Source organism: Pseudidiomarina sp., assembly GCF_048267825.1.
Classification (GTDB): Bacteria; Pseudomonadota; Gammaproteobacteria; order Enterobacterales; family Alteromonadaceae; genus Pseudidiomarina.
In genome coordinates, this window is the sequence record NZ_JBLWWR010000005.1 from 115344 (window position 1) to 157019 (window position 41676).

The following is a 41676-nucleotide window of genomic DNA, read 5'->3' on the forward strand; positions in this document are numbered from 1 at the left end:
TTGGGTGCGCAGTATCTGTGCCTGCTTTGATGCTTATCTTGACGACTCAGCCACTGCACCGCGTTACTCCAAAGTGGTGTAACGCGGCGCCAGCAATCTTAACTTGCTTGCTTGAGCGCATTGGCTTGCGCTCGAGCACCAGCAATACTGGTGTCGTGTTGCTTGCGATGATAATGCCGCGCAGCATGCTCTTGGCGACGCCCAGAGCTAAACGCTGACACCCGCTTCAAATAACCAATCACCCGCGTACCGTAGTCAATATCGGTAGAGCCACATGCTGAGCACTCGCAAAGCGTGCGCTTATCAATTTGTTCGCAGGCGTTGCAAATGGTGATTTTTACGTTAATGCAGAAATAATTGCAGCCGGTGGTTGCAGCAATATTGAGCATCGATAAGTAGCCGTCGGTTGTTAGCTTTTCATCTAAATTCAAATGCAATGCTGAGCCACCATCGAGAAACTCAATGAGCTCGTCGCCGTGCATGATGAACTTGTCCAGCGAGTTGGTCGCATCATCTTCCACCACATAGAAATACGAGTTATAGCAGTCGCGTGGCACAAAATAGCCGTCTTCACGATCCCACTTCGCATTTTTAACACCGAGGTTTTCTGCGGGGACAAATTCAGTGTTAAACATGTAACCATATTCTTGTTTCGCACGTTTGTTGGCGTCATAAATGACTTTTAAATGCCGTTGCACAAACTCGATATAGTCGCGATTGTTGCTGGCAACCAAACCTTGCGACTCGGCAGCTTCAACCATGCCATTAATACCAATCGTCAAAAACTGTTTATCCAGTGAGATAAACCCAGCATCGTAAACGGTGAGCAGCCCCGCGGCTTTGTAGTCTTCCATAATCTTCCGGTAAGCCACTTGGTACTTCTGGATTTTCTCAATTTCTGTTTCCAGATCACGACCATCCTGAACCAGTCGATTCATATTAATGGTAATGACGTTGATTGACCCGGTCGCCACACCACCCGCGCCAAGCGTGTAGGAAAACGTATTATCACTAATCTCACTGCGCAGGCGGCAACAGGAAGCCAGTGAGTCGGCATTTGGTGACAGGTAAACAAAGAATGAGTTGCCATCAGCAAGTTCGTGCGCAATATGACGTGCAAATTCCTGGTCCTTACATTGTCCTTTGTCAGTCAGCATCGCCACCGTTACCACTGGAAACGTTAAAATGGTTTTCTTGCGCTCTTCGTTAAACCAATGCAAGAAGAAGTCTTGCAGTTTACTAACTGACGCCCAGCTGCCCTTACTAAAGTCGGGGAACACAAAGTCACCGAACATGCTTTCAAAGTAATGCTGGTCATATACTGAGATATTCCAAAATACACTTTGGTAACCACGCGCAGCGGCAGGTTGATTTAACGCATAGACGACATGTTGTAGGTGGTTTGCAATCTCATGGGGGTGGGTTTCAAGGTAATTATCACCATAATCACGGCGTGCAAAATGATCAAAATACGCAAGAAACTCTACCGTAGCCACCGCGCCAGCAAACTGTGAGCTTACCGCAAATACAAAATTCACAAAGGTGCCACAGAAGCTTTCTAAATGCTTAGGCGCTTTCGACTCGCCACCAAGCTTGGTTAAGCCGTCACGCAAAAATGGGTACATGGTTACCGACACGCAATACGGTTTTAAGCTGGTTTCGTCATGCACATAAATTTCGTGGTCTTCAATTTGGCGAATGTACTCTTGCCCTAATTCGGGGCCAAATAACTCACTGATTTTGGTGCTGACTTGCTTCCGGTTAACCTGCACAAAAAAGTCCTTCATTAACTCAGCCTCTAGGGTCGCAATGTTCTTTTGGGTAACATTTGCATTGGCGTCCATCTTCGAGCCATCCGCGGCATTTTGCGCCGATAAATAGTGTTTGATGAAATCCATCTTTGCGTCAACTTGTTCTGGGTTTAAGCGCAACATGGCTACTCTCCTTATTTATAGTTTTAATGGTCCGGTTAGCTTGCAAGGAACCGGCAGTTCAGCAGTCGCTGAGTGCGTAAGTCATAAAACTTCTGATTTGTAGTAGGGCTATCAAGGCCCCCCAAACTGGCCACCCATGGCCCTGTCTTGAGGTAGGTCAAATGGTGTTTAATACGCAGCGACACATCGTCATAACCGGTGTATAAACAGGTTTGTAATCCCGCTTGTTGTGCTTGCTGCAGTCGTTCAATTAGGGCTTCCGGCTGCCATTCGCCGCCTAGAAAAAGCACGCAAGTAATTAAATTGCGATATTGAGCCAAGCGCGCTGCAAAGTATTCGGAAGTCAGTTGCTCGCCGCTACCGACCGGCCAGCTGTCGACACTGTGGCAACCTTTACACCCAACCGGACATCCGGTAATGGTGTACGCAAGAGAGACCTCTCCAGGCACCTCCTGAAAAACCACTTGTTCAGCGCTGTATCGCAGCATAATAAACCTATATCTTGTGTGCTTATTTGTTAACATGTCTATATGTTGTGTTTCTTCCTATCAAGCATAGACGCGGCGCACTTTACTGCATTGATTTAGATCAATAAAAACTACCCCCAATGGGTATACCCCATAGATTCCTTTCAGTTACCTCTTTAGCTCAATTTCTAACGGTGCCAGCCCGTGCGATTCTATACGCGGGTAATTTCTACCAAGGCGGTTTAAATGACTGCGCAAGAGCTGGGTTGATTTAACCCACAAAGATTAAATTTTCGTGCTATTTCAGCCAAATACAAAGTGGCACGGAGCTTGCTATAAGGATCAAAGTGCGCGCTAGTCACATCTGACCCAGTGCAAACTTGATTAAAGGGAGAATCAACAATGCAACAACATCAACAGCCGGAGGTGCCAAATGGCCGGTTATAAAAAATTATGGTGGATACTGATAGCCATTTTGGCCATCACCTTTGGTGTCCTGGGATACTTCGGTAAAGAAGTTTACCGTGTCGCTCCGCCGATTCCTGATCAAGTCATGACCGAATCAGGTCACGTTTTGATGACGGAAGAGTCGATTCTTGACGGGCAAACCGCCTGGCAATCAGTCGGTGGCATGCAATTAGGCTCTATCTGGGGGCATGGCGCATACCAAGCACCTGACTGGACGGCCGATTGGTTGCACCGCGAATTAGTGGCTTGGTTAGAAATAACCGCCCAGAAAACTTATGGACAAAGCTATGCAAGCCTAACCGCAGCACAACAAAACTCGCTGCAGTTCGAGCTGAAACAGGCTTACCGTCATCCAGCTTATGACGCCGCAACGGATACCTTGGTTGTTGGTGATGTGCGTGCACAAGCTATTGCGGAAACTGCGGATTACTACAAACGTCTTTTCAGTGACGACTTGTCGTTAAAAAGCACGCGCGAAAACTATGCAATGAAAGAAAACACATTGCCAAGCTTAGAACGCCGCGAAGTTATGACCCAGTTCTTTTTCTGGACTGCATGGTCAGCCGCAACCGAGCGTCCTGATAGCGATGTAACGTATACCAACAACTGGCCACATGAGCCGTTGATTGACAACAAGCCGAGTGCCGAAAATTTAATTTGGTCCTTAGTGTCAATCATTCTGCTTATTGCCGGTGTCGGTGGCTTGATTTGGGCTTGGGCCTTCTTACGTGATCATGACGAAGAAGAAACGGAAGCGCCGAAAAAAGATCCAATCAGCTTGGTAAATCTAACCCCTTCACAAAAAGCACTGGGTAAATACCTGTTCTTGGTCATGGCGTTATTTATCGTACAAATATTCTTAGGTGGCTTTACTGCGCACTACACGGTTGAAGGCCAAGAATTCTATGGCATTAACGTGTCGCAGTGGTTCCCCTATTCATTAGTACGCACCTGGCACATACAGGCGGCGCTCTTCTGGATTGCAACCGGCTTCTTAGCGGCGGGATTATTCTTAGCACCGATTATTAACGGTGGTAAAGACCCGAAATTCCAAAAGCTTGGGGTTGATATCCTGTTCTGGGCTCTTGTTGTGGTTGTTGCCGGTTCGTTTATTGGTAACTACTTGGCCATTGCGCAAATCATGCCTGAGCACCTCAGTTTCTGGCTGGGTCACCAAGGCTATGAATACGTCGATTTAGGGCGTTTGTGGCAAATTGGTAAGTTCCTTGGCATCGTATTCTGGCTTGGTTTGATGTTACGCGGCGTTGTTGGCGCGTTCAAACAGCCTGGCGACAAGAACTTGTTAGCGCTACTAACCGCTTCTGTGGTTGCGATTGGCTTGTTCTACGGTGCTGGCTTCTTCTACGGCGAACGTACTCACTTATCCGTGATGGAATACTGGCGCTGGTGGATCGTTCACCTGTGGGTTGAAGGCTTTTTTGAAGTGTTTGCAACTGCAGCGTTAGCGTTCATCTTTAATAGCATGGGCCTTGTGTCTCGCCGTATGGCAACTGCTGCCGCATTGGCCTCAGCGTCACTGTTCATGTTAGGCGGCGTACCGGGTACCTTCCACCACTTGTACTTCTCAGGTACTACAACACCAATCATGGCTGTTGGGGCAACGTTCTCTGCGCTTGAAGTGGTGCCATTGGTGGTACTGGGTTATGAAGCATGGGAAAACTGGAGCTTGCAACGTCGCGCCGAGTGGATGCAACGTATTAAGTGGCCACTACTGTGCTTTGTTGCTGTGGCATTCTGGAACTTCTTAGGTGCTGGCGTGTTGGGCTTCATGATCAACCCACCCATTGCGCTGTATTACATCCAAGGCTTGAATACCACACCAACCCACGCTCACGCGGCATTGTTTGGGGTGTATGGCTTCTTAGCAATCGGTTTCGTACTGTTAATCTTGCGCTACATTCGTCCGAACTTCGCGTTTAACGACAAGATTATGAAAACTGGTTTCTGGTGGTTGAATATCGGCTTGTGCTTGATGTTATTCACGAGCTTGTTACCTATTGGTTTCATCCAGTTCTACGCCTCGGCTACTGAAGGCTTGTGGTACGCACGTAGTGAAGCATTTATGCAGCAACCATTACTGCAAAGCTTGCGCTGGATTCGTACTATCGGTGACGTTGTGTTCATCATTGGCGGACTCGCTGTTGCCTATCAGGTTGTTATTGGCCTGTTTGGCAAACAGCAAGAAGCTGAAATTGACGCTACACCGGTAACTGTAAAAAGCTAGGTAGTTTGACGTAACACAATTTGTGTTGTTGACCGTGGTTTGCCACGGCAGTGTTAGCCCGAGACCTCCCAACCGTCTCGGGCTTTTTTTATGCGTTATATGATAACGTAAACAACCATGCCACCAATCAACCAAACTGCACTGAGTACACAAAGGCCAGCCATAATTTTATCACCGAGCGATGACGCGCTATGGTCATGATCGTGGTGATCATGCTCACTGGCTTGTTGTGCCTGACGCCAAAAAACAATCATCACCGTGCTAAGTGCAAGAAAGATTAGGTTCAAAACAAACCCATAATTTAGCTGAAAGTGCTCCTGCTCCGCTGGCGAAGTCCATTGCGATGCATCAGGTAGCAAGTCAAATGCAACCAAGCCGTAGTGCATCACCAATGACGCTGCAACCAGGCACACGAATAGCATCATGGCAATGTAAAGCGCCATTTTCCAGCCGTAGTACCGCGCATTTATTTTCAATACCGGAAGCACAATCAAATCAGAAAATATAAATGCCATGACCCCGGCAAAAGCTACACCCTCGCCAAATAGCACTGCCGCCAATGGAATGTTCCCCATAGAGCCAATAAAGGTAAAGAATGCAGCGATTGGCCCTACCACAGCCTGTTGCAACAATGACCAAAAGCCCGGTTCACCGGCACTGCCCACGCCAACAAAAAGCCACTCGAAAAACGCACTCGGTACGAACGCCGAAATAACACCTGCAACGGTAAAGCCGATAAGAATGTCCTGCCAAACCATTTGCCATTCCATGACATATTTTTGGCCGACTTGCTGCCACGTTTCTTTACTCAATAGGTCAGATAAGGTGCTTTCATGCCGATGTTCGTCTTCGCTGTCTTCGTGACGCGCTTGCTTAATAAGCTTTTGTGGATTGGTTAACGTAATAAATAGCCATACGAACAAAATCAGCAGCAGCCCCCCAACATACTCGCCAACCACAAACTGCCAGCCTAGAAAAATAGAGATAACAAACCCCAGCTCTATCACTAAGTTTGTTGACGCGAGCATAAACGCCATCGAAGCACTAAAAGCCGCGCCCTTATTAAAGAGCGCGCGGGTGGTTGAAAGCGCAGCAAAACTGCAAGAACTGGAAATGAATCCGAAAAACGTACCTAAGGAAACTGATTTAAGGTTGTTATTTCCCATTGCGTTGCGCATGCGTCGCTTGGTGATTAGCACTTGAATTAAACTACTTATCAAATAGCCTAATACAAAGGCCCATAATGCCATCCAGAAAAAACCAAAACTGGTATACGCGGATTTTCCCCAAGTGGTTATAAATTCAGCCATTAATTCTCCCTAAGCCGTCAATTTGAGCTCAAAGTATAGCAGTGCACCAAAACCTTTGAGCAAATCATAAAATTCCTGATTCGCACCCAAACGTATTTGGCGTTAAACTATACAGCTACCTGCAACAACGCTCAGTATAGGTATTATGAATAAATTTTCGATTGTGACACGCATCGGTATTGCCCTAAGCGCGATGGTGGCGTTGACGATACTGACGCTACTTGCATCATATTGGCTATCAGAAAAAGCCGACCACGATGCTTTGGCGATTAATGTTGCTGGTTCATTACGCTATCAAGCTTACCAATACAGCTGGCATGCCATGCATGACCCCGAAAATGCGGCGACTGTAGCCGCTGCACTCAATGAAAGCTGGAATCACCACGTTTTTAACCGGTTCAAAATTGAAGATAACGAACTAACCGACTTGTACACCCAATCAATGGCAAGCTGGCAAGCATTTCAGCAACAGGTCGCAACAGGCGAAATATCATCTGTACAACTGGTTGCCGCAATCGGCCCACAAATTGATCAAATTAACGAATTCGTTACTGCAATTCAGCAAGATGCTGAACAACGCATTCGCTCCATACGCTCCATTCAAGTGTTGTCACTGTTTGCCAGTATTGGCCTAGCCTTAGTTATTTTCTACTGGCTACGCACGCGCGTACGCTACCCGCTAGAAGTGCTCACACAAGCTGCCCGCCGAATTGGTCAAGGTGATTTTACCGCGCGCGTGAAGCACCCGATGAAAGATGAGCTCGGTGTACTTGCCGGTACCCTGAACAAAATGAATGAAGCTATCGGTTTTATGTACGGCAACCTTGAAAAGCGTGTCGACGAGCAAACACAAGCTATTCAGAAGTCGAATATTCGACTGCAATTTTTATACGATACCGCACGCACCATCATCGAACACTCACCGGGGTATCATGACTTTACCGCGATTGTAAACGGCCTGAAACGGGCCTCTGAAGTGGATGATATTGAACTGTGTTTAATCACAGAAGCGGGCAACAAACCGTACTTACAGGTGCAACCCATTGGCGCGCCCATTGATCCCTGTGAAGGCGTTGACTGCAGTCAGTGCGTGAATGCTGGTGGTGGTGTGTCGGTCATGGATGGTTTGCGCATTTATCGCTTCCCAATCGATCGTGAAGATCATAATTACGGGGTGTTGGTTGCGCGCTGCCCAACTAGCGAGCAACTCAGCGACTGGCAACAGCAACTCATTCAGTCAGTTGCCGACCAGCTTGCTGTGGCATTAAGCTTGAAACAAGAAGAAGAGCAAGTGCGACGGTTGGCACTGATTCAGGAACGGACGGTTATTGCTCGCGAACTCCATGACTCGTTAGCCCAAGCGCTGTCCTATTTGAAAATTCAGGTCACTCGATTAAACAAAGCCATTGAGAAAGACAACCGCGAGGTTATTGAAGATGTCTCAAAAGAACTGAAAGAAGGCTTGAACGCCGCATACCGCCAATTACGCGAACTGCTTACAACCTTCCGTTTAAAAGTGGATGGTGCGGGTATGTTGCATGCACTGCAAACCACCATGAAACAATTTAACGACCAGTCAGACATTGCGTTTCGCTTAGATTATCAGTTAGAAAGCACACCGTTGGTACCTCACGAAGAAATTCATTTGCTGCAAATTATTCGTGAAGCTTGTCAGAATGCCATTCATCATAGCCAAGGCACCGATGTGGTCGTAAAACTGGCACAGGACGAAAACAATGGCATTCGCCTTAGCATTGAAGATAACGGTGTCGGTATTCCAGAAAACGCAGAAAAACTGAATCACTATGGCTTGGCCATCATGCAGGAACGTAGTCGCCATTTAGGCGGTGATATTACGATTAAGCGCCGTGTTGTTGGCGGTACGGGGGTGTATTTCGAATTCACACCACAGTACATATTAGAACGCCAGGATGCTCCAACAACGGCTTAAGGGTTATAGAACTCAGCTTTATTGCGCAAGTACATGTACGCCACCAACGCTGCACATACCACGTAGAATAAGGCGAATACGAATAATGCATAAGCTGGGGTCGCGGTGGTGCTATTTACGTACCACAGCGCTGGAATATACGCTGCGCCGGCGCTAGCCACTGCAGTTAGCCAACGTAACGCTAGCGGCAACTGCTCCAACGGCAATACCACACTAACACTGCGAAAAATGGCACTACTGGCTGCTCCTGTTGCAATAAAAATAACCAAGAACACCAACAGGTACCCCAAAAACCACTGCTCTGGAAGTGGGCTGTGCGTTGCTTTATAAGTGATGACGCCAGCCACCACGCTGCTTATCGCCAACACCACGGCACACCACAGCGTCACCTTCGAACCCCCAAACAAATCAGCTAACCAACCACCAAATGGGCGCGCCAAAACCCCCAGCAACGGACCAATCCATGCGTAGGTTAATGCACTGGGGGTATACGTTGCGCTGAAACTTTGCAGACTTAATGGAAAGGTAATGGTGAACCCAATAAAAGAGCCAAAAGCCATCACGTAAAGTAACGTCATGACCCATGTATGTTTGTTACGCAGAATGGCGCGGTAATGGGCGCGATCGGTAATGGTGCCAAACGGCTTTGCTGGTTCATCTTGCGTGCGGCGAGCCACTTGCCAAACAATACTCGCAAGGGCAATCGCAACGATAATAATCCAGCCCATGTTTGCTAACCACAATGACGCGCCTGGAGCAATCACGCCAACGATGTCACCACTTCCATATGCTGAAATCCAAGGCGTGCCAGCAAGCGCGCCGAATAAATTAATACTGGATAGAAACGGCAGCGCCGCTTGCGCAATTACAATACCAATACCGGCTATACCAGCGTTGACCGCGAGGGTCCAACCAAGACCAGTTTTATCGACTTTGTCATTCTGGGTAAACGCAATAAATTGCGCACCACCAAAGCCGCAAGCTACGGCTAACCATTGCAACGCTGAATAGCTCAGTGGCGGGTGCATCAGTAGCCACACCATGGCGAATGCAGGAATCAAAAGCGCGGCTGTGCTTAGATAAATAAAGCGTGACTGCATAGCACGCTCACCCAGCCAGAAAAACACAAAATGCCACGCGGTTGCGCTAAGGCCAGATAGGGCCAGCAAGCGGTAAAGCTGTGCGAAATCAAAGCCAGCGTCTACCGAAAACAACTGCACCACGAGCACACTCAAGCTCATCCACAGTGTCATGCCAACAATCAAATTGATTGCTGTTGGCTTGTCGACTGTTGATGACACTCGTACTGTATTCACGCGTTGCTCCAGAAAATTTTCCAATGTGTAAACTATGCGTGATCTCGCGCAGTACAACAATTCAGCGGGAGTGATAACTGGCAGGTCATAAGAGGCACGTAAAACTACCCCTTTTGGGTTAGATTGCGCTAACCTATACTTTGTCATGGAACAATGTGTAACAATACTGACCGAACGCAACAAAGTTGATGCAAACAAGGAGCTCGTCATGTCTGACACCCCCGCTAGCATAATGCTTGTGGATGACCATCCGCTGCTACGCAAGGGTTTGAAACAATTAATCTCGCTGGAAGATAGCCTGGAAGTTGTTGCTGAATGCAGTAACGGTGCAGATGCCCTTATTCAAGCTGAAGAATTGGACCCAGACCTGATCATTCTCGACCTTAATATGCAAGGTATGGACGGTTTAGAAACCTTGAAACGCATGCGCGACAATGGCGTGACCTCACGCATTGTCATGCTCACTGTGTCTGATGCCGACGAAGACGTGGTTACCGCCATCACCAACGGTGCTGATGGTTATTTATTGAAGGACATGGATCCTGAGCTATTACTTGAGCAGATTCAACGTGCCGTAGATGGGAAAATGGTTTTAAGTGAAGCCATTACTGAAGTGTTAGCGACTGCATTACGCCGCCCTTCAGCACCCACGGCAAGTAAACTTGACGGATTAACGAACCGTGAACGAGAAATCTTAGAACTCATCGCCAAGGGCATGAGCAACAAGGTTATCGCGCGCGAATTGGATATATCCGACGGCACGGTGAAAGTACATGTAAAGCACCTGCTGAAGAAGCTCGGCTTACGTTCACGCGTAGAAGCCGCAGTATGGATGGTCAATCAAGACACTTAAGTATTGTTGACCAACATCAAAGCATTGCCCCAATAAACAGCCCACACTCGTGGGCTGTTTTGTTTTTGATAAGGGTGTTGCGATGCAATTGGGTGCTGCGATTACCAAGGCTCTGCGTCACATTGGCGTCAACGAGATTTTTGGAATTCCTGGGGACTTTATTCTGCCTCTGTTACAACAGTTGCAACAACAACCGGATGCGCTACCGTTTTACTACCTAACCCACGAGCCAGCTGTTGTTTATGCGGCTGATGCCGCTGCCCGATGCGCAAACCGCCCAGCTGCTGTTGCACTAACCTACGGTGCTGGCGCGCTTAATGGCGTCAATGCCGTGGCCCAAGCCTATGAAGAATATGTGCCGTTAGTTATTTTTGCTGGCTACCCAAGCCGCAACGAAGTAGCTTCCGGCCTGCAAATTCATCATCAAGCCAAAACTATCGATTCACAACGCCATATTTATGCGGAAATCACCTGTCTGCAAGTGCGCCTCGACAATGCTGAAACCGCACCTCTATTGCTGCAAGAGGCATTGCAAACCTGTAAAGCGCAGTCTCGCCCGGTATTGATTGAAGTCCCCCGCGATGCGGTCGATTTGGATATTGCGCCGCTGGCATCGTTTACCGCTTCACCCAAACTGCCAGCCAGCGTTCATGAAGATGATTATCAACGGCTTGTTGCTGCATTGAGCACAGCCCGCCGGCCCGTAATTCTAAGTGGCGTTAATGTACGGCGAAGCGGCGCTCAACACGCTGTTGAGCGTTTGGCCGAGCAGTTTAATATTCCCCTGGTCACATCACTGCTAGGGCGTGCCAGCATTAACCCAAACCATTCGTGCTATGGCGGTGTATTTTGTGGCGCTACAGACACCTTGGCTTACCAGTTACTTACCGACGCAGACATGATCATTGCTTTAGGCGTAATTTACACCGACAGTAATTTCAGTGCCCATCGCTCGTTAATCAACGCTCCGCATTTCTATCGCATTGATTTTCCCAAGCAGTCATTGAAAAGCTGGTGCAGTCGACTTGCTAGCGAGCCGTTACCGCTATTTGAAACACGAAATTTAAACCAACCCGAACTGCTGTTGGATTCAACATTTTCTACCGATGCCGTGGTACAGGAAATACATCGCCAACTGTCGCAGCAATCCACGATTGTGCCCATTGTCAGTGATGTGGGTGATTGCTTATTTGCTTCATTACGCGCTTCACCAACCGACTTTTTAGCGCCAGCATATTATGCCTCGATGGGTTACTCCATACCGGCAGCCCTGGGCGTTTACATCACCACCCAACGGCGGCCTGTGGTTCTTGTCGGCGACGGAGCCTTTCTAATGACAGGGCTTGAGCTTGGCCAATGCCTGCGTTATGGCTGCCTACCTATCATCGTACTGATAAACAATCAGCGATGGGACATGATTGAAGCCTTCGCGCCAAAGCTCAACTGCACCAAACTGCATCAATGGCAGTACACCAGTATTGCCACAAGTATGGGTATTGAAAGCGCTCGCGCCCATGACGACCAAAGCTTTGCTAAGGCATTTGCGAAGGCTTGGGCTGAACCCGACCAAGCACACCTGATCGATGTTTGGATGCCAGAAAAAAGTCGCTCCGCCAAGTTGGCCAAATTTGCCGAAACCTTGACCTCAATCAATAAAAGCAACTCAGTTGAGGTATAAACTACCCGACCATTTTTAGGCACGATTAACCCAGTCAAAGGTTTTATGCAGTTACACCCACCTGAATTACTGAGCCCTGCTGGCAGCTTAAAAGCCATGCGGCTCGCTTTTGCTTATGGCGCCGATGCAGTCTACGCCGGGCAGCCACGCTATAGCTTACGCGTACGTAACAATGAATTTGATCTGCCACGTCTGGCGCAAGGTATTGCTGAAGCGCATGCCTTAGGTAAAAAATTCTATGTTGTTGTAAATATTGCGCCGCATAATTCGAAGTTGGTTACCTTTGTGGACGACATGGCACCAGTCATTGCATTAAAACCTGATGCCCTGATTGTGTCCGACCCGGGAATTGTGATGCTGTTGCGCGAACATTATCCCGGCCAAGCGCTGCATTTAAGTGTGCAAGCGAACACCGTCAATTGGGCTGCGGTAAAGTTCTGGCAACAGCAGGGCATTGAACGCATCATTGTGTCGCGTGAGTTGGAAGTACGCGAAATTGCTGAAATTCGGCAAAAATGCCCCGATATGGAAATTGAAGTGTTCGTGCATGGCGCCTTATGCATGGCTTATTCAGGCCGGTGCTTATTGTCCGGCTACTTTAATAAGCGCGACCCAAACCAAGGTGCTTGCACAAACTCATGTCGCTGGCCTTATCAGGTGCACGACGCAGAAGAAGATGCGGTGGGCCAGTTCAATCCGATTGATACCCCTGTGCTATTAACTGAACCACAGCGCCCCGGTGAGTACATGCTGATGGACGAAGATCTGCACGGTACTTACATCATGAACTCCAAAGACTTGCGGGGCATTGAGCATGTGGATTCGCTCACCAAGATGGGCGTGCATTCATTAAAAATTGAGGGCCGCACCAAGTCACCGTATTACGTTGCGAGAACCGCGCAAGTTTACCGTCAAGCGATTGATGATGCTGCGGCAGGCAAGCCGTTTAACCGTGACTTATTGGCCGAGCTAGACGGCATGGCCAACCGCGGCTTCACTGAAGGGTTTTTACGCCGCCATGTACCCAGCGAAACCCAGAATTACGCCACCAGCCATAGCCAAGGTGAGCAATTACTGGTTGGCGAAATACTTGATTGCGATGGCGCCAACGCTACGGTTGACGTTAAAAACGCCTTTGCTATCGGCGATACATTAATTCTGATGAAGCCGTCGGGCAATATCACCTTCATGTTGCAGGCTATGGTAGACACCAATCACCACCTACTTGAGCGGGCCGCTGGCGCTGGTCGCCAAGTTGGGGTGCGCCTGCCCACCGCACTCAATGCAGAAGAGGCGCAGTTCAGCATGTTGATTAAAGTGGCCGACGTGAAACCGCAACAAACCATTCCGGTGGTCGAGGTGACCAATGCCTGTAGTCATTGATAGCGACTGCATTAATTGCGATATGTGTGTGCCTGAATGCCCGAATGATGCCATTGCCATGGGAAAACAGCACTATGTGGTCGATGTGAATAAATGCACGGAATGCAAAGGTTTCTACGACCAACCTGCTTGCATTCCGGTATGTCCAATTGAGTGCATGACAGTGGTACCCGACTCTTAGCGGGCAAGACAAGCACTCAGGTGCTTGTACCAGAATTCGATTGGCTGCTGCATGGTGCGACGGCCAACACTTATTTCACACACACATTGACCGTTTTTATTGGCTCGCGGTAATGGCAATACGATAATGCCGTGCGCATTCGCGTAGTCAGTAATAGCTCCCATCAGCGCCACTTCATCCTGGTCAATGTGCAGGTGAAACATGGCTGCTTGTGGTACGCCAGGATTCACGGTTACACCTTCAATACTGCCAAGTAACGGCCCCAACTCGCGGGCATAAACAACCGCGTCATCTATAGCGGCTAAGTTATCGTCAAGTCCCTTCTCCGCAGCCAAAATGTACGGATACATTGAAATTAAATTGCCTCCAGCACGGCGGCTCCATACCTTGGCTTCAGCAATAAACGCCTCTGTTCCCGCCAGTATCGCTCCGGCAACGCCGCCGATATCTTTGTATAAACTCACATACACGGAATCCGCCAGATCACAAATTTCCGCTAAACTGCGCTGGTAATAAGCGGGGCAATGCCATAACCGCGCGCCGTCAATATGCACAGCGATGCCGCGCTCCTTCGCCCACTGTGATTGCGCTTGTAAGTCAGTCCATTCAGGCAATTGCCCACCAATCTCACGCATCGGCAGCTCGAGTACGATTGCCGCCAATTGTTGCGCTTCTAATTGCTGCAAATCGCTGAGTGTCGGCACCTGCTCAGGCTGACCGACAAGGTGCCCTTTTAATCCCCAAAGCTGCTGATAGCCATCGTGTTCGTGCAGAACTAAATGCGAGCTCGGGTGTAGCGCAACATGGTTATTTTGGCGCGCAAGCGTATGAATTTTTAGGCCCAATGGCTGTGCTAACGTGCCGCTTGGCAAAAACAACGCGGCCGGCTTACCCAGCAATGCCGCAAGCTTCGCTTCAAAATCTTCAATTAGCGCACCGCTACCGTACACATCAGGCTCCTCGAACACTTCGGCTTTATCCGCAAGCTGGCGTAAAACAGTAGCCATAGACTCCGGCGGATGGCGCAAAATGGAATACTGTGCTCGACGTGCTGCTTGTTGGTAGGCGTGGCGTAAGCTGTTCATCATGGTGTCACTTGGTTGCAAAAATAGTGTTCTATTAAAACCATTTTCATCGGAAAAATCTATTGCGTTGGCCGTTTTTATTTGCTTTGACTAAACTTCTAAAGCGCGTAGTGTGAGGTAATGATCATCACAATCTTGATGATGCAAACGAATTGATACGAGGAGATTTTATGAGTGACAATGCAGGAAAATGCCCCGTCATCCACGGTGGTAATACCGCCACGGGAAAATCCAATATGGCCTGGTGGCCGAATGCTTTAAATCTCGACATTCTGCACCAACACGATCGCAAAACAAATCCACTCGACCCAGATTTCAAATACGCTGATGCGTTGAAACACCTTGACGTTGACGCCTTAAAGCGCGACGTAAAAGCGCTGATGACAGATAGCCAAGAATGGTGGCCGGCCGACTGGGGTCATTACGGTGGCCTCATGATTCGTATGGCCTGGCATGCTGCTGGCTCATACCGTATTGCCGATGGTCGCGGTGGCGGCGGAACAGGAAACCAACGTTTTGCGCCACTAAACTCGTGGCCCGACAACGTAAACTTAGATAAAGCGCGTCGCTTATTGTGGCCAATTAAGAAAAAGTACGGCAGCAAAATTAGCTGGGCCGATCTGATTATTTTAGCGGGCACTATGGCCTACGAATCGATGGGCTTACCGGCCTACGGCTTTGCTTTTGGGCGAGATGATATCTGGCACCCGGAAAAGGATATTTACTGGGGCTCGGAAACCGAATGGCTGGGTAAAACGCGGTATGAAAAAGACGACAGCAAAACATTGGAAAATCCTTTAGCAGCTGTACAGATGGGCTTAATTTACGTTAACCCTGAAGGTGTCGACGGCAATCCCGACCCACTGCGTACCGCACAAGACATCCGTGAAACATTCTTGCGTATGGCCATGAACGATGAAGAAACCGTTGCCCTAACAGCGGGTGGCCACACGGTTGGTAAATGTCATGGTAACGGGAAAGCGGAAAACCTCGGCCCCGAGCCTGAAGCTGCCGATGTACACGAACAAGGCCTTGGTTGGAACAACACCAAAACACGCGGTATTGGGCGTGATACGGTAACCAGCGGTATTGAAGGTGCTTGGACCACAAATCCTACACAATGGGATAATGGCTATTTCTACTTGCTCTTCACATATGAATGGGAGCTTAAAAAGAGCCCAGCCGGGGCATGGCAGTGGGAACCAATTAACATCAAGGAAGAAGACAAACCGGTTGATGTGGAAGACCCATCAATTCGCCGTAATCCGATTATGACCGATGCCGACATGGCCATGAAAATGGACCCAGAGTATCGCAAGATTTCTGAGCGCTTTTACAATGATCCTGCGTATTTCTCAGAAGTGTTCGCGCGTGCTTGGTACAAGTTAACGCACCGTGATATGGGGCCTTTAGCACGCTATTTGGGCCCAGATGTGCCAAGCGAAGAACTGATTTGGCAAGACCCGATACCGGCCGGTAACACCGATTACGATGTGGCTGCAGTGAAAGCAAAAATTGCCGACTCGGGTTTGTCACTTGCTGAACTTGCCGCAACCGCATGGGACAGTGCGCGCACTTTCCGCGGTTCAGATCTTCGTGGCGGCGCCAATGGTGCGCGTATTCGCCTTGCGCCACAGAAAGACTGGCAAGGGAATGAACCAGAGCGTTTGGCAAAAGTGCTGAGCAAGCTCGAACCCATTGCTAAGGCTACTGGTGCTAGCGTTGCAGACGTGATTGTTCTTGGCGGTAACTATGCCATTGAACAGGCCGCGAAGAATGCTGGCTTTGATGTCGAGGTGCCTTTTGCACCAGGCCGCGGTGATGCCACCGATGAACAAACTGAAGTGGAAGCTTTTGAGCCGCTTGAGCCGATTCATGATGGTTTCCGCAACTGGGTCAAGAAAGATTACACGGTACAACCGGAAGAGCTGTTGCTTGACCGTGCCCAGCTACTGGGCCTGACTGCGCCAGAAATGACCGTGCTAATGGGCGGCCTGCGTGTACTTGGCACCAACTACGGTGGTAGCAAACACGGTGTGTTCACTGACCGTGTTGGCAGTTTAACCAACGACTTCTTTGTCACTTTAACTGATATGGCCTACACGTGGCAGCCAACTGGTAAAAACAGTTATGCCCTGAACGATCGCAAAACGGGCGCAACCAAATACACCGCAACACGCGTTGATCTGGTATTTGGTTCGAATTCAATTTTGCGCTCGTACGCTGAGCTCTATGCCCAGGATGATTCGCAAGAGAAGTTTGTGAGAGATTTCGTGAAGGCATGGACCAAAGTGATGAACGCTGACCGCTTTGACTTAAATTAATCAGCGGCTGTGTTGAACAAAGCCTGGCTCTGTTTGAGTCAGGCTTTTTTATTCACTCGGTTCGTAGCTGCGCTGCTGGCATAACACCCGCAACCAATCCAAAGCTGGCTGTCCTGCTTTTGAGCGCGGATAGGCTAAACCGATGGTTCGCTGCAGGTTAATGCCTTGAATTGGCCGCAGTACCACATCTTGACGATCATGAAGCACCTCAAAGTCAGGCACTAAGGCCGCTCCAATACCCGCCGAAACCAAGCCGAGTGCATATTCAATGGTGTGGATGTCAGCCCGGATATCCGGCTGAATCCCGTTACGGATAAGCTCTGGATAAAATTGAGACCAAGCGTCGCATGGTGTGCGTTTAATCAACGCCAAACCGTCAAAATCTTCCAGCTGCAAGCTCTGCTTCAGTGCCAATGGGTGCCCTGCGGGCAATGCGATCAAAAAACAGTCAGTCCATATTGGTAAAAATTGTTCGCCTGCTTTTAGCATTTTGGGTGTGATGATGCGCGCATCAGCATCATCGTCAGGCTCCACCAAGTGCAACTCCAGCCCCTCAACACCGGCACTAAACTCACGTAGCAATTGGCTCATACGCTCCACACCCAAGGCACGAATTAACCCCAGCCTAAACTGTACCCGCGCCACACTATGGCGAAACGATGCTTTTAAGGATTGCATTTGACTCAGCAAACGTCCGGCATGGCCATACAGTCGCTCACCATCTTCGGTGGGGGTAACGCCGCGCGATTGTCGCACGAACAGTGTTGTACCCAACTCATCTTCGAGCTGTTGCAATGCCGTTGATAGGCTCGGTTGGGCCACATGACACGCCCGTGCGGCGGCACTAATGCTGCCGTTTTCATACACCGCCACAAAGTAATTGAGTTGCCGCAAATCCATAGTTAAAAGCTATATCTGGTTTAGTTTTTATATGATTTAACTTTACACCAAACCGGAGTAAAGTGAAGTACAAATAAAAACCGTTATTGGTTATTCGTTACTCGTTACTCGAAGAAACAAAAAACCGTCTTTAGGCATTTTTTAACGAATAACGAATAACGATTAACGTCTCTTAAAAACGAGGATTTCCCATGGCGCGTTTCCCATTTGACTGGCAAGACCCTTTTCAATTTTCATCCATGCTTACTGAAGAAGAACGCATGATTCGTGATACGGCGCATCAATATTGCCAAGAGAAGCTTATGCCACGGGTGCTTACGGCAAACCGTGAAGAACGCTTTGACCGCGAAATAATGAATGAACTGGGCGAGCTTGGCTTATTGGGTGCAACCTTGCCAGAGAAGTACGGTTGTGCGGAAGTAAACCATGTTTGTTATGGTCTGGTTGCGCGTGAGGTTGAGCGTGTCGACAGTGGCTATCGCAGCGCAATGAGCGTGCAATCGAGTTTGGTGATGCATCCAATTCACGCCTACGGTACCGAAGCACAACGCATGAAATATTTGCCGAAACTTGCCAGTGGTGAATGGGTGGGCTGTTTTGGTTTAACCGAGCCAGATGCAGGTTCTGATCCTGCCGGTATGCGTACCACGGCCAAGAAAATTGACGGTGGCTATGTGCTGAAAGGCACTAAAATGTGGATAACTAACTCGCCTATTGCCGATGTGTTTGTGGTTTGGGCGAAACTTGACGGTGAGATTCGTGGATTTGTGCTGGAAAAAGGCATGAAAGGGCTGTCTGCACCAAAAATTGAAGGTAAATTCTCACTGCGCGCATCGATTACCGGTGAAATTGTCATGGATAACGTCGAAGTGCCTGAAGATGCCTTACTACCTAATGTAAGTGGTTTAAAAGGGCCTTTCGGGTGTTTGAATAAAGCCCGTTATGGTATTGCTTGGGGCGCACTTGGCGCTGCAGAGTTTTGCTGGCATGCGGCGCGTCAATACACGCTCGATAGACACCAATTTAATCGCCCACTGGCAGCCACCCAGTTAATTCAAAAGAAGCTAGCCGACATGCAAACGGAAATTTCGATTGGCTTATTAAGCTGCATTCAAGCCGGTCGGTTAATGGATTTAGACCAACTGCCCCCAGAAACCATCTCGTTGATTAAACGCAACTCGTGCGGCAAGGCCCTCGACATTGCACGCGTAGCCCGCGACATGCACGGCGGTAACGGTATTGCTGATGAATACCACGTAATTCGTCATGTCATGAACCTTGAGGCCGTTAATACCTACGAAGGTACGCACGATGTGCACGCACTGATTCTAGGTCGCGCGCAAACCGGCTTACAAGCGTTCGGTTAAACACCAGCAACGTCGCAGGAGGTTTCCTATGGCTGCAGCAATGCACCCGTGGCTGGTTGAGTTTATCCAGCGTATTGAGCAACACCAGTTGCCCCCGGCTCATGCAGCCGGTGGCGTACTCAGTGACGCCGACTTATTTGAACTGTTTGAGTCACAACTCGACAGTCGACTACTCGATTTACAATCGCGGCTGATGCAGGCCGCTGGCCAAAGTTTCTATACCATCGGTAGCGCTGGCCATGAAGGCAATGCGGCGGTCGCAAAAGCCTTGCGTGTCACCGACCCGGCATTTTTACACTACCGCAGTGGCGCGTTTTTCGTGCAACGTGCCAAGCAAGCGCCAGGCAGCACACCACTGTATGACATGATGCTCAGCTTTGCCGCCTCAGCGGACGAACCCATATCTGGCGGGCGCCATAAAGTGTTGGGCAGTTTGCATTTAAATGTGCCGCCACAAACCAGCACCATTGCTTCGCATGTTCCCAAAGCAATGGGCACGGCATTTGCCATTGGCCTGTCAAAACGCTTGAATCATCAAGGTACCTGGCCCAACGATGCCATCGCGATGTGCAGTTTTGGTGATGCGTCAGCCAACCATTCCACTGCGCTTGGAGCGATTAATTCAGCCAGTTGGGCGGCCTATCAACAAATTCCAATGCCACTGTTATTGGTTTGTGAAGATAATGGCTTAGGTATTTCTACCCACACGCCAAAAGGTTGGATTCAACAACAATTGAGCCAACGCCCGGCATTAAAATACTTTTTTGCCGACGGCAGCAATTTGGCGGAAACCTATTTGGTAGCCCGCGAGGCGGCTGACTATGTTCGCCAAAAACGCAAACCTGCGGTATTGCACCTGCGTACCGTTCGCCTGTTTGGCCATGCCGGCGCTGATGCCGAAGTGGCTTATCGCAGCAAGCAGGAGATTGCCCTCGATAGCGAGCGCGATCCGCTACTGCACAGTTGTGCCGCATTGATCAGCCGTGGCTTATTTGACCACCAGCAACTCATTGAGTTTATTCAGTCACAACAACAACGTATTGCGCGCATTGCCACCCAAGCGTCGAAGCAACCCAAATTAGAAACTGCCGAACAAGTCATGGCGTCAATCACACCACCGGTGCGCACTCAAGCTCTACCGGCCCCGGTTACTGGTGAGCAACGTCAGGCACTGTTCAAGTGGGACAAACACAATCTCAGCAAGCCGCAACATCTGGGTAAAATGCTGAATTGGGCACTCCATGACTTGATGGCGCAACACGGCAACATCGTCATGTGTGGCGAAGATATCGCCAAGAAAGGCGGTGTGTACCATGTGACACAACATTTAATGGAAGCCTTTGGTGCGAACCGCGTGTTAAATACCGTATTGGATGAGCAGAGTATTCTCGGACTAGCCATCGGTATGGCCCAGCAAGGCTTTATTGCGATGCCAGAAATCCAGTTTTTGGCTTATGTGCATAATGCCGAAGATCAAATTCGCGGCGAAGCGGCAACCTTATCCTTTTTCTCCAATGGGCAATACACCAACCCAATGGTTATTCGGATTGCTGGCCTTGCCTATCAACGTGGCTTCGGCGGTCACTTCCACAACGACAATTCGTTTACCGTATTTCGTGACATTCCTGGCGTTGTTCTGCTTTGCCCTAGCAACGGCCGTGAAGGTGCGCTGTTAATGCGTCAGGCTGTAACGCTCGCTGCACGCGAGCAACGGGTAGTCATCATGTTGGAGCCTATTGCACTTTACATGACACGTGACTTGCATCAGGAAGGTGACGGGGGCTGGTTGTGTGACTATCCAGACCCGCAACAACCGGTGCCGGAATTGGGCGAGCCGACTATTTACGGTGATGGAAATGATCTGGCAATAGTTTCTTACGGCAACGGCTATTATTTAAGCCGACAAGCGGAAGCCCAACTTGCACAGCAAGGGCACAACGTACGGGTGCTTGATTTGCGCTGTTTAGTACCCTTGCATGTGGATAAAATAATTGCAGCGTTAGGCGGCTGTAAAAAAGTACTGATTGTGGATGAATGTCGCCGCCGCGGGTCACTCAGCGAAGAGTTATTCACAGCGCTGCATGAACACAAGCCCGGCCTGTTTACAGTTTCACGAATTAACGCGGAAGATAGCTTTATTCCGCTCGGTAAAGCTGCATACAGCGTGTTGCCATCAACAGCACAAATTGTTGACGATGCCAAAGCTCTGTTGGAGACAAACTGATGACTGCGGATAAAAAAACCGCCTTGGTTGTGTGCCCAGGTCGCGGCACTTACAACAAACCTGAATTAGGCTCAATTTCGGCCAATATTAGAGATAATGATGAATTATCGGCGAAGATACTGCACGATATTGACGATATTCGTGGTGAACTTGGGCTGCCAACGGTAACCGAACTTGACCAAGCGCTGTTATTTAAAACGTCATTGCATCAAAAACCAGAAAACGCAGCTGCATTAATTTATGCGGGGGGTTATTTGGATTATTTGGCGATTGATCGCGAGCAGTACGACATTGTCGGCATTACCGGCAACTCGATGGGTTGGTACACAGCGATGGCCTGCGCGGGCTGTTGGGATGTCGACACCAGCACCCGTCTAGTTACCAACATGGCCCAGTTGACGGCTGGTGGTGAAGGTGCCCAATTTATCTACCCGGTGGTCGACAATGAATGGCGCCCTAGCGCTGAACTAAAAGCTGCTGTTGATGCCCAACTGGCCCGCTTTCCTGGCGACCTGATGATGTCGATTCAGTACGGTGGTTACGCGGTAATTGCTGGCTCAACTGAAGCGTGCAATGCCGCAGTTGCTGCATTACCGCGGGTTGATGACCGATTCCCAATGGTACTGCCAGGCCACGCCGCGTTTCATACGCACTTTATGAATACAGCGTCTGAACAGGCATTGTCACTGTGGCCTTCGGCTGCCTTTAAAGCACCACAAACCGTACTAATTGACGGCCGCGGACACCTCTGGTCACCGCATGTGGTAGACAGCCGGGCGCTGCAGCACTACACCTTAGGGCATCAGGTTACGCAAACATATAACTTTAGCCGCGCCATACAAGTTGCCGTGAAAGAACTGGCGCCCGATACCATTATTTTGCTCGGCCCTGGTGCTGGTTTAGGCGGTGCCGTTGCCCAAGCGCTCATAGATATTCGTTGGCAAGGCTTAGCGAGTAAGAGCGATTTCGTGGCGCGCCAGCAAAGTGACACGCCCTATGTGTTGGCTATGGGTTTACATGAACAGCGTGCTCTGGTGACAGGTTAGCAAAACGAACTGGCAAGGCGCGCAGGCAAGCTTTACCGCGCGCCGTTAAGTCCGTCATAAACTGAAACTGCTGACGGGGGTCTATCGGATAAGCTTTGAGCCGATAATGCGTGCCCCATGGCTCTTCGCTGATAATGACCGTTATCGGCTGTTTCAATTGCACATACGGGCTGGTTAAAGCAACGTCTTCAAGCACCTGTTTTACCCGATGGGCATCGTGATCTGCAGTTAAATAGAAACTGGTCACGCACATTAAGCTAGGGCCGCCATTATTTGCGTTGTGGATGAGTTCGGTCCACAGCTTTAGATGCGGAACAAACACCACAGTGTCGTCCGGCGTCACCATCTCAACCGCACGCATACCAATGTGTTTTACTTCACCATAGGTACCATTCACCTCTATCCAGTCACCAGGCCGGTAAGGCAATTCATAGACCGCGACAATGCCCGCGATAAGGCTGCTGACATAATCCTTCATAGCGAAGCCAATCGCCAAGCCTGCAGCACCAAGAATTGCGACCATATTTTGTACCGTGGTTTCAATCACCATCGGTACAATCCAAATAATTGCCAGGACAAATACAATCACACGCAAAGTTGGAATCATTGCGAGTACAAACAAGCGTTGTTTGCCATGTAAGTGATCGGCCACCCACGGGAACACACGTTGGCTCAGCCAGATAATCGCAACGGAGACCGTGATCACAAGCGCAATTTCAATCACAGCATCACTGGTGACGGTTTTAAATAATCCGAGAATTTTATCCGTTTCCATTGTTCACCTTACTGGTCACTGATTGCTCTAGAATGCATCCACAAAAAATCCACGACTACGCAAAAAATCTCGTACCGCTAAATAACCATAAACCGTAATGCGCCATACTTCGTCGTCATAACTAATGAGTTTGGCTTGCTGCAACTGCAGCAATTGCACATCCAGTTGATCGGCGGCGATCATCGGCAGCACTTTTTGCAATGTGCGGCCGGAAAGGCCGGTGTGTAATAACAGGGTATACAGTACAAATGCAGTTTCATCGTGACAATCCGAGGGCATACTTGGCAGGTCATGCGCGTCGTCTTTTTCAACCGCCCATAAGGCTAACGCCAAGCCAAGATTACCAAAAGCTCGAGCGGCCAAACTTTTGAGTTTCTTTTCATCGGCTTGAATACCGACCTCCCGCATCAGCTTTTCATCGGCAGCCGCGAAGCAATACACATTCGGCATATTGACTGGCCAAGCACGTTGTAAAAATGCAAAAGACCAACTATCACAAACCACCAGCCCTTGACCAAGCTCCCCACGAAAAAGCTTGGGTAATAGTGCCCGAATAAACGCCAAACCGTCGGTGCCGCGTCGCCAATAATTTGAGAGATCGTCAATTATCCACGGTGAACTTGCTTGCGGCTTCCACCACGCATCGATATCAACATCGGCGAGCTCGGATTCCTGCGGCGCCGTTATCTTGCTCCAGTTATGACGTTTTGCCCATTCCCGTGCAATTGCAGCGGTACCGCTAAACGGTGGGCTAATCAGAAATTTGATACCGGGTTCACCCGCTTCGCGCCATTCATCCCACGCCCTATCTATTGCGTCGGCGCCAGGCTTCAAATCAAATTCCCGATAGCCTGGAAAGTCATGCTCATGCTCGTCACTTGGCGCTTCATCGCGTTTCGGAAAAAGGTTTCGAAAATGCTGAGCCAGCTGCTGCACTTTGGTGCTGGCCGGTGCGTCGGGCCGCTTGAATTCGGCCAAGCGTATAACCTGCCAATGGTTGGATGTTGACATATTTAATCCGTGCCCTTGTTGCAACGTCTCGTGCATTTTAATAGTTGATTTTAGCGCGCCCGATGGTATTGGTGTCCGTGCCAAACCAAAGCGCTCGACTCGCTGGGTCGAATACCATGTGCCGAATCGTCCCGCCGCCACTTTCTACTTCCACGGGCTTAGTAAAGGTTTCACTCACCGAGTCAAACCCAACAATACGATTAGGACGCACGCCAGTTTCCGCTACCCAAACGTAGCCCCGATGATCAACAGCCATGGCATAAGGCATCGAGCTGACACCAGCCGGTAACGGCCACTCATCAATTTGGTCGGTGGCTGGATTCCAGCGCCCTAAGTAGCCACCTGCATAATCAACGTACCAGAAATGTCCTTGTGCATCGACACCTAAACGGCGTGGGCGATTATTATCACGCGGCAGCTGGATTTCTTGCGGGTTATTGTTTTCGTCCAATGTCAGCAGCTTGTTGGTACCAAACAGAGCCACCCAAGGTTTGCCTTGAAACACCACCAAGCCATAAGGCCGAGCGTTTGGGGTAGGCACATCCCACAAACGAATGGCGTTGGTTTCTGCGTCCATGTGCCCTATTTGATTGGCGCCTTGCGCGGTAAACCAAATGTCGCCGTTATAATCGAATTCCATGGTATGCACGTCGCGGCGTCCGGAACCGGGCAACGGATACTGCGTTATTTCAAATGTTTTTCGATCGATTTTCCCGATATGTGCGGCTTTGTTACCGGCATACCAAGCACCGCGCTCATCGACAATGATATTGTGTGGCCCCGCACCGTCAGGTAAGTCAACGCGTTTCATGTCACCTGTTTCAGGGTTTAATACTGCTGCATAATCGGAAGCTTGCCCAACAAACCAAACTTCGTTTTCACCTGCAACAAAGGGGTCACGAGGTCGCGAGTTTTCCCATGGCACCTGCCATTCTGTAATTTCTACCGTAGCCTGCGCGGTGGTCGGTACGTCTGCGCTAAGCATTAACGCCAAAGTAAGTGACAACATAGAACCTCCCGGTTGTTATTGGTTATTCGTTATTGGTTATTCGTTATTGGTTAATGGAGTATAGACCGTCATTGATTTATAGTGTTTTTATCTTGTACGAAAAACGAATAACCAACAACGAGTAACGGTCTTGCCATGTTAGAAATTTTCATTGCGGTTTTATTTTTTGCATTCTCGACCACCATAACACCGGGGCCGAACAACGTCATGATCATGTCTTCTGGCATGAACTATGGCATTAAAGCCAGCTTGCCGCACTTTTTCGGTATTTGTTTTGGCTTTCCGGTCATGGTGCTGCTTGTTGGTTTGGGTTTTGGGGTAATCTTTGATCGTTACCCAAACCTGCACCAGCTTATTAAAGTTCTGGGCATAATTTACTTGCTGTGGTTGGCATGGCATATCGGCACTGCCGAACCCAAAGCCATTAAGAAAGGCGAGAAAAAGCCATTCACGTTTTGGCAAGCGGCGTTATTTCAATGGGTTAATGCAAAGGCTTGGGTCATGGCAACCGGTGCGGTTGCAGCATTTACCACGGTAGCAGGCTCACCACTACTGGAAGTGCTGGCAATTACACTGGCATTTTTACTGATGGCCTTTCCGTGCGTTGGGGTTTGGCTGGCTTTTGGTTCGCTGTTGCGAAAAGTGCTTACCAATCCGATTATGCAGCGCCTGTTTAACATCACCATGGCGTTGATATTAGTACTTTCGATTGTGCCAGTCGTTATTGACCTGTGGTATTTCTATTTCGCGCCGGCGGCTTAGCATTCAAAATCGGCTAACTGGTTCGTCATCGGCGTCTAGATAGGCGCTGATGGCGGCGATGAATTCCTGACCATAGCGTTCGAGTTTCTTCTGCCCCACGCCAGTAATTGCCAACATTGCAGTTTCATCAATGGGATAATTAACAGCCATTTCGACTAAGCTGGTGTCGTTAAATACCACAAAAGGCGGCACTTCTTCAGCATCCGCAATGGTTTTGCGAAGCGCGCGTAAGCGCCGAAAGAGCACTTTGTCATAATCGCCACGGTCAGCAACCCGGGGTTTACTCACCACCAGGTTTATCCGCGGTTCGGCCAGTTGCAACGCAATTTCACCGCGTAGCACGGGGCGCGCAGCATCGGTAAGCTGTAATACGCCGTATTGCTGCACATTTTGAATCACCAAGCCGCGATGTATCAGCTGCCGTACCACGCCAAGCCAATATTCATGGCTTTGATCAGCACCAATGCCATAGGTTGATAGCTTGTCGTGGCCAAGTTCCATTAAACGTTGTGACTTACTGCCGCGCAGCACATCAATGACATGGTTCATACCAAAACGTTGGCTGACACGGTAAATGCACGACAATACTTTTTGCGCATCCACGGTGCCATCGTATTGGCGGGGCGGATCTAAACAAATGTCGCAGTTGCCACAGGGCTTATCGCGGTATTCATTAAAATAATTTAGGAGCACCAGGCGCCGACAGGTTTGCGCCTCACTCATGGCTTGCATAGCCGCAAATTTATGCTGTTCAATGCGGCGACGATCTTCGTCAGGGTGGTCAACAATAATACTTTTTATCCAAGCCGCATCGGAGGGATCGTAAAGCAATACCGCTTCGGCGGGTAGGCCGTCGCGCCCAGCACGGCCTGTTTCCTGATAATACCCCTCAACACTGCGTGGCACGTCAAAGTGCACCACAAAACGTACGTTTGGCTTGTTAATTCCCATACCAAAGGCGACGGTGGCGACCACCACGTCAATGTCATCTCGGACAAAACCGCGTAACACAAACTCGCGCTGACTATGCGCCATGCCGGCATGGTAACCAGCGGCACGAAGCCCTTCACGTTGCAATTTTTCCGCCAGTTCTTCTACTTTTTTACGGCTACCGCAATACACGATTCCAGATGCACCACGTTGCTTTTTAATGTAGTCCGTAACTTGCTTGTAGGGTTTGTACTTTTCTTCCACCACATAGCGAATATTCGGCCGGTCAAACGAGCCTTTATAAACCACCGGGTCGTGCAAATGCAGGCGGGTAATGATATCGGCCTCGGTGGCCGCATCTGCCGTTGCAGTGAGTGCCATAAAAGGCACATTGGGTAAGGTTTCGCGTAACTGCCCCAATTGACCGTATTCCGGCCTAAAGTCATGCCCCCACTGCGAAATGCAGTGCGCTTCGTCAATGGCGACCAAGCTAACCTGCCACTGTTGCAACAAACGAATGAAGAACCCTTGCATTGCCCGCTCTGGGCTTACGTACAACAAACGAATTGAATTACTGTTCAATTGCTCCATAATGCTGGCGTTTTGTTCCGGCGTTAGTCCATTGTTAAGTGCCGCAGCGGCCACGCCCATGGTCTGCAGTGCTTCCACTTGGTCTTGCATCAGACTAATCAACGGTGAGATAACCACAGTTAAACCGTCACTGGCTAGCGCCGGCAACTGATAACATAACGACTTTCCGCCACCTGTGGGCATTAATACCAAGGCATCGCGGTGCTGCTGCACAGCTTCGATCACCTGCTGTTGGCCTTCGCGAAACGCGGTGTAGCCAAATACATCGGCAAGAAGTTGTGACAGTGCAGAGTCAGACAAAATTACGTCTCCAATTGACGAGAACATATTGAAGGCCCTATTGTATGCATCCCGCTACCGAAGCTCCACCGACTATCGCGTAAATCCGTGATATTCTGTCTAAGGGTGCTGATTTTTCGTACAATTCAACATGAGACACGACCTAAATGACCGATGATGCTGCACGCAGCCGCCAAGGTGTACTTTTTGCCATTGCCGCCTACACCATGTGGGGCATTGCACCCGTCTACTTCAAATGGCTTCAGTCTGTCCCTGCATTAGAGATTCTGGGACATCGTATTTTGTGGTCATTTATTTTGGTGTTTGTGCTGATTGTGCTGCTGGGTCGTGGCAATCGGTTAAAGCCTGTACTGCAAAATAAAAAACAAATGCTGCGCTTAACGGCTGCAACCTGTTTGTTGGGCGGCAATTGGTTTTTGTTTATCTGGGCTATCAACAACGACCACATTTTGGATGCCAGCTTAGGCTATTACATTAATCCGCTTTTGAACGTCGCAATCGGTATGGCGTTTTTTGCAGAACGCATGCGTAAAATGCAATTAGCCGCTATTGCCTTGGCATTTATTGGCGTGCTGATTCAGGTGATTTCGTTTGGCTCTGTGCCTTGGGTGGCATTGGCGTTAGCTTGCAGCTTTGCTATTTACGGCGCAATTCGCAAACGTTTACCAATAGATTCAATTACCGGGCTGTGGTTAGAAACCTTAATTTTAATGCCTGCAGTGCTGATTTACATGGTCTTTTTTGCCAGCTCGAGCGCTGCGGATATGACCCAGAACACGTGGCAAATTAACACCTTGTTGATAGCTGCTGGCGTGGTCACCACTGCACCATTATTGTGCTTTAATGCGGCGGCCCAGCGTATTCGCTACTCAACGTTAGGCTTCTTTCAGTACATTGGCCCATCAATGATGTTTATTTTAGCGGTGTGGGTATATGGCGAGCCGCTGGCTGCTGATAAGCTGGTGACGTTCGCCATTATCTGGGTGGCGCTTGCGCTCTATAGCGTAGACACCTTGGTGCATCAGCAGCGTTCTAAACGCGCGTAAGCCACGACCAGCCATTTGCTGCCTAAGTCGTCAAAGTTAATTTGAATGCGGCTTTGCGGGCCAGTTCCTTCATAGTTCAGTACGGTGCCTTCACCAAATTTGGTGTGGCGCACCCGCTGCCCTAACGTATAACCGGTCTGCTCGAAAGCCTCGTGACTGGCGCCCGAGTGAAAGCGTCCAAGTGCTGGAGAGTGATGCGTGGTGCGCGCTTGTAAGCGCACATGATTGAGCATTTCTGGGGGGATTTCTCCGACAAATCGGCTCGGGATATTGCGCCGTTCCTGACCATAAATTCGCCGCAACTCGGTGTAGGTAATCACCAACTTTTGCATTGCGCGGGTCATCCCCACGTAGCACAACCGACGCTCCTCTTCGAGCCGACCGCTCTCACCAACGGATTGCTGAGACGGGAACAAACCTTCTTCAACACCGCTCATAAATACCAACGGGAACTCTAAGCCTTTGGCGCTGTGTAGCGTCATCAGTTGCACCGCATCTTGATGTTCATCGGCTTGCTCTTCGCCTGACTCAAGCGCCGCATGAGCAAGAAAAGCATTCAGAGGCGTCATATCATCTTCAATAACCGCATCCATGGTGTTGAATTTATCGCAGGCATTCACAAGCTCTTTTAAGTTTTCTACGCGGGTTTCTGCTTTTTCGCCTTTTTCTGATTCGAACATGGCCATCAAACCACTTTTCTTAATCGCCGTGTCAACTTGACGCCCCAACGGGTAATCGCTGGTTTCGTCTTCCAGACTATCAATCAAATCTAAGAAACTTTGCACGGCATTGCCGGCACGACCGCTGAGTACTTTCTCTTGCACCAACTGCCTGGCGGCTTCCCACATCGGCAGGCCACGATCGCGAGCCCCCTCGCGAATAATACCCAAGGTACGATCACCGATACCACGCGTTGGGGTGTTTATCACGCGCTCGAGCGCGGCATCGTCGTTACGGCTCGCAATTAAGCGCATGTACGCCAGGGCGTCTTTTACTTCAAGCCGATCGAAGAAGCGCAGGCCGCCGTAAATTCGATAAGGAATACGCGCATGCAGCAAGGCTTCTTCCAACACACGTGATTGGGCGTTGCTGCGGTATAAAATGGCGACGTCTTGCAAGGCATTGCCATGCTCATGCCACTGCTCAATACGCCCAGCGATATAACGTGCTTCGTCCATTTCGTTAAATGCCGAGTACAAGTCAATTGGGTCACCCGAACTGTCTTCAGTCCAGAGTTCTTTGCCTAAACGCCCACTGTTATTCGCAATAACCTGATTGGCCGCGGTAAGAATATTGTTGGTGGAACGATAATTTTGCTCCAACCGAATGGTTAATACGTCAGGGTAGTCACGCAAAAACTGCTGAATATTTTCAACTTTAGCCCCGCGCCAGCCGTAAATTGACTGATCATCGTCGCCCACAATGGTTACATAGTTGGTTTCTTGCTGACCTTGACCAACACCGGACATTAATTTAATCCAACCGTACTGAATGGCGTTGGTATCTTGAAATTCGTCCACCAAAATATGGCGAAACCGGCGCTGATAATGCTCACGAACGTGGCGATTGTCGCGAATAAGTTCATGAGCGCGTAGCAGCAATTCGGCAAAATCAACTAAGCCAGCTCTGTCGCAGGCGACCTGATAGGCTTCATAAATTTCTTTGAGCGTGCGTTCATTAAAATCGTAGCCATCAAGATGATGCGCCCTTAGGCCTTCATCTTTTTTACCGTTAATAAACCACTGGGCTTGTTTCGGTGGCCAGCGCTTTTCGTCAAGGTTCAAGCTACGAATAATGCGTTTCACTAAGCGCTGCTGATCATCACTATCGAGAATTTGGAAATTTTGCGGTAAACCAACATCCATATAATGGGCGCGCAATAAGCGATGAGCCAGACCATGGAAGGTACCAATCCACATCGCACGTACTGAACTACCAAGCAATTGCTCAATGCGGCCACGCATTTCGGCGGCCGCTTTGTTGGTAAAGGTAACCGCCATGATACTTTGGGGTGATAAACCACGCTCTTGAATCAGCCAGGCAATACGGTGCACCAACACCCGCGTTTTACCACTACCGGCGCCCGCAAGCACCAACATGTGGCGTTCTTTCGCGCCAACAGCCTCACGTTGTTTGTCGTTCAGTTGTGCTAATAACGGGTGGTTTTGCATGGATTGTCACCAACAGATAAAAAGGGCAGTGTAGTGGCTGACCACTGTATATGCAACCAGTTACTTCGTGTGCTTAAGTAACTGTTGCGTCAATTGCGGCAAGCTACTGTAAGCCAATGTCGGCAATACATGTAGGTGTTCAGCCTGACCTAACCCGCCGGTAAACCAAGCACTTTGCCACCCCGCGCGGTGCGCACCCAAAACATCAGCGCTAGGGCTATCGCCAATATGCAACCACTGCTGTGGGGCTACATGTGGAAGCTTGCCTTCGGCCGCATGAAACATGTCGGCAAAAGGTTTACCACGCAGGCTTGCCGACGGTTGAAACACATGCTGAAAATATTCGCCCAAACCAATCGCTGTTACATCAACGTTACCGTTACTTAGCGCGACCAACGGAAAGTGTTCGGCCAACTGACGCATGGCTTGATGCACCTCGGCGGATATTTCCACGGCGTTGCGGTGCTGCATGAAGTGTGCAAATGCGGCTTCAACACCTGCGTCGATCTCGTCGTCAGCCACCGCAAATTGACGTAAGCCATCCGCCAACGCCGTTAAGCGCAATTGCGTCATGTTGCTCGCTAAATCTGGATTGTCGTACATGAGCTGCTGACGATGACGTAGCCAGTCCTGGGCTTGCCATGGCGCCGTTTGGGGAAATTCTTGCACCATAAAATCACGCACAGCCTGCTCTGCACGCTGCATGACAGGCACGTTGTTATAGAGGGTGTCGTCAAGATCAAAACTGAGTGCTTGCACCGAGTACAAACGGCGAAAAAACTGCATGAACAAGCCCTTTACTTCTTTTTGCGAGCACGCGGATGCGCGCCATCATAAACCTTCGCAAGATGCTGAAAATCAAGATGCGTATACACTTGTGTGGTGCTTAAATTCGCATGCCCCAACAACTCTTGTACCGCACGTAAGTCACCGCTTGATTCTAACATATGTGAGGCGAAGGAGTGACGAAGTTTATGCGGGTGCAGGTTGCCTTTTAGGCCTTGTTGCTGGCCCCAGTAGTTAAGTCGTTGTTGTACAGTACGTGGATTAATTCGTTGGTTTCGTTGCGAGATAAACAAAGCCACTTCGGTTAAATTACCCCCTAGCCATTGCGCCCGTATCGGCAACCAGCGTTCAAGCGCTTCAGCGGCACAGCGCCCGTAGGGCACAATGCGGGTTTTATTGCCCTTACCCAATACACGCAACTCACGATGCCGTGGTTGAATGCCATCAATATCTAGCGCCACCAGCTCAGCAAGCCGCAAGCCACTGCCGTACAGCAATTCCATCATTGCTGCATCGCGCACCGCTAAAGGGTCATTTTGGGGAAGCTTGAGTAACTGGCTGATGCTGTCCACATCAAGATTTTTCGGTAGTCGCTTGGCTTTGCGCGGGGCTTTAAGTTGTGCTGCAGGATTATCGAACAATAATTTTTCGCGAATCAAATAATTACAAAAAGTCCGCCACGCTGCTAACCGCAGCGCCAGCGAGGCATCGCCGAGTCCGCGCCGACGCCAGCCCACGAACAGGCGCTCAAGTACTGGTAACGTTAATTGCTGCACAGAGTCAACCCGAAGGCTGGCTAATTCGGTCATATCGTCGGTGAGAATACGCCCATAATTGGTCAGCGTATTTTCGGCGAGCCCGCGTTCGCCGGCTAAATGATTAAGAAAGCGTTGGCGCAGTTCAAACAGCGTCATGATGCGCAGCGTGATGACTGAGCAGCGGCGGCAAAATTCGACTCAACAATGCCTGCAACTGACGCACCAACAAGGTGTCCATGGCCGGTTCAAAGTGGCTCGCGTCATGGTTACCGATGGCTAACATACCCAACTCGCCTTTATGCCCCAAGAGCAGCAGTGCAACGGAAGCTATTGGTTCATTCGGAAACAAAAGCTTTTTCTCATCGGCAGTGAGTCGGCCTAAGTACACGGGGTCATTCTGAAACCGTTTACTCAATAATTTTTTGTGGGTGTCTGCGGCAAAGGTAAATTGTTCATCCAACTCAATGGGGCTGTCGAAGAACTTCAAGGACAACGCTGGCATATGTAATTGTTCCGAGAAGGTACGCTGTAACGCGTCCATCACATCCGCCAACTCGGTGCATTCCAGCAGCTCAACATACAACTCACTGTACACCCGAAACAGCTCTTCATTGCGCCGGGCAGTAATCATCAAGTCGGTGATTTCTTCCTCAAGCTGCATGATGCGCTGACGCAGCACCTGCTGCTGACGCTCCACCAACGACACCGTGCCACGCTCTTGGTGACGCAAGCTCAACTGTTGCAACAACTGCGGATGATGCTCGAAAAAATCTGTATTTTCTTCAAGGTATTCAGCAATTAAAGTGTCATCAACTACTGGGGTTAGAATTTTGTTTGCTTCGGTCGTCATAGTTTTATGTATCCATCATAAACATGTTCCGCAGTACCGGTCATGCGTACCTGCTGACCCGGTTGCCAACGAATATTAAGTTGCCCGCCAGGTAGCTCAACGGTCACCTGATCGTTCAGTTTACCTTGGCGCATGCCAATTACTGCCGCTGCGCAGGCACCGCTACCGCATGCTTGTGTTTCACCAACCCCGCGTTCATACACACGTAATTTTACGCGATCGCGATCAATGACTTGCATGAATCCCACGTTTACGCCCTCAGGGAAGCGCTCGTGCTCAGAAATTGCTTGGCCCAGCGAATCTACCGGCGCAGTTTCAATAGTGTCGACCTCAATAACGCAATGTGGATTGCCAATTCCCATCACACCACACAAGATGGTTTGATCTTGTTCACGTAAAATATAGGTCAGCTCTTCTTTATTTGCCTTAAAAGGTATCGCCGCCGGGTTGAATTCGGGTTGCCCCATTTCAACCGTAATGCGACCATCGCGCTCGTGGTGCAACACCAGCTTGCCCGCCTTGGTGCTTACCCGTATGTGGCTTTTATTGCTCAAGCCTTTAAGTTTCACATACAACGCGAAACACCGGGCACCGTTACCACATTGAGCAACTTCTGAACCGTCTGCATTGAAAATGCGGTAATGGAAATCTAAATCTGGGTCATAGGGCGGCTCAATTAATAGCAACTGGTCAAAACCAACGCCCCGATGCCGATCTGCCCAATGTCGAATTTGCTCTGGGTTCACGTAAATATTTTGCGTGACACCGTCAATCACCATGAAGTCATTGCCGAGGCCATGCATTTTTGCAAAATTCATCGCGGCATCTCCATGATTTGTTCACCCTTCCATAAGTCGGACAGCACTTCGCGTTGGCGAATTACCTGGGCATGATAACCCTGCACCATAACTTCGGCAGCACGTGGGCGGGTGTTGTAGTTTGAGCTCATTGTAAACCCGTAGGCCCCGGCGTTCATCACGGCGAGTAAATCACCTTCTTTTGCGGACAAGTGCCGTGCGTGCCCTAAGAAGTCACCGGTTTCACAAACGGGCCCCACCACATCAACAATCGCTTTATCGGCATCATGTTGCACAACCGGAATAATGTCGTGATACGCCTGATACAAAGCAGGTCGCATCAAGTCGTTCATGCCCGCATCAACCAGCAGAAAGTCTTTGTCCGCGCCGGGCTTGTGAAATTCAACTTGCGTCAGTAATACTCCGGCATTACCCACAATAGCGCGACCTGGCTCGAGTAATAGCGTTAAGTTTCCAACTTTTTCAGCCCGCTCTTGCAAAGCATGCAAGTAAGTACTCACATCCGGCGTGTTTTCTTGCTGATAGGGAATACCAATACCGCCGCCCATATCTAAATGGGTGATATTGATTCCCTCTGCACGCAAGTCCGTGACCAAATTCAGTAAAATATCAGCAGCATCTAAAAACGGCGACATCGACAATATTTGGGAGCCAATGTGGCAATCCAAACCTTGCATGTTAATGTGCGCTAGAGCTTGCCCGCGGCGGGCAACATTGCGCGCATCCTGCATGGATATACCGAACTTATTCGCTTTCAGCCCGGTGGCAATATAAGGGTGCGTTTGTGCGTCTACATCGGGGTTTACCCGCAACGACACAGGAGCGATTACACCGTGCGCAGCAGCTACGTCATTGAGGCGCTCAAGCTCTGCTGCTGACTCCACATTAAAACAATAAATGCCCTGCTCGAGCGCGTAGGCCATTTCTTCACGGCTTTTTGCCACCCCTGAAAACACCACATTACTCGCTTTGCCGCCAGCGGCAATAACTCGTGCCAGCTCGCCACCGGAAACGATGTCAAAGCCAGCGCCAAGGCGAGCCAGTAAATTCAGCACGGCCAAGTTGCTATTGGCTTTAACTGCGTAACAGAGCTTATGCGGTGCTGGCCAATGGTCAGCAAAACGCTTCCAATTCGCAGCAATCATGGCCTGCGAGTAAACATAAAGCGGTGTTCCGAACTGTTCGGCAAGGCGATCAAGCGCAACATTTTCCGCATGCAGTATGCCGCGCTTATAGTCAAAACTCATGCTTGGTCACCGCTTTCGCTTGGCTGATTTTGTTCAGCCGGAGGTGGCATTTCCAGCGGCCCTTTTTGACCGCAAGCAGCGATAAAACCTAGCGTTCCTGCTACAATGATCAGACGCATTACTTTCAAGTTAAACATCGGTAAACTGTACCTAATAATTACGGTTAAAATTGTTGATGTGTCTATCATCGCATTGAGACGCACAAATGTCATTATCAGGAGTTGACATGCAAGAACATGAGTACCATGAATTAGCCGAAGCCACCATCTTAGCTATTGAAGAAGCGATTGAAGCCTGTGGCGTAGATATCGACTGTGAATCAGGCGGTGACATTCTGGAGTTAACCTTCCCGAATGGCACAAAAATGGTTATCAACAAGCAGCCGCCACTGATGCAATTGTGGTTGGCAACGAAATTCAATGGCCACCACTTTGAATTCCGTGACGGCCAGTGGATTGATAACCGTACCGGCAGTGAATTGTGGGCCTTGCTAAGTGAAGCGGCGAGTCGCCAAGCGGATACCGCCATTACCTTACAACCTGATTCAAAATAAAATAGAGCAGCATAATGAGTAAAACACTTCGCATCGCAACGCGTAAAAGCTTGCTGGCCATGTGGCAAGCCGAGCACATCAAAGCGCGTTTAGAGCAACTGCACCCAAATTTAACCGTCGAGCTTTTACCAATGAGCACGCGCGGCGACGTGATTTTGGATACGCCGCTGGCAAAAATCGGTGGTAAAGGGTTGTTTGTAAAAGAGCTTGAGGTTGCCATGTTAGAAGGGCAGGCCGACCTTGCTGTGCATTCCATGAAGGACTTGCCGGTTGAATTTCCAGATGGGCTTGAGTTGTTCGGAATTTGTGAGCGAGAAGACCCGCGCGATGCGTTTGTGTCCAATAATTATGCCCGTTTAGAGGATTTACCAGAAGGCGCTATTGTCGGCACGTGCAGCTTACGTCGCAAATGCCAAATTCTAGCGAACTTCCCCCACGTGGTGGTGCATGATTTGCGTGGCAATGTGCAGACGCGTTTACGCAAACTCGATGAAGGCCAATTCGATGCCATTATATTAGCTGCGTCAGGGCTCATACGATTAGATTTAAGCGCGCGCATTAAACAACGTATTCCGGCTGATTTATGCTTGCCTGCTAACGGGCAGGGCGTACTGGGTATTGAATGCCGTAGCGATGATACAGCCACAAAGGCGTTGTTAGACCCATTAACCTGCATTGATACACGCAGCTGCGTGCTTGCCGAGCGCGCCATGAACCGCCGCTTGCAAGGTGGTTGCCAAGTTCCAATTGGCGCCTATGCCGAATTACACGGTGACCAGTTGCATTTACGCGGTTTAGTTGGACGCCCTGATGGCAGTGAAATTATTGAAGGCGATATTAAAGGTCACCGTGACCATGCTGAAGCTTTGGGAACTGAGCTTGCCGAGTATTTGTTGTCACGTGGTGCCGGCAAAATTCTCAACGACGTGTACGCGGAGAACGAATTACAGTCATGAATCATAGCCTGTTGCTTTTGCGTCCATCGGAACAAGCCCATGAGCTTGCAAAAATGCTGCAACAGCGGGCATCGAAATTGAATCTGACATTCTCCTGCACCAATAAGAGCATGGTGAAGATAACGAGCTTTGACGATCCGAACCATAGCTTGCGCGGTATTTTGCAACAAAAGTGGGATGCCGCCATGATGGTGAGTGTTAATGCAGCTAAATATTTCGCGCAGCAAGCGCAGGCTTGGGCGCCTGACTGTGCCATGCCTCCTGCACGGTGGTATGCCGTTGGGCCGACCAGTGCCGCAGCCATTGCTCGAGTTGTTGGTCGCCCAGTGTGCTGCCCTTGGCGCCAACACAATAGCGACGCATTACTCGCACTACCCGAATTAAGCAAGGTTCGTGGGCAACGTTGGTTGTTGGTACGCGGCCATGGCGGTCGCGAGCTGGTTGCCGATACACTGCGCGCGCGCGGGGCCGAGGTTTCTTACCTTGAAGTGTATCAGCGCACCCCGGAGCCCCTCAGTGAGACTGAGTATGCGGCGTGGCAACAACAAATTAATGGTATTGTCGTGACCAGTGCCGAACAATTAGGTTATTTTCTTGCGGCAGTACCAAAGCAAGCACTAAGCTGGTTAGCACAATGCTACTGGATTGTCGCCAGCGAGCGCTTAAAGCAACTATTACCGCCTGCCCTGCAACAAATGGTTGTTGTGGCGCATAGTGCAACGCCATTTGCGATAGTCGATGCTTGGCAACACATCTTGGATCAGCAGCACGCACATAAGGAACGTACATGAGTGAGTCTAAAAAACAGAAGCCTGCAAACGATCAAACGGCTACTGAAGCAACGGCAAAAACGACTGATGATAAAGTAACGCCGAAGCCATCTACGAAAGCCGCTGAGACCAAACCTGCTGCAGCGAAAACCAAGCCTGCTCGAAGTAGTTCTAAGGTGCGCTCTGGCATAATTGCGTGGGCATTGGTCGCACTGCTTGCGGTAATTATAATTGCCGCCGCTTGGTTCGGTTATCGCCATGTATGGCCGATGCACCAACAGCAAATTACACAAATGGCCGCGCAGCAAGATACCGCACAAACGACTATTAATGAACTGCAGGGCCGTTTAAACGAACTGGAAGAAGCGGTTAACGCGCGGGTTCAGTCTTCCGTTGAGGGTTTAGAACAGCGCGTTGATGCCCAGTTAGGTCGACAACAGCGGACCATTGATGACTATCAATTAGCCGTACAGTCGGTACAGGCTGAACTTGCCAACTTGGATATCTCACAAGAATCAAACTGGCGTATTTATGAAGCGCGTAATTTAGCTGAACGCGCAGCAACCAAACTTTGGATTGAACATAACCCGAATGCTGCACTGGCCTTTTTGCGCCTTGCGGAGTCACACATTATTGCGCTCGATAACCCGGCGCACCGTATGGCGCGCCAGGCTCTGGCCAATGATATTGCCGTACTTGAGCAATTACCACCAAGTCAGATTGACGCGGTAACCCTAAAATTAGGCACCTTACGTAACCAAATTGCGCGCAGCCAATGGCATCAGCAATTCGCCATGTCTAGCGCTGAGAAAGCCAACGCAACAGATGGTACGTGGTTGGCTAATCTGCAACGCAGCTTCAATACCCTGCTAAAACAATTTATCCATGTGCAACGTCGTGATACACCCGTTGAACCGATGATTGCAGACGCTTATTTTGATGTACTGCAACAGCGTTTATTGCTGCAACTGCAGCTTGCGCAACAAGCCGCTATGACCGATTCCCAGGCAATTTTCACAGCCAGCATCGACGAAGCTGAGGCTCTTATAAACACGTTACAAGGGCAGGTGGCTGATGCGAACTTCGAGCAATTGCTGAACGAATTACAGGCACTGAAAGCCACCCACTTACGCCCAGATTACCCGTCTGAGTTAAGCGCTACGCAGCAACTTGAGCGCCTTGCTAACCAAGTTAATCAAGGGGGTTAACGATGAAAACCGCCTTGGTTGTTATTGTACTATTTATCGCGGGCTTACTGCTGGGCCCATTGTGGTCAGGTAATACCGGCTATGTGCTTATTTCCGTGGGGTCATACACCGTAGAAACCAGCGTGGTTGCTGCACTTATCCTGCTTGTTATTGCCATCGTCATTTTGCGCGCCGTTTTTGCGTTCATCGGGCGTCTTATTCGTGGCACCAAATGGGGCGTACGTTGGTTTGGCAATCGCCGCCAACAAAAAGCCGAAACAGCGTTTCATGATGCGCTGGTTGGGCTCAACCACGGTGACTATGCGGGTAGTTCGCGCGCAGCAAACCGTGCGTGGCAACTTCGCAAACAACCCAATGATGCCCTGTTAGCAGCCTATGCGGCGCAGCAAACCGGTGACGTGAAACAAGCCCGAGAGTGGCTCACGCACACCGATCAAACCGCTGAGTTAGCCGTGGCTGAAATGATTTATGCACTGCGTGAAAACCCGGAGAGTATTGATAGTCGGTTAACTCAGTTACGCGCACTTTTAAAAGATTATCCGCGCCATCCGGAGTTACTTCGCCAGGCCATTGTTGGGCTTCGTCATAAGCACCGCTATCGCGACATCGCTGGTTTATTGCCAGCAGCTGAGCAACAGCATTTATTTAACGCCACAGAGTTTGACCAACTGGTTGAGGAAACCTATTTCCACATGATGCTCGAAGCGGGGCGCAGCAGTGCCAGCGCCTTGCAAGACTACTGGCAGGCGTTGACGCGCGACCAACGACGTAACAAAGCAATTCGCCGAGCGTACCTGCACGCATTGAAAACGTTTAATGCAACGGCTGCGGCAGATAAAGTTGCGGCACGCGCACTGAAACGTGGCGAACTTGATATCGCGTATCTAATAGAGAAAGATTTATTGGTAGCTGGTCCTGAGCTGCGCGACATCGTACAGGATGGTTTAAAGCAGAAACCTGATGATGCTTTGTTGTTACAGGCTATAGGCCAAATGGCATTACAAACCAAAGACTATGCGCTGGCGCAACGTGCTCTGAGGCGAGCCGCAGACCTTGCCCCATCCCAACGCGTGTTGTTTGATCTTGCCCAAACTTATGATGCGCTTGGCGACACCGCCAATGCTTTGAAATGTTATCGGGAAGGCTTGCGGGGTTAACCGCAAGCCGTTGTCGGAATACCTAGCGTTGCTTACTGGCGGATACCTTCAATAGATAAAAAGATTTCGACCGTTTCAGAAGCAGGACCTAAGTCATAGTTCATACCAAACTCAGCTGGCGTTAAGGTTACCGCACCTTCAAAGCCGCGACGGAAACCGCCCCACGGATCTTGACCCGAGCCAATTTCCTTCACATCAATTGCGATTTCTTTGGTGGTTCCATATAGGGTGAAGTTACCCTTAAGCACGCCGGTGCCATCGCCATTCGGCGCATAGCTGGTAGACTCGAACTTCGCCTGCGGGTACTTTTCAACGTTGAAGAAGTCGCCGCTACGCAAGTGCTTATCGCGTTCCGCATGGTTACTATCAAGGCTAGCAACGTCAATGGTTACATTCACTTTGGCTGCGCTTGGGTTGGCTTCGTCATAACTGAAGGTGCCTTCAAAGTCGTTGAAACGACCTAACAACCAGCTATAGCCCAAGTGGCTAATTTTGAACTGAACAAATGCATGTGCGCCGTCGGTGTCAATAACATAATCCGCTGCGTTTGCCTGTGTCGCGCCGAATAATGACGCTGAAATAACTGCTGCGAGTGCTAATTTTTTCATGATAAATCTCCTTAAATAAAACGTTATTCGTTGTTCGTTAGTCGTTATTCGAGTCGCTCCGTTTAACGACCAACATACGGGTTAAAGTTGAGTCTTTATTTACAAAGTGATGCTTCAATGCCGCAAGCGCATGGCCTGCAGCGGCAATGACAAGGGCCAGTGCGGTATACCAGTGCACTGTACCGGCAATATCTTCTTGCTGCGGAATGCTGGTGATTAACGCGGGCACTTCAAACCAATCAAATACCGAAATACCGCGCCCATCCGCCGTCGAAATCAAATAGCCACTGATCATGGTCACCAGCAACAGTGCGTAGATTAAGGCATGCCCAACACGCGCACCGATTTGATCAAAACGACTACCCAGCGGCTGTGGTTTAGGGTTCATAAATTTCCAAACCAGTCTAAAAATTGTCAGTGCCAACAGCGTGATGCCAAACGACTTATGCCACCATGGGCCCAACCGATACCAGCTGTCGTAGTAGCCAAGAGTCAGCATCCAATAACCCAGCGCGAAGAGGCCAATGACCATAAGGGCACTTAGCCAATGAATAACGATGGCAATCCATCCATAAGAATTTGTAGTACTCTTCAGCATAAATACGCCCTGCGTTTGTTCACATAGGCAGTGTAACTGA

The 41676-nt window shown here is 49.6% G+C and carries 37 protein-coding genes (1 of these 37 cut by a window edge); 18 read left to right on the top strand and 19 right to left on the bottom strand.

All coding sequences use genetic code 11. The annotated features are described in order from the left end of the window. A protein-coding gene (hemN, locus tag ACN0UN_RS06220; protein WP_417659224.1) for an oxygen-independent coproporphyrinogen III oxidase crosses the window boundary here: on the top strand, positions 1–82 show its 3' end. Its footprint begins 1298 nt before the window's first position; the window shows 82 of its 1380 coding nt (coding positions 1299–1380); the start codon falls outside the window, past its left edge; its stop codon occupies positions 80–82. 16 nt (positions 83–98) lie between these two features. Here the strand turns inward: hemN and nrdD are convergent, their stop codons facing one another. Both nrdD and nrdG read right to left on the bottom strand, forming a co-directional pair. Beyond that, positions 99–1934 carry an anaerobic ribonucleoside-triphosphate reductase gene (nrdD, locus tag ACN0UN_RS06225; protein WP_417659225.1) on the bottom strand — a complete coding sequence of 612 codons (1836 nt, stop codon included), beginning with the start codon at positions 1932–1934 and terminating at the stop codon, positions 99–101. A gap of 35 nt (positions 1935–1969) precedes the next feature. Continuing rightward, positions 1970–2422: an anaerobic ribonucleoside-triphosphate reductase activating protein gene (gene nrdG, locus ACN0UN_RS06230; protein WP_417659226.1), complete on the bottom strand. Its 453-nt coding sequence runs from the start codon at positions 2420–2422 to the stop codon at positions 1970–1972. A 412-nt stretch (positions 2423–2834) separates the two neighbouring features. Between nrdG and ACN0UN_RS06235 the strand changes: the two genes are divergently transcribed. Beyond that, positions 2835–5114, top strand: a complete 2280-nt coding sequence (locus ACN0UN_RS06235; protein WP_417659227.1) for a nitric-oxide reductase large subunit — start codon at positions 2835–2837, stop codon at positions 5112–5114. Between the two features lie 95 nt (positions 5115–5209). Here ACN0UN_RS06235 and ACN0UN_RS06240 read toward each other — a convergent pair whose 3' ends face one another. Then, complete coding sequence (locus ACN0UN_RS06240) at positions 5210–6424, bottom strand: permease (RefSeq protein WP_417659228.1); 1215 nt, start codon at positions 6422–6424, stop codon at positions 5210–5212. Positions 6425–6569: 145 nt separating this feature from the next. Between ACN0UN_RS06240 and ACN0UN_RS06245 the strand changes: the two genes are divergently transcribed. Further along, entirely contained in the window at positions 6570–8375 is a 1806-nt protein-coding gene (locus ACN0UN_RS06245) for an ATP-binding protein (RefSeq protein ID WP_417659229.1), read from the top strand. Here the strand turns inward: ACN0UN_RS06245 and ACN0UN_RS06250 are convergent. Continuing rightward, positions 8372–9691 (bottom strand): hypothetical protein, encoded by a 1320-nt coding sequence (locus tag ACN0UN_RS06250; protein WP_417659230.1) that lies wholly within the window; start codon positions 9689–9691, stop codon positions 8372–8374. The two genes, ACN0UN_RS06245 and ACN0UN_RS06250, sit on opposite strands and share 4 nt — an antisense overlap. A gap of 208 nt (positions 9692–9899) precedes the next feature. On the opposite strand from ACN0UN_RS06250, the gene narL reads away from it, so the two are divergent. The 4 genes from narL (at position 9900) to ACN0UN_RS06270 (ending at position 13786) form a co-directional block, all read left to right on the top strand. Continuing rightward, entirely contained in the window at positions 9900–10544 is a 645-nt protein-coding gene (narL, locus tag ACN0UN_RS06255; protein WP_417659231.1) for a two-component system response regulator NarL, read from the top strand. An 82-nt stretch (positions 10545–10626) separates the two neighbouring features. Then, positions 10627–12222 (top strand): thiamine pyrophosphate-binding protein, encoded by a 1596-nt coding sequence (locus ACN0UN_RS06260; protein ID WP_417659232.1) that lies wholly within the window; start codon positions 10627–10629, stop codon positions 12220–12222. A gap of 45 nt (positions 12223–12267) precedes the next feature. Continuing rightward, on the top strand, positions 12268–13605 hold the full coding sequence (gene yegQ, locus ACN0UN_RS06265; protein WP_417659233.1) for a tRNA 5-hydroxyuridine modification protein YegQ: 1338 nt from the start codon (positions 12268–12270) through the stop codon (positions 13603–13605). After that, positions 13589–13786, top strand: a complete 198-nt coding sequence (locus ACN0UN_RS06270; RefSeq protein ID WP_417659234.1) for a YfhL family 4Fe-4S dicluster ferredoxin — start codon at positions 13589–13591, stop codon at positions 13784–13786. Before yegQ ends, ACN0UN_RS06270 begins: the two co-directional genes overlap by 17 nt. Here ACN0UN_RS06270 and ACN0UN_RS06275 read toward each other — a convergent pair. After that, positions 13783–14874, bottom strand: a complete 1092-nt coding sequence (locus ACN0UN_RS06275) for a threonine aldolase family protein (RefSeq protein ID WP_417659235.1) — start codon at positions 14872–14874, stop codon at positions 13783–13785. The genes ACN0UN_RS06270 and ACN0UN_RS06275 overlap by 4 nt on opposite strands. A 167-nt stretch (positions 14875–15041) precedes the next feature. Here ACN0UN_RS06275 and katG point away from each other — a divergent pair, with 167 nt between their 5' ends. Continuing rightward, positions 15042–17195: a catalase/peroxidase HPI gene (katG, locus tag ACN0UN_RS06280; protein WP_417659236.1), complete on the top strand. Its 2154-nt coding sequence runs from the start codon at positions 15042–15044 to the stop codon at positions 17193–17195. A 48-nt stretch (positions 17196–17243) separates the two neighbouring features. Here katG and ACN0UN_RS06285 read toward each other — a convergent pair whose 3' ends face one another. After that, positions 17244–18095 carry a LysR family transcriptional regulator gene (locus ACN0UN_RS06285; protein ID WP_417659237.1) on the bottom strand — a complete coding sequence of 284 codons (852 nt, stop codon included), beginning with the start codon at positions 18093–18095 and terminating at the stop codon, positions 17244–17246. 191 nt (positions 18096–18286) lie between these two features. On the opposite strand from ACN0UN_RS06285, the gene ACN0UN_RS06290 reads away from it, so the two are divergent. From ACN0UN_RS06290 to ACN0UN_RS06300, 3 genes are read left to right on the top strand one after another with little or no spacing between them, the layout of a single operon-like run. Beyond that, positions 18287–19462, top strand: a complete 1176-nt coding sequence (locus ACN0UN_RS06290) for an acyl-CoA dehydrogenase (protein WP_417659238.1) — start codon at positions 18287–18289, stop codon at positions 19460–19462. 28 nt (positions 19463–19490) lie between these two features. After that, the gene (locus ACN0UN_RS06295; RefSeq protein WP_417659239.1) at positions 19491–21686 is read left to right on the top strand and encodes a thiamine pyrophosphate-dependent enzyme; all 2196 of its coding nucleotides are present in this window, start codon (positions 19491–19493) and stop codon (positions 21684–21686) included. After that, positions 21686–22732 (top strand): malonyl CoA-ACP transacylase, encoded by a 1047-nt coding sequence (locus tag ACN0UN_RS06300; RefSeq protein WP_417659240.1) that lies wholly within the window; start codon positions 21686–21688, stop codon positions 22730–22732. Before ACN0UN_RS06295 ends, ACN0UN_RS06300 begins: the two co-directional genes overlap by 1 nt. Here ACN0UN_RS06300 and ACN0UN_RS06305 read toward each other — a convergent pair. The 3 genes from ACN0UN_RS06305 to ACN0UN_RS06315 are packed head-to-tail and all read right to left on the bottom strand — an operon-like array spanning position 22692 to position 25527. After that, positions 22692–23507 (bottom strand): mechanosensitive ion channel family protein, encoded by an 816-nt coding sequence (locus tag ACN0UN_RS06305; protein ID WP_417659241.1) that lies wholly within the window; start codon positions 23505–23507, stop codon positions 22692–22694. The genes ACN0UN_RS06300 and ACN0UN_RS06305 overlap by 41 nt on opposite strands. A 27-nt stretch (positions 23508–23534) precedes the next feature. Beyond that, positions 23535–24518, bottom strand: a complete 984-nt coding sequence (locus ACN0UN_RS06310; protein ID WP_417659242.1) for a hypothetical protein — start codon at positions 24516–24518, stop codon at positions 23535–23537. A 37-nt stretch (positions 24519–24555) separates the two neighbouring features. Next, entirely contained in the window at positions 24556–25527 is a 972-nt protein-coding gene (locus ACN0UN_RS06315) for a lyase (RefSeq protein WP_417659243.1), read from the bottom strand. Positions 25528–25662: 135 nt separating this feature from the next. On the opposite strand from ACN0UN_RS06315, the gene ACN0UN_RS06320 reads away from it, so the two are divergent. Next, positions 25663–26289, top strand: a complete 627-nt coding sequence (locus tag ACN0UN_RS06320; RefSeq protein WP_417659244.1) for a LysE family translocator — start codon at positions 25663–25665, stop codon at positions 26287–26289. Between the two features lie 3 nt (positions 26290–26292). On the opposite strand, the gene recQ is transcribed toward ACN0UN_RS06320, so the two are convergent. After that, positions 26293–28137: a DNA helicase RecQ gene (gene recQ / locus ACN0UN_RS06325; protein ID WP_417659245.1), complete on the bottom strand. Its 1845-nt coding sequence runs from the start codon at positions 28135–28137 to the stop codon at positions 26293–26295. 119 nt (positions 28138–28256) lie between these two features. Between recQ and rarD the strand changes: the two genes are divergently transcribed. Continuing rightward, positions 28257–29156 carry an EamA family transporter RarD gene (gene rarD, locus ACN0UN_RS06330; RefSeq protein WP_417659246.1) on the top strand — a complete coding sequence of 300 codons (900 nt, stop codon included), beginning with the start codon at positions 28257–28259 and terminating at the stop codon, positions 29154–29156. Here rarD and uvrD read toward each other — a convergent pair. From uvrD to lptM, 7 genes are read right to left on the bottom strand one after another with little or no spacing between them, the layout of a single operon-like run. Further along, positions 29132–31327: a DNA helicase II gene (gene uvrD / locus ACN0UN_RS06335; RefSeq protein WP_417659247.1), complete on the bottom strand. Its 2196-nt coding sequence runs from the start codon at positions 31325–31327 to the stop codon at positions 29132–29134. The genes rarD and uvrD overlap by 25 nt on opposite strands. A gap of 60 nt (positions 31328–31387) precedes the next feature. Beyond that, entirely contained in the window at positions 31388–32113 is a 726-nt protein-coding gene (locus ACN0UN_RS06340) for an HAD-IA family hydrolase (protein WP_417659248.1), read from the bottom strand. Between the two features lie 11 nt (positions 32114–32124). Next, complete coding sequence (locus ACN0UN_RS06345; RefSeq protein WP_417659249.1) at positions 32125–33027, bottom strand: tyrosine recombinase XerC; 903 nt, start codon at positions 33025–33027, stop codon at positions 32125–32127. Beyond that, positions 33014–33721, bottom strand: coding sequence for a DUF484 family protein (locus ACN0UN_RS06350; RefSeq protein WP_417659250.1), 708 nt, complete (start codon positions 33719–33721; stop codon positions 33014–33016). Before ACN0UN_RS06350 ends, ACN0UN_RS06345 begins: the two co-directional genes overlap by 14 nt. After that, entirely contained in the window at positions 33718–34539 is an 822-nt protein-coding gene (gene dapF, locus ACN0UN_RS06355) for a diaminopimelate epimerase (protein ID WP_417659251.1), read from the bottom strand. Before dapF ends, ACN0UN_RS06350 begins: the two co-directional genes overlap by 4 nt. Then, positions 34536–35786 carry a diaminopimelate decarboxylase gene (lysA, locus tag ACN0UN_RS06360; RefSeq protein WP_417659252.1) on the bottom strand — a complete coding sequence of 417 codons (1251 nt, stop codon included), beginning with the start codon at positions 35784–35786 and terminating at the stop codon, positions 34536–34538. The genes dapF and lysA overlap by 4 nt, the downstream gene beginning before the upstream one ends. Beyond that, positions 35783–35923: an LPS translocon maturation chaperone LptM gene (gene lptM / locus ACN0UN_RS06365; RefSeq protein ID WP_164876826.1), complete on the bottom strand. Its 141-nt coding sequence runs from the start codon at positions 35921–35923 to the stop codon at positions 35783–35785. The genes lysA and lptM overlap by 4 nt, the downstream gene beginning before the upstream one ends. An 89-nt stretch (positions 35924–36012) precedes the next feature. On the opposite strand from lptM, the gene cyaY reads away from it, so the two are divergent. The 5 genes from cyaY to ACN0UN_RS06390 are packed head-to-tail and all read left to right on the top strand — an operon-like array spanning position 36013 to position 40430. After that, positions 36013–36339, top strand: a complete 327-nt coding sequence (cyaY, locus tag ACN0UN_RS06370) for an iron donor protein CyaY (protein WP_417659253.1) — start codon at positions 36013–36015, stop codon at positions 36337–36339. Positions 36340–36353: 14 nt separating this feature from the next. After that, positions 36354–37295, top strand: a complete 942-nt coding sequence (gene hemC, locus ACN0UN_RS06375; RefSeq protein WP_417659254.1) for a hydroxymethylbilane synthase — start codon at positions 36354–36356, stop codon at positions 37293–37295. Continuing rightward, positions 37292–38086, top strand: a complete 795-nt coding sequence (locus ACN0UN_RS06380; protein WP_417659255.1) for a uroporphyrinogen-III synthase — start codon at positions 37292–37294, stop codon at positions 38084–38086. Before hemC ends, ACN0UN_RS06380 begins: the two co-directional genes overlap by 4 nt. Beyond that, the gene (locus tag ACN0UN_RS06385) at positions 38083–39273 is read left to right on the top strand and encodes a uroporphyrinogen-III C-methyltransferase (RefSeq protein WP_417659256.1); all 1191 of its coding nucleotides are present in this window, start codon (positions 38083–38085) and stop codon (positions 39271–39273) included. Before ACN0UN_RS06380 ends, ACN0UN_RS06385 begins: the two co-directional genes overlap by 4 nt. Positions 39274–39275: 2 nt before the next feature. Further along, on the top strand, positions 39276–40430 hold the full coding sequence (locus tag ACN0UN_RS06390) for a heme biosynthesis HemY N-terminal domain-containing protein (protein ID WP_417659257.1): 1155 nt from the start codon (positions 39276–39278) through the stop codon (positions 40428–40430). A 32-nt stretch (positions 40431–40462) separates the two neighbouring features. On the opposite strand, the gene ACN0UN_RS06395 is transcribed toward ACN0UN_RS06390, so the two are convergent. Both ACN0UN_RS06395 and ACN0UN_RS06400 read right to left on the bottom strand, forming a co-directional pair. Further along, positions 40463–41038 carry a YceI family protein gene (locus ACN0UN_RS06395; protein WP_417659258.1) on the bottom strand — a complete coding sequence of 192 codons (576 nt, stop codon included), beginning with the start codon at positions 41036–41038 and terminating at the stop codon, positions 40463–40465. Between the two features lie 37 nt (positions 41039–41075). Continuing rightward, positions 41076–41636, bottom strand: coding sequence for a cytochrome b (locus tag ACN0UN_RS06400; protein ID WP_417659260.1), 561 nt, complete (start codon positions 41634–41636; stop codon positions 41076–41078). Positions 41637–41676 lie beyond the last annotated feature (40 nt).

Coding starts and splice junctions, on each gene's coding strand:
- ACN0UN_RS06305 (WP_417659241.1), bottom strand. CDS start 23,507: ATGGAAACGGATAAAATTCTCGGATTATTTAAAACCGTCACCAGTGAT.
- hemC (WP_417659254.1), top strand. CDS start 36,354: ATGAGTAAAACACTTCGCATCGCAACGCGTAAAAGCTTGCTGGCCATG.
- recQ (WP_417659245.1), bottom strand. CDS start 28,137: ATGTTCTCGTCAATTGGAGACGTAATTTTGTCTGACTCTGCACTGTCA.
- ACN0UN_RS06275 (WP_417659235.1), bottom strand. CDS start 14,874: ATGATGAACAGCTTACGCCACGCCTACCAACAAGCAGCACGTCGAGCA.
- ACN0UN_RS06240 (WP_417659228.1), bottom strand. CDS start 6,424: ATGGCTGAATTTATAACCACTTGGGGAAAATCCGCGTATACCAGTTTT.
- ACN0UN_RS06235 (WP_417659227.1), top strand. CDS start 2,835: ATGGCCGGTTATAAAAAATTATGGTGGATACTGATAGCCATTTTGGCC.
- katG (WP_417659236.1), top strand. CDS start 15,042: ATGAGTGACAATGCAGGAAAATGCCCCGTCATCCACGGTGGTAATACC.
- ACN0UN_RS06310 (WP_417659242.1), bottom strand. CDS start 24,518: ATGTCAACATCCAACCATTGGCAGGTTATACGCTTGGCCGAATTCAAG.
- ACN0UN_RS06290 (WP_417659238.1), top strand. CDS start 18,287: ATGGCGCGTTTCCCATTTGACTGGCAAGACCCTTTTCAATTTTCATCC.
- ACN0UN_RS06320 (WP_417659244.1), top strand. CDS start 25,663: ATGTTAGAAATTTTCATTGCGGTTTTATTTTTTGCATTCTCGACCACC.
- rarD (WP_417659246.1), top strand. CDS start 28,257: ATGACCGATGATGCTGCACGCAGCCGCCAAGGTGTACTTTTTGCCATT.
- lysA (WP_417659252.1), bottom strand. CDS start 35,786: ATGAGTTTTGACTATAAGCGCGGCATACTGCATGCGGAAAATGTTGCG.
- ACN0UN_RS06340 (WP_417659248.1), bottom strand. CDS start 32,113: ATGCAGTTTTTTCGCCGTTTGTACTCGGTGCAAGCACTCAGTTTTGAT.
- lptM (WP_164876826.1), bottom strand. CDS start 35,923: ATGTTTAACTTGAAAGTAATGCGTCTGATCATTGTAGCAGGAACGCTA.
- uvrD (WP_417659247.1), bottom strand. CDS start 31,327: ATGCAAAACCACCCGTTATTAGCACAACTGAACGACAAACAACGTGAG.
- nrdD (WP_417659225.1), bottom strand. CDS start 1,934: ATGTTGCGCTTAAACCCAGAACAAGTTGACGCAAAGATGGATTTCATC.
- ACN0UN_RS06295 (WP_417659239.1), top strand. CDS start 19,491: ATGGCTGCAGCAATGCACCCGTGGCTGGTTGAGTTTATCCAGCGTATT.
- dapF (WP_417659251.1), bottom strand. CDS start 34,539: ATGAATTTTGCAAAAATGCATGGCCTCGGCAATGACTTCATGGTGATT.
- narL (WP_417659231.1), top strand. CDS start 9,900: ATGTCTGACACCCCCGCTAGCATAATGCTTGTGGATGACCATCCGCTG.
- ACN0UN_RS06400 (WP_417659260.1), bottom strand. CDS start 41,636: ATGCTGAAGAGTACTACAAATTCTTATGGATGGATTGCCATCGTTATT.
- yegQ (WP_417659233.1), top strand. CDS start 12,268: ATGCAGTTACACCCACCTGAATTACTGAGCCCTGCTGGCAGCTTAAAA.
- ACN0UN_RS06395 (WP_417659258.1), bottom strand. CDS start 41,038: ATGAAAAAATTAGCACTCGCAGCAGTTATTTCAGCGTCATTATTCGGC.
- ACN0UN_RS06350 (WP_417659250.1), bottom strand. CDS start 33,721: ATGACGACCGAAGCAAACAAAATTCTAACCCCAGTAGTTGATGACACT.
- ACN0UN_RS06245 (WP_417659229.1), top strand. CDS start 6,570: ATGAATAAATTTTCGATTGTGACACGCATCGGTATTGCCCTAAGCGCG.
- cyaY (WP_417659253.1), top strand. CDS start 36,013: ATGCAAGAACATGAGTACCATGAATTAGCCGAAGCCACCATCTTAGCT.
- ACN0UN_RS06285 (WP_417659237.1), bottom strand. CDS start 18,095: ATGGATTTGCGGCAACTCAATTACTTTGTGGCGGTGTATGAAAACGGC.
- ACN0UN_RS06385 (WP_417659256.1), top strand. CDS start 38,083: ATGAGTGAGTCTAAAAAACAGAAGCCTGCAAACGATCAAACGGCTACT.
- ACN0UN_RS06345 (WP_417659249.1), bottom strand. CDS start 33,027: ATGACGCTGTTTGAACTGCGCCAACGCTTTCTTAATCATTTAGCCGGC.
- nrdG (WP_417659226.1), bottom strand. CDS start 2,422: ATGCTGCGATACAGCGCTGAACAAGTGGTTTTTCAGGAGGTGCCTGGA.
- ACN0UN_RS06315 (WP_417659243.1), bottom strand. CDS start 25,527: ATGTTGTCACTTACTTTGGCGTTAATGCTTAGCGCAGACGTACCGACC.
- ACN0UN_RS06380 (WP_417659255.1), top strand. CDS start 37,292: ATGAATCATAGCCTGTTGCTTTTGCGTCCATCGGAACAAGCCCATGAG.
- ACN0UN_RS06270 (WP_417659234.1), top strand. CDS start 13,589: ATGCCTGTAGTCATTGATAGCGACTGCATTAATTGCGATATGTGTGTG.
- ACN0UN_RS06300 (WP_417659240.1), top strand. CDS start 21,686: ATGACTGCGGATAAAAAAACCGCCTTGGTTGTGTGCCCAGGTCGCGGC.
- ACN0UN_RS06390 (WP_417659257.1), top strand. CDS start 39,276: ATGAAAACCGCCTTGGTTGTTATTGTACTATTTATCGCGGGCTTACTG.
- ACN0UN_RS06260 (WP_417659232.1), top strand. CDS start 10,627: ATGCAATTGGGTGCTGCGATTACCAAGGCTCTGCGTCACATTGGCGTC.